Source organism: Neorhizobium vignae (assembly GCF_000732195.1).
Classification (GTDB): Bacteria; Pseudomonadota; Alphaproteobacteria; order Rhizobiales; family Rhizobiaceae; genus Neorhizobium; species Neorhizobium vignae.
The window spans coordinates 1-56,218 of the sequence record NZ_JNNU01000031.1; the positions used below are offsets into that span (position 1 = coordinate 1).

55 protein-coding genes and 1 pseudogene (1 of these 56 cut by a window edge) are annotated in these 56,218 nt (G+C 60.7%); 27 read left to right on the forward strand and 29 right to left on the reverse strand.

The features are described from left to right. Window positions 1-378, reverse strand: a 378-nt coding sequence (locus GQ59_RS28160) for an SANT/Myb-like DNA-binding domain-containing protein (RefSeq protein ID WP_037087748.1), incomplete at its 3' end; no start/stop codon positions are given. Between the two features lie 7 nt (window positions 379-385). Further along, window positions 386-1,333: a recombinase family protein gene (locus GQ59_RS28165; protein ID WP_084683320.1), complete on the reverse strand. Its 948-nt coding sequence runs from the start codon at window positions 1,331-1,333 to the stop codon at window positions 386-388. On the opposite strand from GQ59_RS28165, the pseudogene GQ59_RS32155 reads away from it, so the two are divergent. The 3 genes and pseudogenes from GQ59_RS32155 to GQ59_RS28175 form a co-directional block, all read left to right on the forward strand. Further along, window positions 1,286-1,395 (forward strand): annotated as a pseudogene (locus GQ59_RS32155) (LysR family transcriptional regulator); the annotation flags it as partial. The gene GQ59_RS28165 and the pseudogene GQ59_RS32155 sit on opposite strands and share 48 nt — an antisense overlap. A gap of 251 nt (window positions 1,396-1,646) precedes the next feature. Then, complete coding sequence (locus GQ59_RS28170) at window positions 1,647-2,774, forward strand: PAS domain-containing protein (RefSeq protein ID WP_037087749.1); 1,128 nt, start codon at window positions 1,647-1,649, stop codon at window positions 2,772-2,774. Further along, window positions 2,771-3,217: a response regulator gene (locus tag GQ59_RS28175; protein ID WP_037087751.1), complete on the forward strand. Its 447-nt coding sequence runs from the start codon at window positions 2,771-2,773 to the stop codon at window positions 3,215-3,217. The genes GQ59_RS28170 and GQ59_RS28175 overlap by 4 nt, the downstream gene beginning before the upstream one ends. A 71-nt stretch (window positions 3,218-3,288) precedes the next feature. On the opposite strand, the gene GQ59_RS28180 is transcribed toward GQ59_RS28175, so the two are convergent. From GQ59_RS28180 to GQ59_RS28190, 3 genes are read right to left on the reverse strand one after another with little or no spacing between them, the layout of a single operon-like run. Then, window positions 3,289-3,840: a hypothetical protein gene (locus GQ59_RS28180; RefSeq protein ID WP_037087754.1), complete on the reverse strand. Its 552-nt coding sequence runs from the start codon at window positions 3,838-3,840 to the stop codon at window positions 3,289-3,291. After that, window positions 3,840-4,883, reverse strand: coding sequence for an SAM-dependent methyltransferase (locus tag GQ59_RS28185; protein WP_037087757.1), 1,044 nt, complete (start codon window positions 4,881-4,883; stop codon window positions 3,840-3,842). Before GQ59_RS28185 ends, GQ59_RS28180 begins: the two co-directional genes overlap by 1 nt. Next, window positions 4,880-5,671, reverse strand: a complete 792-nt coding sequence (locus GQ59_RS28190; protein WP_037087759.1) for a DUF1295 domain-containing protein — start codon at window positions 5,669-5,671, stop codon at window positions 4,880-4,882. Before GQ59_RS28190 ends, GQ59_RS28185 begins: the two co-directional genes overlap by 4 nt. 187 nt (window positions 5,672-5,858) lie before the next feature. Between GQ59_RS28190 and GQ59_RS28195 the strand changes: the two genes are divergently transcribed. The 5 genes from GQ59_RS28195 to GQ59_RS28215 are packed head-to-tail and all read left to right on the forward strand — an operon-like array spanning window position 5,859 to window position 10,147. Next, on the forward strand, window positions 5,859-7,232 hold the full coding sequence (locus GQ59_RS28195; RefSeq protein ID WP_037087761.1) for an NAD(P)/FAD-dependent oxidoreductase: 1,374 nt from the start codon (window positions 5,859-5,861) through the stop codon (window positions 7,230-7,232). Continuing rightward, complete coding sequence (locus GQ59_RS28200; RefSeq protein WP_037087763.1) at window positions 7,229-8,065, forward strand: DUF1365 domain-containing protein; 837 nt, start codon at window positions 7,229-7,231, stop codon at window positions 8,063-8,065. Before GQ59_RS28195 ends, GQ59_RS28200 begins: the two co-directional genes overlap by 4 nt. Further along, on the forward strand, window positions 8,052-9,284 hold the full coding sequence (locus GQ59_RS28205; RefSeq protein WP_037087765.1) for a class I SAM-dependent methyltransferase: 1,233 nt from the start codon (window positions 8,052-8,054) through the stop codon (window positions 9,282-9,284). Before GQ59_RS28200 ends, GQ59_RS28205 begins: the two co-directional genes overlap by 14 nt. A gap of 24 nt (window positions 9,285-9,308) precedes the next feature. Beyond that, window positions 9,309-9,680: a DUF2147 domain-containing protein gene (locus GQ59_RS28210; protein ID WP_174459639.1), complete on the forward strand. Its 372-nt coding sequence runs from the start codon at window positions 9,309-9,311 to the stop codon at window positions 9,678-9,680. A gap of 32 nt (window positions 9,681-9,712) precedes the next feature. Further along, on the forward strand, window positions 9,713-10,147 hold the full coding sequence (locus GQ59_RS28215; protein WP_037087865.1) for a DUF2177 family protein: 435 nt from the start codon (window positions 9,713-9,715) through the stop codon (window positions 10,145-10,147). 158 nt (window positions 10,148-10,305) lie between these two features. Here the strand turns inward: GQ59_RS28215 and GQ59_RS28220 are convergent, their stop codons facing one another. Then, window positions 10,306-11,094, reverse strand: a complete 789-nt coding sequence (locus GQ59_RS28220) for a DUF4394 domain-containing protein (RefSeq protein WP_037087767.1) — start codon at window positions 11,092-11,094, stop codon at window positions 10,306-10,308. A gap of 203 nt (window positions 11,095-11,297) precedes the next feature. On the opposite strand from GQ59_RS28220, the gene GQ59_RS28225 reads away from it, so the two are divergent. Continuing rightward, on the forward strand, window positions 11,298-11,843 hold the full coding sequence (locus tag GQ59_RS28225) for a sigma-70 family RNA polymerase sigma factor (protein WP_037087868.1): 546 nt from the start codon (window positions 11,298-11,300) through the stop codon (window positions 11,841-11,843). Then, window positions 11,840-12,544, forward strand: a complete 705-nt coding sequence (locus GQ59_RS28230; protein ID WP_037087770.1) for an anti-sigma factor — start codon at window positions 11,840-11,842, stop codon at window positions 12,542-12,544. Before GQ59_RS28225 ends, GQ59_RS28230 begins: the two co-directional genes overlap by 4 nt. Before the next feature lie 90 nt (window positions 12,545-12,634). Here the strand turns inward: GQ59_RS28230 and GQ59_RS28235 are convergent, their stop codons facing one another. Further along, window positions 12,635-13,468, reverse strand: a complete 834-nt coding sequence (locus GQ59_RS28235; protein ID WP_037087771.1) for a phosphoenolpyruvate hydrolase family protein — start codon at window positions 13,466-13,468, stop codon at window positions 12,635-12,637. Between the two features lie 109 nt (window positions 13,469-13,577). Then, window positions 13,578-14,774: a Tm-1-like ATP-binding domain-containing protein gene (locus tag GQ59_RS28240; protein ID WP_037087774.1), complete on the reverse strand. Its 1,197-nt coding sequence runs from the start codon at window positions 14,772-14,774 to the stop codon at window positions 13,578-13,580. A gap of 130 nt (window positions 14,775-14,904) precedes the next feature. Between GQ59_RS28240 and GQ59_RS28245 the strand changes: the two genes are divergently transcribed. The 7 genes from GQ59_RS28245 (at window position 14,905) to GQ59_RS28275 (ending at window position 21,302) form a co-directional block, all read left to right on the forward strand. Beyond that, entirely contained in the window at window positions 14,905-15,570 is a 666-nt protein-coding gene (locus tag GQ59_RS28245; RefSeq protein ID WP_037087776.1) for a GntR family transcriptional regulator, read from the forward strand. An 85-nt stretch (window positions 15,571-15,655) separates the two neighbouring features. After that, window positions 15,656-16,909, forward strand: a complete 1,254-nt coding sequence (locus GQ59_RS28250) for an ABC transporter substrate-binding protein (protein ID WP_037087779.1) — start codon at window positions 15,656-15,658, stop codon at window positions 16,907-16,909. A 61-nt stretch (window positions 16,910-16,970) separates the two neighbouring features. After that, window positions 16,971-17,891, forward strand: a complete 921-nt coding sequence (locus tag GQ59_RS28255) for a carbohydrate ABC transporter permease (protein ID WP_432762616.1) — start codon at window positions 16,971-16,973, stop codon at window positions 17,889-17,891. Continuing rightward, complete coding sequence (locus GQ59_RS28260) at window positions 17,888-18,715, forward strand: carbohydrate ABC transporter permease (RefSeq protein ID WP_037087783.1); 828 nt, start codon at window positions 17,888-17,890, stop codon at window positions 18,713-18,715. Before GQ59_RS28255 ends, GQ59_RS28260 begins: the two co-directional genes overlap by 4 nt. A 2-nt stretch (window positions 18,716-18,717) precedes the next feature. Continuing rightward, window positions 18,718-19,809 carry a Gfo/Idh/MocA family protein gene (locus GQ59_RS28265; RefSeq protein ID WP_037087786.1) on the forward strand — a complete coding sequence of 364 codons (1,092 nt, stop codon included), beginning with the start codon at window positions 18,718-18,720 and terminating at the stop codon, window positions 19,807-19,809. 14 nt (window positions 19,810-19,823) lie between these two features. After that, window positions 19,824-20,204, forward strand: a complete 381-nt coding sequence (locus GQ59_RS28270; RefSeq protein WP_037087788.1) for a cupin domain-containing protein — start codon at window positions 19,824-19,826, stop codon at window positions 20,202-20,204. Between the two features lie 24 nt (window positions 20,205-20,228). After that, window positions 20,229-21,302 carry an ABC transporter ATP-binding protein gene (locus GQ59_RS28275; protein ID WP_037087790.1) on the forward strand — a complete coding sequence of 358 codons (1,074 nt, stop codon included), beginning with the start codon at window positions 20,229-20,231 and terminating at the stop codon, window positions 21,300-21,302. A 258-nt stretch (window positions 21,303-21,560) separates the two neighbouring features. Here GQ59_RS28275 and GQ59_RS28280 read toward each other — a convergent pair whose 3' ends face one another. Continuing rightward, window positions 21,561-23,846, reverse strand: coding sequence for an FdhF/YdeP family oxidoreductase (locus tag GQ59_RS28280; RefSeq protein ID WP_037087791.1), 2,286 nt, complete (start codon window positions 23,844-23,846; stop codon window positions 21,561-21,563). Between the two features lie 156 nt (window positions 23,847-24,002). Here GQ59_RS28280 and GQ59_RS28285 point away from each other — a divergent pair, with 156 nt between their 5' ends. Next, entirely contained in the window at window positions 24,003-25,223 is a 1,221-nt protein-coding gene (locus GQ59_RS28285; RefSeq protein ID WP_037087794.1) for an MFS transporter, read from the forward strand. Between the two features lie 10 nt (window positions 25,224-25,233). Further along, window positions 25,234-26,349: an FAD binding domain-containing protein gene (locus GQ59_RS28290; RefSeq protein ID WP_037087797.1), complete on the forward strand. Its 1,116-nt coding sequence runs from the start codon at window positions 25,234-25,236 to the stop codon at window positions 26,347-26,349. Window positions 26,350-26,440: 91 nt separating this feature from the next. On the opposite strand, the gene GQ59_RS28295 is transcribed toward GQ59_RS28290, so the two are convergent. The 5 genes from GQ59_RS28295 to GQ59_RS28310 all read right to left on the reverse strand — a co-directional run bounded on the left by GQ59_RS28295 (window position 26,441) and on the right by GQ59_RS28310 (window position 31,173). Then, window positions 26,441-28,114, reverse strand: a complete 1,674-nt coding sequence (locus GQ59_RS28295; RefSeq protein ID WP_037087798.1) for an FAD-dependent oxidoreductase — start codon at window positions 28,112-28,114, stop codon at window positions 26,441-26,443. 55 nt (window positions 28,115-28,169) lie between these two features. Further along, window positions 28,170-28,475, reverse strand: coding sequence for a UBP-type zinc finger domain-containing protein (locus tag GQ59_RS31460; RefSeq protein ID WP_084683322.1), 306 nt, complete (start codon window positions 28,473-28,475; stop codon window positions 28,170-28,172). Window positions 28,476-28,499: 24 nt separating this feature from the next. Further along, complete coding sequence (locus GQ59_RS28300; RefSeq protein WP_051904247.1) at window positions 28,500-28,889, reverse strand: response regulator transcription factor; 390 nt, start codon at window positions 28,887-28,889, stop codon at window positions 28,500-28,502. Between the two features lie 72 nt (window positions 28,890-28,961). After that, a complete protein-coding gene (locus GQ59_RS28305) occupies window positions 28,962-29,603 on the reverse strand; it encodes a response regulator transcription factor (RefSeq protein WP_037087800.1) in 642 nt (213 codons plus the stop codon). Then, window positions 29,596-31,173, reverse strand: coding sequence for a sensor histidine kinase (locus GQ59_RS28310; RefSeq protein ID WP_037087802.1), 1,578 nt, complete (start codon window positions 31,171-31,173; stop codon window positions 29,596-29,598). The genes GQ59_RS28305 and GQ59_RS28310 overlap by 8 nt, the downstream gene beginning before the upstream one ends. Window positions 31,174-31,545: 372 nt before the next feature. Between GQ59_RS28310 and GQ59_RS28315 the strand changes: the two genes are divergently transcribed. Further along, entirely contained in the window at window positions 31,546-32,061 is a 516-nt protein-coding gene (locus tag GQ59_RS28315; protein WP_037087804.1) for a Dps family protein, read from the forward strand. Window positions 32,062-32,131: 70 nt separating this feature from the next. Then, the gene (locus GQ59_RS28320) at window positions 32,132-33,103 is read left to right on the forward strand and encodes an alpha/beta fold hydrolase (RefSeq protein ID WP_037087807.1); all 972 of its coding nucleotides are present in this window, start codon (window positions 32,132-32,134) and stop codon (window positions 33,101-33,103) included. 165 nt (window positions 33,104-33,268) lie between these two features. Here GQ59_RS28320 and GQ59_RS28325 read toward each other — a convergent pair whose 3' ends face one another. Next, window positions 33,269-33,883, reverse strand: coding sequence for a cupin domain-containing protein (locus GQ59_RS28325; RefSeq protein ID WP_037087809.1), 615 nt, complete (start codon window positions 33,881-33,883; stop codon window positions 33,269-33,271). Between the two features lie 141 nt (window positions 33,884-34,024). On the opposite strand from GQ59_RS28325, the gene GQ59_RS28330 reads away from it, so the two are divergent. Next, the gene (locus tag GQ59_RS28330; RefSeq protein WP_051904248.1) at window positions 34,025-34,930 is read left to right on the forward strand and encodes a LysR family transcriptional regulator; all 906 of its coding nucleotides are present in this window, start codon (window positions 34,025-34,027) and stop codon (window positions 34,928-34,930) included. A 112-nt stretch (window positions 34,931-35,042) separates the two neighbouring features. Here GQ59_RS28330 and GQ59_RS28335 read toward each other — a convergent pair whose 3' ends face one another. Beyond that, entirely contained in the window at window positions 35,043-35,447 is a 405-nt protein-coding gene (locus GQ59_RS28335; protein ID WP_037087811.1) for a RidA family protein, read from the reverse strand. 11 nt (window positions 35,448-35,458) lie between these two features. Then, window positions 35,459-36,898 (reverse strand): FAD-dependent oxidoreductase, encoded by a 1,440-nt coding sequence (locus GQ59_RS28340; protein WP_037087812.1) that lies wholly within the window; start codon window positions 36,896-36,898, stop codon window positions 35,459-35,461. Window positions 36,899-36,973: 75 nt separating this feature from the next. On the opposite strand from GQ59_RS28340, the gene GQ59_RS28345 reads away from it, so the two are divergent. Then, entirely contained in the window at window positions 36,974-37,606 is a 633-nt protein-coding gene (locus GQ59_RS28345) for a TetR/AcrR family transcriptional regulator C-terminal domain-containing protein (protein WP_037087875.1), read from the forward strand. A gap of 223 nt (window positions 37,607-37,829) precedes the next feature. On the opposite strand, the gene GQ59_RS28350 is transcribed toward GQ59_RS28345, so the two are convergent. After that, the gene (locus GQ59_RS28350) at window positions 37,830-38,420 is read right to left on the reverse strand and encodes a TetR/AcrR family transcriptional regulator (RefSeq protein ID WP_037087814.1); all 591 of its coding nucleotides are present in this window, start codon (window positions 38,418-38,420) and stop codon (window positions 37,830-37,832) included. Window positions 38,421-38,517: 97 nt separating this feature from the next. On the opposite strand from GQ59_RS28350, the gene GQ59_RS28355 reads away from it, so the two are divergent. Genes GQ59_RS28355 through GQ59_RS28365 form a run of 3 tightly spaced genes read left to right on the forward strand, consistent with a single transcriptional unit; the run spans window position 38,518 to window position 43,498 of the window. After that, window positions 38,518-39,633, forward strand: a complete 1,116-nt coding sequence (locus tag GQ59_RS28355; RefSeq protein ID WP_037087816.1) for an efflux RND transporter periplasmic adaptor subunit — start codon at window positions 38,518-38,520, stop codon at window positions 39,631-39,633. Beyond that, complete coding sequence (locus GQ59_RS28360) at window positions 39,630-42,743, forward strand: efflux RND transporter permease subunit (RefSeq protein WP_037087819.1); 3,114 nt, start codon at window positions 39,630-39,632, stop codon at window positions 42,741-42,743. Before GQ59_RS28355 ends, GQ59_RS28360 begins: the two co-directional genes overlap by 4 nt. 5 nt (window positions 42,744-42,748) lie before the next feature. Next, window positions 42,749-43,498 (forward strand): TetR/AcrR family transcriptional regulator, encoded by a 750-nt coding sequence (locus tag GQ59_RS28365; protein WP_037087822.1) that lies wholly within the window; start codon window positions 42,749-42,751, stop codon window positions 43,496-43,498. 90 nt (window positions 43,499-43,588) lie between these two features. Here the strand turns inward: GQ59_RS28365 and GQ59_RS28370 are convergent, their stop codons facing one another. The 10 genes from GQ59_RS28370 to GQ59_RS28415 all read right to left on the reverse strand — a co-directional run bounded on the left by GQ59_RS28370 (window position 43,589) and on the right by GQ59_RS28415 (window position 53,622). After that, complete coding sequence (locus GQ59_RS28370; RefSeq protein ID WP_037087824.1) at window positions 43,589-44,482, reverse strand: amidohydrolase family protein; 894 nt, start codon at window positions 44,480-44,482, stop codon at window positions 43,589-43,591. A gap of 56 nt (window positions 44,483-44,538) precedes the next feature. After that, entirely contained in the window at window positions 44,539-45,513 is a 975-nt protein-coding gene (locus GQ59_RS28375) for a substrate-binding domain-containing protein (protein WP_037087828.1), read from the reverse strand. Window positions 45,514-45,556: 43 nt separating this feature from the next. Further along, entirely contained in the window at window positions 45,557-46,570 is a 1,014-nt protein-coding gene (locus GQ59_RS28380; RefSeq protein ID WP_037087831.1) for an ABC transporter permease, read from the reverse strand. Next, a complete protein-coding gene (locus GQ59_RS28385) occupies window positions 46,567-48,057 on the reverse strand; it encodes a sugar ABC transporter ATP-binding protein (RefSeq protein WP_037087833.1) in 1,491 nt (496 codons plus the stop codon). Before GQ59_RS28385 ends, GQ59_RS28380 begins: the two co-directional genes overlap by 4 nt. 12 nt (window positions 48,058-48,069) lie before the next feature. Further along, window positions 48,070-49,329: a TRAP transporter large permease subunit gene (locus tag GQ59_RS28390; protein WP_037087835.1), complete on the reverse strand. Its 1,260-nt coding sequence runs from the start codon at window positions 49,327-49,329 to the stop codon at window positions 48,070-48,072. Continuing rightward, window positions 49,326-49,856: a TRAP transporter small permease gene (locus tag GQ59_RS28395; RefSeq protein WP_037087837.1), complete on the reverse strand. Its 531-nt coding sequence runs from the start codon at window positions 49,854-49,856 to the stop codon at window positions 49,326-49,328. Before GQ59_RS28395 ends, GQ59_RS28390 begins: the two co-directional genes overlap by 4 nt. 25 nt (window positions 49,857-49,881) lie before the next feature. Beyond that, window positions 49,882-50,886, reverse strand: coding sequence for a TRAP transporter substrate-binding protein (locus GQ59_RS28400; protein ID WP_037087840.1), 1,005 nt, complete (start codon window positions 50,884-50,886; stop codon window positions 49,882-49,884). A 64-nt stretch (window positions 50,887-50,950) separates the two neighbouring features. Then, window positions 50,951-51,988 (reverse strand): transketolase family protein, encoded by a 1,038-nt coding sequence (locus GQ59_RS28405; protein WP_037087844.1) that lies wholly within the window; start codon window positions 51,986-51,988, stop codon window positions 50,951-50,953. Continuing rightward, entirely contained in the window at window positions 51,985-52,824 is an 840-nt protein-coding gene (locus tag GQ59_RS28410) for a transketolase (RefSeq protein WP_037087847.1), read from the reverse strand. The genes GQ59_RS28405 and GQ59_RS28410 overlap by 4 nt, the downstream gene beginning before the upstream one ends. Before the next feature lie 36 nt (window positions 52,825-52,860). Beyond that, window positions 52,861-53,622: an SDR family NAD(P)-dependent oxidoreductase gene (locus GQ59_RS28415; RefSeq protein WP_037087850.1), complete on the reverse strand. Its 762-nt coding sequence runs from the start codon at window positions 53,620-53,622 to the stop codon at window positions 52,861-52,863. Window positions 53,623-53,763: 141 nt separating this feature from the next. Between GQ59_RS28415 and GQ59_RS28420 the strand changes: the two genes are divergently transcribed. Next, window positions 53,764-54,660 carry a LysR substrate-binding domain-containing protein gene (locus GQ59_RS28420; RefSeq protein ID WP_037087853.1) on the forward strand — a complete coding sequence of 299 codons (897 nt, stop codon included), beginning with the start codon at window positions 53,764-53,766 and terminating at the stop codon, window positions 54,658-54,660. A gap of 138 nt (window positions 54,661-54,798) precedes the next feature. Here the strand turns inward: GQ59_RS28420 and GQ59_RS28425 are convergent, their stop codons facing one another. Beyond that, window positions 54,799-56,218, reverse strand: partial view of a putative bifunctional diguanylate cyclase/phosphodiesterase gene (locus GQ59_RS28425; RefSeq protein WP_162183328.1) — the 3' portion only. 512 nt of this gene lie beyond the right edge of the window; the window shows 1,420 of its 1,932 coding nt (coding positions 513-1,932); the start codon falls outside the window, past its right edge; its stop codon occupies window positions 54,799-54,801.

The window sequence follows — 56,218 nt, forward strand, 5'->3', positions numbered from 1 at the left end:
TTCAAATCCTGCCCCCGCAACCACTGAGACTTGTAACATCTTCCATTCCTGCTCACGCTCGGCCAGCAAGGCTTCGCAGCGGCGTAGAAATCTTGTCTTGTCGGCAAGTGACTTGAACTCCCCAGCGGAACGTTTGCGGACAAACTCCGCCGATTGTTGATCCCGCAGCTCCCGCGAGACCTCGCGCCAGGCTTCTTGTGCCGCCAGGATGGCGGCGAGGCGGCCGTGGATGGTCAGTTCCGCCGATTTGCCGTCGGCTGATGGTGCGATGACCACCTTTTGCAGGAGCTGGCGGGTGATTGATATCCAGCTCTCCTCGACACCAGTTTTTCGCGTTGACAGCATCGTCTTGACGGCTGTAATCGCGCTCTGGAGCATACCGGTGTTAAGGGGTGGTGTCACCACGGGTGCGGCTGTTGATGGCGTCGCGGGCCAACTGGCTAGCCAGTGTCAGGCGCTGATGTTCGAGTTCATCGAGCATATGATCAAGCGCGGGGATGGCGGCGTGCCCTGCCATCAGTCGTTCGGCGATCTTCTCGCCGATTGCCTTTTGCTTCGTCACAATTGCGGTGATCTCGGTTCGTAGCCGTTCGGGTTCCACGACTGCCCGTTGCTGTCCTCGTGCAACAGCCGCCTTGATGTCGCGGTTGATGCGGTCGAGATTATCGGCACCGAGCAGATTGTCCGGCACCGCCGACACCACCCGTTCCTCGAGTTCGAAACGGTTGATCGTTTTGCTGTTCGTGCAGACAATTCCGCCGAGATGGTCGGTCGGCAGCTTCTTCTTCCGATTGGTGCAGCCGTAACGATCCTTCGCCATAATGGCATATGGCCCGTAACAATGGGCGCATTCGAGAATGCCGCTCAGCAGATATTGTGGCCGGTGGGCCTTGTTCAGGCGGTTTGTGGTCGTATGGGAGAAGCTCTGTTCGACTTCCAACTGCCGCTTCTTGACCGAAGTCCAGAGCGCGTCTGAGACGATCCGCAGATCGGACTGTTCCCTGACAACCCAATCATCGCGGTCATTCGGGCGCGCGACCCGCTTCTCTGTATCAGGGTTCTTGCGATACTCGCGCCGGTTCCACACGACGCGGCCGATATAGAGTTCGTTGTTCAGGATGCCGGTGCCACGGCTGACATGTCCCCGAATGGCCGTGTCGCGCCACTTGGCTCCGCGAGGTCCAGGTACGGCGGGTATGCGACCGTTGAGTTCGACCGCAATGTCTTTCGGCGATCGCCCTTTGGCATATTCCTCGAAAATCCAGATGATGATCCGCGCTTCGGCTTCATGTCGCGGCGTCTGTTGAGCGCGCGGGTCGCTGCCTTCCTGGATTTTCTAAAGAGGCTTTTCCCAACGGAACGCCCGATGAACTGGCGGCCTACATCGGCAGGTGAGGGATGGCCTGTTCCAAATGCGCACGATCTTCTCGCCCAAGGTGACTGGCAGCGCGCTGAACTCACCGCAGTGTTAGAGCAGACTACCCCCCTTATGCCTCGGAGAGCTTCGAAATCACCGGCGTGCCGGTGTTCTTGCCGCAGGGGGTCTGCGTAATCGAAACGCATATCACTCGGCCAGTTTGATTGCGCTGCGAGGAACTATTTTCCCCGCTGCGACTTTTGTTGCGGGACAACATCGCCGGAACCTTATGCAGAAAAAGGATCAGCACCGAACCGACGCCCGCGACGCGGGCAATCGTCTCGTCGCAGGGCATGCGAGCGAGGACCCATTCGCGGCTGCCTTTAAGGCGACCCGCATGCCGATGATCGTTACCGATCCTCATCAGGCCGATAATCCGATCATCTTCTGCAACGAAGCTTTTCGAAAGCTGACCGGTTATAGCGATGATCAAATCATCGGCCGTAACTGCCGTTTTCTGCAGGGACCAGACACGGATCGGGATACCGTCTCGAGGATCCGGGAGGCGATCGCTGCAGGTCGGGACATTGCTGTCGATATTCTCAACTATCGGAAAGACGGCAGCACATTCTGGAATGCGGTGTTCATAAGCCCCGTGCGGGATGAGGCGGGCTCAATCGTCTACTTCTTTGCCTCACAACTCGACTTCACCAATGTCAAAAGCCGCGAGGCCGATCTGGCCGCCGCGCGGCATGAGGCGGAAGCCGAGGTTGCCAAACATACCGCCAATCTCCGCTCAGCCCTGGAGGCCCGAACGTTGCTTGTTCACGAAGTCGACCACCGGGTGAAAAACAACCTGCTGACGATGGCCTCAATCGTGAAGAAGCACATGCGTGTGACGCGGGACGATGGCCGGAGGCAGACGCTACTGTCCGTCCTCAATCGTATCGAGGCTCTCAGCACAGTCCAAAGAAAACTATTCACGCTCGACGACGTCTCGAAGTTCGACATGTCCGAATTTACGCGCGAGCTGGTGACGGACCTCGTCGATGCGACCGGTCGGAAAGATATACGGCTGTCGCTCGATCTTACGCCCCTGCTGGTGCCGGCGGTCAAGGCGACGCCGCTTTCACTGATCGTGAACGAGCTCGTGGGCGACGCGGTTCGCCGAGGCCTGAGTGATGGGGGAGGCGACATCCACGTCGTCGTCCGGCGTCTGAACGGGCATTTCCTGATCAGGATCGAGGACACGTCCGAGCCGGTAGAGCCCGATGTTGAGAATGCCGAGCTCGGCCGGATGCTGCTGGAAGCGTCGGCCCACCAGCTCGGAGCCGAGATCGAGCGGAAACAGGAAGGGCGAAAAACGATCGTCGACGTGGTTTTGCTCGTTGGCGATCATGAGGAGGATCCCCATTGAAAGTTATGATCGTTGAAGATGAAATGCTGCTCGCCCTGGAGCTGGAGAGCGAAGTCGAGATGGCGGGGCACCAGGTGACAGGGGTTGCCATGAGCAGCAGTCAGGCCCGTGAGCAGATGAGCACGTCGAAACCGGACTTTGCATTTGTTGACATCCATCTCATGGACGGGCCGACCGGGATAGAGGTTGGCCGTGAACTGGCGGCTGCCGGCATCCCCTATATTTTCGTCAGTGGAAACATCAAGAAGATTCCGAAGGATTTTGCCGGCGCGCTCGGCGCAATCGAAAAGCCGTACACAATGAACGGGATGAAGAACGCTCTCGCCTATGTGTCCGCAATCGTCGAAGGCGATGACAGCAACTCCCCGCCAGCTAGCTTGGTATTGGCGGAAGATGCGAATGCTGGAGCCGCGCCGGGTTTTCAGGCCCGGCATAGTCTCTGATCGTCGGATGAAGGCCTGCCGGAAAGCCAAGCCGTAATGACCTGATGGCGTCCTACAGATGAACAGATTTCCTACAGGCGATCTCGAGCACCGGCTTCGGTGATGTGCAGGATTCCGGAATAGCGAATTGCGATGAAGGCCATGAGGCTGGCGACCGCGAACGCGTTAAGGTTCAGCAGGGTCGAAAGGTCGACATCTTTCCATACATGCAGGCTTGGGCCGATGGCGTATCGTGAGAAAACGAAGGCCAGGAACACGAATGCCGCCAATCCGCGTTGCCACCATGCCTCCTCGGCGCGGAAGGAGAGGGCGACCAGCATGATGCAAGGCGCCAGGAAAAGTTCCGTGCCGGAACCGGAGCCGAACAGCTTGGTCGCGAACAGCGTGTCGAGCGTTCCGACCAGCGGCAGGGCGATGCGGGCGGTCGTCGGGGCGCGGCGGGCAATCAGGGGGATGGCGAGGAAAAGTGGCGCGGCAAGCAGGGTGCCGAGCGACGCCGTGACGCCGTCGCCAACCAGATACCAGACATAGAGCGGATAGAAGGGTTTGTTGCCGCAGATCACCCAGGCGATCGTAACGCTCGCCTGAGTCAGCGGGTCGAGCGGGGGGCGTGTGCGGGTCATCACGTGCGCTGTCGAGTCGGAGTTGGGCTGAGGAGATAGTGGCCGACGCCCCAGACATTTCCGTTGTCATGACCGAACAGGCCTGCGGTTGCCAGGAAGAACAGCCGCCACCGGCGCTGCCAAAGTGAGGCATCCCCGCCATAGACCTCTCGGAAGATGGGCTGGATGCGCTCGATCCCGCGATCGAAGGCATTGAGCCAGTCGAGCGCAGTGCGGCGATAATGCGTGCCCGACCAACGCCACTCCTGCTCGACCTTGAAAAGGTCGCCGAACCGGTGCGGCAGATCATGGGCCGGCATGATGCCGCCGGTGAAGAAGTGGTGGGCGATCCAGTCTGCGGGATCGTCGTGGTCGAAGCGGTAGGAGCGGTCCTTGTGGGTAAAGACGTGCAGGAAAAGCTTGCCGTCCGGTTTTACCCAGCCGCGCACGCGTTCCAGCAGCGCGCGCCAGTTCGACATATGCTCGAACATCTCCACTGAGACGACGCGGTCGAAACGTTCATCCGTGGCGAAATCGTTCATGTCCGCAGTGACGACGGTGAGGTTCGTCAATCCGCGTTTCGCTGCGAGATCGAGGATATAGGCGCGTTGCGAAGCGGAGTTCGACACCGATGTGATGCGGGAACCTGGAAACTGCTGGGCGAGATAAAGGGAAAGTGAACCCCATCCGCAGCCGAGTTCGAGGATCCTCATGCCGTCCTGGAACGCTGCGTGCGTCACCGTTTCTTTCAGCGCATAGGTTTCCGCTTCCTCAAGCGTGGTTGCCGGCGTCGGATAAAGACAGCAGGAATATTTCCGCTGGGGGCCGAGCGCGAGGGCGAAGAATTCTGCCGGTACTTCATAATGCTGGCGATTGGCTTCGTCGGTATGGGTGGCGACGGGGAAACGTGCCATCGCTTCCGCGAAAGTCTGTTCTTCCGCAGCCGGCGTCGCGGCCAGCTTTCGCTTGGTACGGCTGCAGAGGAAATCGATACCCGCAAGAGTCATGCTGTCGGTCAAAGGCGCGCGCTCGGCGGTGTTGATGACGAAAGCCAGCATGCTCATGGCAGGTCTCCTTTTCTAAAGGGTCCGGGAAAGAAGGCGTTGACGCGGTTCTGATGGGCGCGGAACTTGTCGCCGCGCGAGCGCAGCATGTGTTCTTCGAGCGGGGGGATGCCGGAGACATGCACCAGCAACCAGTACATCAGCGCCGGCGCGAGCAGCGATATCCATGTCCACGCCGGTGGGGTCAGCGCGAAGATCGGCCAAGCGCACCAGAATAGCCATTCGAAGAAATAGTTGGGGTGGCGGGAGTATCGCCACAGGCCGATCTCGCAAACCTCGGTCTTGGCGGCGGGCGTGCTGCGGAAGCGGGCAAGCTGCCGGTCGGCGCTCGCCTCTCCAGCCAGCGCGACGATGGCGACGAGGATGGCCAGCCCATCCAGCAGGCGTGGGAAGGGTGTGTCATTCGCGGCGGCCAGATAGATGGCCAGCACGAGGACGAAGGCGGCCAGCGCCTGGATCTGCAGAAACAGGAAAAGCCGCGACGGGACGCGATCGCCCCATTCCTCGATCAACTTGAGATAACGCGGATCTTCACCGCCGCCATGGGTGCGGAAGCCGATATGGCTGGCGAGCCTTGCCGCCCAGATGGCGATCAGGATCAGGACCGTCATCCGCCTCCCGAACTCGCCATCGGCGAAGAGCGCCGCCACGATGCCACCAAATCCGACAGCGAGCGACCAGATCGTGTCGATCCAGCCGCTCAGGCCGGTGACGCGCTGCACGCCCCAGGCGCCAGCCATCGCCAGCGACAGCCAGATTGCGATGAAGATCAAAACCTCCATGTCCATCCTTCCACGATCAGTACAAAGGCAACCTCCTCATCAACTACGGGGCCGGCGCCCGATCAGTTTCGCCAGAACGTCAAAAAATCCGAAAAATTTCTGTCGCTCGCGAAACTAAGCGGAACGACGTCTCGTAGGTGCCGGGTGGAGCGAAACAAGACGACAGCGAACACGGCGTGAACGAGAGGAATTGATGACATTCAATCAGAGGGTTTCGGGCGAAAAGCGCCTGAATGTTGCAGTCGTGGGCAGCGGAATTTCAGGGTTGTCTGCTGCCTGGCTGTTATCGCAGCGCCACGCCGTCACGGTATTCGAGGCGGCTGATCGGATCGGCGGTCATAGCAACACGGTGGAATTCGAAAGTGCGGCCGGCCCGGTCGCGGTCGATACCGGTTTCATCGTCTACAACGAGGCGACCTATCCCAACCTAACGGCGCTGTTCAAGGCGCTGGAGGTCCCGACAGCCGCTTCCAACATGTCGTTTGCAGTCTCGATGAATGACGGTGCCTTCGAGTATTCCGGGGGAACGGGGCTCGGCCTTCTGGCGCAACCGACCAATGCGTTCAGCCCGCGCTTCTGGTCGATGATACGCGATCTGCTACGATTCTATCGCAATGCGCCGCGCGATCTGGCGATGATGGGCGGCATTTCGCTCGATGACTACCTGACGCGCAACGGCTATGGCCGCGCCTTCCGCCACGATCACCTCTATCCGATGGCGGCGGCAATCTGGTCGACTCCAACCATGGAAGTTGGCGCCTATCCGGCCGCCAATTTCGTGAAATTCTGCTGCAATCATGGACTCCTTGAACTTTGGGATCGGCCGATCTGGCGCACGGTCAAGGGCGGTAGCCGCGAATATGTGGCGCGGCTGACCCGCCGATTTTCTGACAGGATCAGGCTGTCGACGCCGATTGCGGCGATCCGCCGTGACGACGGGCAGGTGGACATCCGCGATGCGCACGGCAACAGCCATGTCTTCGACGAGGTGGTGATCGCTACCCATGCGGATCAGGCGCTGCGCATGCTGTCGGATGCCAGCGAGGATGAACGGCGCATTCTCGGCGCCTTTCGGTATTCCCGCAACGAGGCGGTACTGCATAGCGACGCGAGCCTGATGCCGAAACGGCGGGCCGCGTGGTCGAGCTGGAATTATGTCGCCGATACCAGAGACGGACCGACGCAACCGTCGATCACCTACTGGATGAACCGGTTGCAGCCGCTCGGTCCTGCGCCGCCGACATTCGTCACGCTCAACCCCCGTCGCGAACCGCGCGAGGAGACGGTCATCCGCCGGGAGGTCTGCGAACATCCCGTGTTCGATCTCGGGACCGATCGGGCGCAGCATGAGGTCTGGTCGCTGCAGGGCGTGCGCAACACCTGGTTTTGCGGCGCGCATTTCGGCTCCGGCTTCCATGAGGACGGTATCCAGGCCGGGCTTGCGGTGGCCGAAGATTTGGGCGGCGTTCAGCGCCCCTGGCAGGTGGCGCAGGAAAGTGGGCGCATCGTTCGCAAGCCTCTGATCCGGCCGATTGATCTGCCGATAGACCTGGAGGCGCTGACATGACTCTATCGCTCCAGTCGGCCCTGTTTCCCGGACATGTGACACATGTGCGGCTGAAGCCGAAGGAACACCGGCTGTCCTACAGGATCTATTCGCTGCTGCTCGATCTCGACGAGCTGGATGCGCTCGACAAACGGTTGCGGCTGTTTTCGGTGGATGGTTTCAACCTGTTTTCGTTTCGCCGAAAGGATCGCGGCGATCGTTCGGGCTCTGACCTGAAGGACCAGGTAGAGCGTTCGATGCGATCGGCCGGCATCGAACCGGATGGCGGGCCGATCCGGCTGCTGACAATGCCGAGGGTGCTTGGCTGGGCCTTCAATCCGCTGAGCGTGTTCTTCTGCCACGGTCGCGACGGCGCGTTGCGGGCAATCCTCTGGGAAGTGGACAACACCTTTGGCGAGCGCCACGGCTATATGATCCCGGTCGTTGGCCAGGGCGACGGCGGGGAGATCTTCCAGTGCTGCGACAAGGCGTTTTACGTCTCTCCTTTCATGGAGATGGATCTCCGCTATAAATTTCGGGTCGCGGCGCCGGGCAAACACCTTTCCATCCGCATCGACACCTTTGACGCCGACGGGCTGGTGCTGACGGCCCGGCATCTGGCAAAGCGCCGCGAACTGACGGATATGGCCCTGCTCAAGGCATTCCTCGCTATTCCGCTCCTGACGCTAAGGGTGGTCGGTGGCATTCATTGGGAGGCGTTGAAGATCTGGACGAAGGGCGTGCGCCTGCGGGCGCGCCCGCACCTGCCCGAAGAAGCGGTTTCCTTCATTCGCCCGCCTGTAGGCGAAAGCGTGCATTCCGTCCGGAGGATTGAGACCAATGAGCCAGTTTGACGATTCCTCGCGCTTCCCCTTTTGCATGGATATCGAGGAGGGCAAGCCAGGCTTTGGCGGCCGACTGATGAAGCGCCTTATAGCCGGTCTCCGCCATGGCCGCCTGCGGGTCGTATTGCCGTCCGGCGCAGCGGTGGAAGCGGTCGGCTCGGAGCCAGGCATGGATGCGACTATCGTGATGCGCCGCTGGCGCATGCTGCGTCGCCTCCTCACCGCCGGCGATATCGGTTTTGCTCAGGGCTTTTTGGAGGAAGACTGGACAACGCCGGATTTGACCGCAGTTATCCGGCTGGCCGCCCAAAATGCCGATGTGCTGGCGCCGGCAATCGATGGCAACGTCCTCATGCGTTCGATGAACCGGGTAGGCCATCTGCTGAACGCAAATTCAAAACGCGGTAGCCGCCGCAACATCGAAGCGCATTACGATCTCGGTAACGACTTCTACAAGGAATGGCTTGATCCATCGATGCTCTATTCCTCGGCGATTTTCGATGAGACGACGCCGAGCCTCGAAGCCGCTCAACAGAAGCGGCTCCGCCTTATTCGCGAGAAACTGATGCTTAAAGGCGGCGAAAGGATTCTGGAAATCGGTTGCGGCTGGGGTGCGTTGGCGATCGATCTCGCGACAAAGGCCGATGTTCAGGTGACCGGCATTACGCTGTCACCTGCACAACTGGTCTGGGCGCGCAATACGACGGCAGAGGCAGGCAAGGCGAGTAAAGTCAATCTGCATCTCCAGGACTATCGCAATGTCACCGGTCGCTTCGATCGCATCGTGTCGATCGAGATGTTCGAGGCTGTAGGCGAGGCATACTGGCCAACCTACTTCGATACGCTGAAGCGCTGCCTGAAACCCGACGGCCGTGCGGTCCTGCAGATCATTTCGATCGAGGAAAAGCGCTATGAAGCGTATCGCGGCAGCATCGACTTCATTCAGAAGTATGTTTTTCCCGGCGGCTTCCTCCCATCTGACCGCGCGCTTGAGACCGCGGTTGCCACCGCCGGTTTGAAGCTGGTGGAAGTCGAGCATTTCGGAAAGTCCTACGCCAGAACGCTGCGGGAGTGGCGGACGCGGTTTCATGCGCATTGGCCGTCGATTGCCGCGCTTGGCTTCGACGAGCGCTTCAAACGCCTCTGGCACTACTACCTCTGCTACTGCGAGGCCGGCTTCGAAGAAGGAAGCATCGATGTCGGCCTCTACACGATCGAACATGCGTAACAACGTGCGAACGGGAATCCGAGCATGATGAAGATGACGGTAGCCGCTGCCCTGTCGACGCTCTCCGCTTTCACCTTTGCCGATGCCGCCGATATCGGCGGCCAGTGGGCGCGCGGGGATGGCAACGCCAGGGTGAAGATCGCGCCATGCGGATCGGATATCTGCGTGGTCAATACGTGGATCAAGCCGGGCACACCTAAGGAAAAGAAGGGCGACAAGCTCGTCATGAGCATAAAGCCGGGCGCTGGCGGCGTCTATTCCGGTACGGCCTTCGATCCGCAGCGTGACATGACCTATGAGCTTACAGTGACGGTACAGGGAGACAAGATGACCACCAAAGGGTGCATCGTGGCCGGCCTTTTGTGCAAAGGCATCGATTGGACACGGCTCAAGTGAGCGAGGAGGATTACGAAATGAAGAACGTCGGCATGAAGCGTGTTCTTGCGGCCTATATCGCGACGCTGGCCGTCTTCGTGGCAATCGACTTCGTCTGGTTGAGCGTGATGGCAAGCAAGCTTTATCAGCCGGTCATGGGCGATATGCTGGTCGCCGATTTCAGGCTTGTGCCTGCCGTTGCCTTCTATCTGATCTATATAGCGGGCCTGACGTTCCTGGCCGTGAGGCCGGGATTGGAAAAGGGCTCGCCGTGGCAGGCTGCACTCTCTGGAGCAGTCCTCGGCTTTACGGCCTATGGGACCTACGACCTGACCAATCAGGCTACCTTAAAAAACTGGTCTACACAGCTCACCCTTGCCGATCTTGCCTGGGGAACGATCCTGTCCGGGACGGCTGCGACATTCGGCTGCTGGATTGCATTGCGCGCATTCGGGTCGAAAAGTTCCGTCTCGGGAATATCCAGATGACGTCAAGCAGTCAAACGGCGCCATTCGGTGTCATCGATAACGTTGTTCTGCCGAAGATATAACTTGATGCAATCCCTTATGGGAAAGGCCGGTGCCCCAGGGGGCGTCGGCCTTTCCACTCCGCATCGACTGGACGATCGACCGCGCGCGTTACCGCGTTACATCGCCGGAAGAACGGCGATGTCGCGGATTTCGTTGTCGAGCCCGGTGATCGGGCCGACCACCGTCGCCGCACCGGTTTCCAGATTGACCGTATAAAGTGTCTTGGATGCCGCGAGATAGGCGGTGTTCTTGCCGTCCGCCGTGCCCTGAATATCGAAAGCATAGGCCGCAGGCTTGTCCTTGAGGCCAAGCTTGCCGATCGCCTTCAGCGTGCCGTCATTCGGCTTGGTCTGCTGGACCAGCGCTCCGATCGTCGCGTCAATATTGTACATCGCCGTCTTTTCCGGCTTGCCGATCGAGTTGGTATAGGCGGCAGCGACGATGTTCGGGGTCTCGCCCTTGTGCATGTCGCCCTCCTCGAAGGCGAGCAGGCCATCGACTGTAACAGCGCCCGTGTCAGGATGGACTCTATGGTTGGTCGTGCCGGTCATGAAACGAAGGCGATCCGCCATCGGGTTGAAGTCGGCAACGACTGGCGACTGGGTCATGGTCAGCATCTTGTCCATCTTGGCGACATCGGTAGCTGCGCCCGTCTCTAGGTTGATCGAGACGATGCGATGATCCGGGGTGATGCCGATCACGGTCTTGTTGCCGGGCCGGAAGTCGATACCGACGAGCTTGTCGACGCCGGTCACATCCATCTTCTTGGAAATGGCAGGTTTTTCCGTATCGAACATGACGAGGGTCTTGTCGCCAACGAGTGCGAGGACGGGGGCAGCGAGTGCGGTCGATGCCATCGCGATCGAGGCTGCCGAAACGATCAAAGCGAATCCAATGGTCTTCATGTCTTTCTCCCGAGTTGATCCTATTGAAAGTCGTCTGGCGCGCGGCTCTCGACGCTTCCTGAGTTGAAGACACGGCGGCAATCCCGTTTGGATGCAGGCCGCGAAAAAATAAATGCGAGATGCATCCATCCGACCCTTCGGCGGGTATAGCTTTCAAAGCCGACTGCTTTCGCGGTCGCTATTGGGAGAAATTATTGATGCTGATGGGCTCCGGGCCGGACGATCTCGATACGGCACTCGCTGCTTGCGCCAACGGTGATCGCAACGCGCTACGTGTCGTCTTCGATCGCGAGGCAGGACGTCTGATCGCGGTCGCCGAGCGCATCGTCAGGCGTCGCGAACTTGCGGAAGAGGTCGTGCAGGACGCCTTCATTCGTATCTGGACTCATGCCCACCAGTACAATGCCGACCGCGGGTCCGCGCGTGGCTGGATATATGCGATTGTCCGCAACCGGGCACTCAATCTCCTGCGTGACGGCAATCGCGAGTTTACGGTCGAGGAGGTGGAGACGATTCGGGAAAGCGAGCAGGCCGATGAGGTTATGGCGGCCTGGCAAAGGCTGGACCGCAATTCCCGCCTCTACGATTGCCTTGGCGCGCTCGACGAGACGAAACGGCGCGGCATCCTGATGGCCTATGTCGGCGGCTATTCGCACGGCGAGATCGCGGCGCGACTGCGCATTCCGCTCGGCACGACAAAATCGTGGATCAGACGCGGCCTTTCGGCTTTGCGGGAGTGCATGGCATGACCGATGACCGCAGGGATATCCTGAGCATTGCCGATGAATATGTCCTGGGCCTGCTCGAGGCCGCGGACGCTGCGGAAATCGAGGTTGCCATGGAGCGCGATGCCGATCTAAGAGCGGCAATCGCCGCCAGCCGTGAACGCTTCCTGCCACTCGATACGGGCGTGTCGCCTGCTGCCGCGACGGAGGAGCTATGGCAGCGCATCGAAGCAGCCTTGCCTGCGCAGGATCGAAGCAGCTCTGCGTCCGGAATAGCAAACGCCAACGACAACCGAAAGAACGGTTGGCGATTGGCCGCGATCTCCGCCATTGCCGCCACCTTGGTGCTCGCCATTGGTCTTGCCTACAGCGTGACCCGGACGGTCGAGCCGCTTGTCGTTGCGGTCCTGATCAACGAGGCGGGCGAGGTTCAGGCGGTCGTCGAGGATTTCGGGAACGAGCAGGCCACCATCCGCCTCCTGGCCGACTTTACCGTCCCCAGAGACAAGACGATCCAGGTCTGGACTTTGCCATCGCGGGAGATGGGGCCCATATCACTCGGCCTGATCGACGGAGTGCGCTCGGCACGTCTTGATGGTCCCGCATTGCCGACACCGAGGAACGACCAGCTTTATGAGATCACTTTGGAACAGGCCGGCGGATCGCCGACCGGTCGACCTACGGGACCAATCCTGGCGAAGGGCCTGGCGAAATTGCCGCGATAGCATTCCTTCCGGTGAATTTTTGAAGCCGAGTGGCGCGTTGCTCGATAATTGGCCACGAGAAGGCGCGCCGACATCGCTTGCCGGTGGCAGCTACCTTCTAGCTAGGCTGCTGAAAGCCTCGATTTGCGCTTTGATCGCCTGTTCCGTAGGTAACCGCTCCATGGAACTCGCGCCATAGAACCCGTCGCAGCCCTTGCAGCGGGAGAGCACGTAGGCGGCGTCTTCCGGCATGGCGATCGGGCCTCCGTGGCATAGCGTGATGACGTCGTCCCGCACCGAGCGGGCCGCGTCCGACCAGGCATTGATGCGTTCGACGCATTCGTCGAGCGTGACGGTCGTCTCGGCCCCGATCGCGCCGCCGGTCGTCAGCCCGAGATGGCACACGACGATATCCGCCCCGGCCCTGGTCATGGCAATCGCGTCGCTTTCTCCGAAGACATAAGGTGTCGTCAGCATGTCCTTCGCATGGGCGCGCGCGATGATGTCGATCTCCAGGTCGAAGCTCATTCCGGTCTCCTCCAGATTGGCGCGGAACGTGCCGTCGATCAGGCCGACCGTCGGGAAGTTCTGGATGCCGGCAAACCCCATGGCTTTCAGTTCGTCCAGGAACAGGTCGGGTAGCATGAAGGGGTCGGTGCCGTTGACCCCGGCGAGAACGGGCGTGTGGCGCACCACAGGAAGTACCTCGCGGCCCATGTCCCGCACAATGTCGTTGGCGTTTCCATATGCCAGGAGGCCGGCCAGAGAGCCGCGGCCGGCCATGCGGTATCGGCCGGAATTGTAGATCACGATCAGGTCGATGCCGCCGGCTTCCTCGCTCTTGGCGGAAAGGCCGGTACCGGCGCCCCCGCCGATGATCGGCCGCCCGTCGGCGATCTTGCGGCGCAGGCGATGCAGGATCTCGTTGCGTGAATGGCGTGTCATGATTTTTCCTCTGAGTAATTCCCGCCAAAGTAAGCAGCGGTTTGGCGTCCGGAATTGCGTAAAGACAATGGATAGAGAGTTCCCGCAGTTCGAAAGAAAGCGAAAATTCTCAAGGGGTGATGTCGCGAAAACTGGCAGCAAGTGCGGCCGCGAATTCACGGCTGTTAATATGGGCGTCGACCTCGATCAACTGCCGGTTCGGGGCCGCCTGCCAGCCATCGCGGATGGTCGAAAACAGGGCTTCGTCTGCGGCGGGATCGTGAAACGGTTGCCCCGGCGCATCGATCGCCGACACACCTTGCAACGGCAGGAGGAAGCGCACGGCCCCATCCATGCGGTTCAGCTTCTCCACGATAAAGGCACCGATCTGCCGGTTCTCCTCCGGTGTGGTACGCATCAGCGTCACCTGGGGATTGTGCACATGCAAGCGGCGGTCGCGGAATTCGGCCGGCACGGATTCCTTCGCGCCGAAATTTACCATGTCCACGGCCCCAACCGAGCCGACATAGGGCATCTTCGTCCGAATGATGGCACCGAAACGATCCTCCGTCGCGGGAAACACGCCTCCGACCAGAAGGTCCGGAACCTCCGTCGTCGTGACATCGATGACCGCCTGCAACAGGCCGGAATCCGCCAGCTTCTCCATCGACCGCCCTCCGACGCCGGTGGCATGGAAGACGAATAGCTCGTGGGTCTCGCCCAGCATATCCCTCAGTTGCGTGACGCAGGCGGTCGTCACACCGAACATCGTGATGCCGACGCCCGGCCGGTCGTCGGCGGACAGGGCTGGCGGGTGCAGCGCCATGCCGGCAACGGCATGGGCGGCATTGCCGATCACCTTGCGGGATATGGCGTTGAGGCCCGCGATATCGACGACCGAATACATCATGGCGATATCGTTGGGGCCGACATAAGGGGCGACATTGCCTGATGCCACCGTCGATACCATCAGCTTCGGCAGCCCCACGGGCAGGCCACGCATGGCCTGGGTGACGAGCGCGGTGTTGCCGGTGCCGCCCAGCCCGAGAACGGCGCCGACATCGCCGCATTCCTGCAGGAAGACGGTCAGCGCCTCGGCCATGGCGGAAATGGCCGTGCCGCGATCGGTCTGACCGAGCACGCCGGCGGCGCCCGACGGATGGCGTGCTGCCACTTCCCCGGCGGCGACATCAGCGCCCGGATGCGCATCCTGCGTGCCGACATCGACCAAGATCGCCTCTGCGCCGGCCTGTCTGGCTGCGCTCCTGGCATAGTCCAGCTCCGCGAACTTGGTGTCGCAGGTGCCGACGATATAGACCTTTCCCATTGTTATTCCTCCCGTTTTTATGCCGTCTCCTCACGGCGAAGCGGATTTTTCAGAAAGCTCCACTTTGCATATTGTATATTCTTTTGGATATTGCATACTTGGTTATCGAAATCCAGACGGAAATGAAATCATGAATGCTCGGCACCACCAGACGCTTCGAGAGCGGATCTACGAGGAGATCGTTCGCCTGATCGTATCGGGAGAGCTGCCGAGCGGCGTATCGATCGACGAGAAGCTGCTGACGGACCGGCTCCAGGTAAGTCGTACCCCATTTCGCGAGGCAATCGGTACGCTGGCAAAGGAGGGGCTGATCGAGATCAAGCCCTATCGCGGTTTCTTCGTCCGGAGCTTCAGCCAAAAGGAGGTCGGGGATCTCTACGAGTTGCGCAAGACGCTGGAATGTTTCGCTGTGGAACTGGCGGTGCCGCAGATGAGCGATGCCCACATCGCCGGTTTCGAGCGGATTCTGGACGAGGCCGTTGCGGCGTTGCGGCGCGGGGATCTCGAGACCTACGGCACCCGCGACCGGGAGTTCCACGAGACTATCGCCGAACTCTCGGGCAGCGCGCCTCTCATCGAAACGCTCTCGCGGCTCGCCCTGCAAATTCAGATTTGCCGCGCTATCGCCAACGAAAGCAAGGAGTTTGCCGAACGCGCCGCGCAGGAACGCGATCAGATCCTGCAGGCGTTCAGGGCGCGCGACATCCCGCAGGCAAAGGCGTTGATGCATGCGCATATCAGCGACGTGCAGCAAGCGGTGCTCGCGCGCTTCAAGAAGGAAACCCCGGCGTCATAACCGGGCGACGGAAAGGGGAGGGAGGTCCCCCTTTTCCAACAAACGGGAGGCGGTCCACGCGTGGCTCGCTCAAGAGGAGGAAACAATGCTGAAATTTCTTGCAGGCAGCGTCGCGGCAGTGGCCATTTTCGTCAGCGGCGCCGTCGCCAATGCCCAGACGCTGAAAATGTGGGGCCCGGAGCAGATCACCGAACCGCTGGTCGCCGAACTCTGGAACGGCATCAAGGCGGATTTCGAGAAGGCCAATCCCGGCGTAAAAGTCGAGTTCATGCCGCCGACCGGCACGATCAGCAATGGTGCGGTACAATCCGCGATCCAGTCCAATGTAGGGCCGGACGTTATCCTGACCAATTCCGGCATCGGCCGGATCAGCATCGTCAGGAACGCCAAGCAGGTCATGCCGCTGACCGAGCAATACGAGAAGCGCGGATGGAAGAACCAGATTTATCCCTGGCTCTATACCGAGCTAAAGGGGCAGTTTGGCGGCGAGGTCTATGAAGTGCCCGACGGACTGGATGCGCTGGGCATCTGGTATCATAAGGATCTCTTCGCCCAGGCCGGCTGGAAGGTTCCCGCCACCTGGAAGGAGTTCGAGACCCTGCTGGCGGCGATCGACGCCAAGGGCCTGCAGCCGATCGCCATCGGTCCGCGCACCACCGGCAGTGCTGGCCACCTGTTCGGCAACCTGCTGCAGTCAGCCAGCGGCAAGGAGACGATCGGCAAGGCCCTGCGCAAGGAAATCGCCTGGGACGATCCCAAGGTCGCGGCTGGAGCCGTGCGTCTGCAAAAGCTGGTCGAGGCCGGCTTCATCAAGAAGGAGATGGCGGGCCTCGATCTCGATGGCGCCTCGCGGTTGTGGTTCAACAAGCGCGCGGCGATGTTCGTCGCCGGTCCCTGGTTCACCGCCAATGCACGCAAGGCCGGATATGATCTCGTCAATGCCGGCTACGCGCCCATGCCCTCGGACAATCCGGGCGAGGCGATCCCGACCGGCGGCGTCGGCTGGAGCTGGCTCGTGCCGGTCAATTCCAAGCAACCTGATCTGGCGATGAAATGGATCGATTTCATGCTGTCCGACCCCGTGATGAAGAAACGCGCCCAGGCGCCGGCCAGCACCATGATCTATCCGCGTGAACTGACCGGCATCGAGCCGCCGACCCCCGTGCTCAAGGAGATCTTCGCGGCCGCAGCCGCAGGCGTCGGCTACAATCCCAGCGTCTACCTGCCCGCCACCGTGCTCGACACCTATTTCCAGGTGATCCAGGGGCTGATCTCCGGGCAGGTCACCGGCGAGGCCGGAATGAAGCAGATCCAGGCAAAAATGGCAGAGGCGAAATAGCGTGATCAATCGTGAAACGCCCGGGAGCAGCACTGTTGCTCCCCTTGGCAACCGTTCGGCAATAGCCAAAACGGCAACAGTCGAGGCGGGAGGGTCCGTAGCCCGCCGCTTCGACAGCCACGACACCGGCAGCGCGCTGTGGTTGATGGCGCCTGCCCTGGTGCTCTACGCGATCTTCAGCCTGTTGCCGATTGCTGCCACCTTCTGGCTGAGCTTCAACAGTTCGGCCGGTTTCAACACGGCCTCCAGCTTCGTCGGCCTCGACAATTATGCGGCCACAGCGGCCGATCCCATCGTCTGGCAGAGCCTTTGGCATACCTTGCTTTGGCTGATCTACCATGTGGTGCTGGCCGGCGGCCTCGGGCTTGCGCTGGCGCTCGCCATCAGTCGGCTGAAGGTCACGCAGGTGTTTTTCCGCACCGCCTTCTTCCTGCCGCATCTGGTGTCGCTGGCCGTGGTTGGGGTCATCTGGGCGAATATCTACGATCCGTTCTACGGTCTTCTCAACACCGCGCTGACGGAACTGGGGCTGGGCGCCTTCACGCAAGGATGGCTCTCGGATCCGGCTTTAGTGCTTTTCTCAGTCAACGTCGCAAGCTCATGGCAGGGGTTTGGCCTCTACATGCTGCTGTTTATTGCCGGCCTGCAGAACATCGACCACTCGCTTTACGATGCTGCGGAGGTCGATGGTGCCTCAGCCTGGCAGAAGCTCGTGTACGTCACTTTGCCGGGACTGCGGGAAGTGACCACCTTCGTCGTGTCGCTGGCCATGATCAACGGCCTGAAAGGCTTCGCGACCGTCTTTGTCATGACCAATGGAGGGCCGTTCTATCAGAGCGAGTTGATCACCACCTACATCTACAGGCTGGCCTTCCAGTCGCAGGATCACGGGCGGGCCGCGGTGCTGTGCATCCTGCTCAGCCTGCTGGCGATCGCCATCACCCTCGTCTTCAACCGCTGGCGTGCGAGGCTTTCGAAATGAGTACCCGTCACCGCGAATGGCCCGTCGCGCTCGGCCTCGCTCCCGTCATGCTGCTAATCCTGGCCCCCTTTGCCTGGCTCATCGTGTCGAGTCTCAAGACCGAGGCCGAGATCGGGCAGGCCGATCCCTATGCCTGGCCCGCCGACCTTATGTGGCGCAACTATCAGGATGCCTGGCAGATCGGCGGCTTCGGGGAACTTGTCGGCAACAGCCTGCTCAATCTCGCAGGCGTCGTGCTCCTGACCCTGCTGACCTGCGCGCCCGCCGGCTATGCCCTGGCGAAGATCCGCTTTCCCGGCCGGGAATGGCTGTTCTACACTTTCATTCTGGGGCTGACGATCCCTGTCCAGGCCATCGTCATCCCGCTCTATCAGGTGCTGTTCGGCCTCAACCTGGTGAACACGCTGTCGGGCATCGTGCTGGCGCAGGTGAGCAGCGGCATTCCCTTCGGCATCTTCCTGATGCGCAGCTTCTTCATCAGCGTGCCCGACGAACTGATCGAGGCCGCCAAGATCGACGGGGCATCGCATCTGCAGATCCTGACCAAGGTGCTGCTGCCGATCTCGACGCCGGCAATCCAGGCGCTGGTGATCATCAGCGCGCTATCCACCTGGAACGATTTCTTCCTGCCGCTGATCGTGCTGATCAGTCCCGAGGTGCAGACGCTTCCGCTCGGCCTGGTCAGGTTCGCCAGCACTTACGCTTCCGAATATCGGCTGGTGTTTTCCGGCACCGTCATTTCCTTCCTGCCTGTCATCATTCTCTACATCCTGATGCAGCGCCGCTTTACCGAGGGCCTGACACAGGGTGCAATCAAGGGCTGACCATGTCACATCATGTCCAGCGGGAAATCCGCTATAATTTCGAATTCGACAACCGCATCAAGGCCTGCTTCATCGGCGCCGGCGGCCATGCCTATCGCAATGTTTATCCGGCCCTGCGCTATGCGCCGGTCGAACTGCTCGGCATCTGCGATCTTGATGTCGACCGCGCGGCCAAGTTCGCCAGGCTGTTCGGCGCGGAGAGAGCCTATAGCGATCACCACGAGATGCTGGCGAAGGAAAAGCCCGACCTGGTATTCCTGGTCACGGCCTACCACCCAGACGGGCGGGTGCAGGCAACCGACCTTGCGCTGGATGCGCTGAAGGCGGGTTGCCATGTCTGGATGGAAAAGCCGACCGCGGCCAGCGTCGAGGAGATCGAGCGGCTTATGGCGGCCAGCTCCGCTGCCGGGCGCATGGTCATGACAGGCCTCAAGAAGACCTTCTTCCCGACGATCGAGAAGCTCAAGGACCTGATCGGCTCGCCCGAATTCGGCAGGCTGACCTCGATCAACGTGCGCTACCCCCAGAGCCTGCCGGCGCCTGGCGAGCGCGGCGACCTCGTCAAGATGCAGAGCTTCCTCGACCACATCTACCATCCAGGCTCGATCCTCAATTTTCTCGGCGGAGAGATCGAGCGGGCAAGCTACGAGTGGGAGGCGGTGACGGGGGCGACCATTACCAACATCAAGTTCCGCTCTGGCGCGATCGGCACGCTGCATTTCGCTGCCGGCCAGTCCGGCGCCAGCATGTTCGAGCGGGTCGAGATCATCGGCGAGGGCGCAAACGCCGTCGTCGAGAACGGCAGCAAGCTCACCTATTTCCGCAAGGCAGACCTGCCGAGCTATGGCCGTGCGGCGAGCTTCATCCAGCCCGACGCCAACGCGGCCCTGGTCTACGAGCCGGAGCATTCGCTTGGACAGCTCTATAACAACAATCTCTTCTATCTCGGTTACGTGCCGGAGATCCTGCACCTGGCCGACGCGATCCAATCCGGGCGCCCGATCACCAAGGGAACGCTCGAGGTCGCGCGCGAGATCATGAAACTCTTCGAATTCTACCGACGCGCCGATGCCGGCGTCACCATCAATCTTTGATCCGGGAGCCGCACATGACGGAAAGCGACATCATCTTCAGGAAGGCGGGCGGCGAGTTCGTGCCGACATCCTGGGGCGAATTGAACTGGAAGATCAGCGGCGAAGGCACGCCGGGTGCGGAAATGACCTTCGGCACCTGCCGCATCAATCCGGGCGAACGCAATCAGCTGCATTCGCACCCCGATTGCGAGGAAATCCTTTATGTCGTCTCGGGCAGTTGCGAACACAAGCTCGGCGACGCGCTCTATGTGTTGCAACAGGGCGATGCCATCCGCATTCCCCGCAACATCCGCCACTGGGCGCGAGCGCTCGGTTCCGAGCCGCTGTTCGCGCTGATCATGTTTTCGTCCGGCCAGCGCACCGCCGTGAACCATGAAGGCGAGGGGACGGCCTGAAGGTCGCCCGGGAGGAGGAGAGGCATGGCTTCGATTGCATTGCAGAATATCCGGAAGAGCTACGGCAGCCTGCCGGTCATCCACGGCGTCGACATCGCCATCGAGGACGGGGAGTTCATCGTGCTGGTCGGCCCATCTGGTTGCGGAAAATCCACTTTGCTCCGGATGATAGCCGGGCTGGAATCGATCAGCGACGGCCGGCTTTCCATCGGGGGAACCTTCGTCAACGACCTCAGATCCAAGGATCGCGACATTGCCATGGTGTTCCAGAACTATGCGCTTTATCCCCACCTGACGGTCGCCGAAAATATGGGCTTTTCGTTGAAACTGCGCGGGGTGGCCAAGGACGAAATCGCCTGGCGGGTCGACAATGCGGCAAGAATTCTGGCGCTGCAACCCTATCTTGACCGTCATCCGCGCCATCTCTCGGGCGGCCAGCGCCAGCGCGTGGCAATGGGCCGCGCCATCGTTCGCGATCCAAAGGTCTTCCTGTTCGACGAGCCCCTGTCCAATCTCGATGCCAAGCTGCGCGTGGCGATGCGGGCGGAGATAAAGGAACTGCATCAGCGGCTGAAAATCACGACCGTCTATGTCACCCATGACCAGACGGAGGCGATGACTATGGCGGACCGCATCGTCGTCATGCGCGACGGCATGGTCGAGCAGGTCGGCACGCCGCTGGACATCTACGACAATCCCGCGACGACTTTCGTCGCCGGCTTTATCGGCATGCCCCCCATGAACCTGATCAAAGGCCGCATTCAGTCCGACGATCCCAGGATTTTCCGGACTGCAAGCGGCGTTCCTCTGCCGCTTCCGCCCGACAGGAGGCTTGCGGGCGGTGATCGCGAACTGATCTACGGTGTGCGGCCGGAAAAACTCCTCTTGGTCACGCAAGGGGGCATTCCCGCCCATGTCGCGATAGTTGAACCGACGGGGTCGGAGACGCAGGTAACCGTCCGGGCGCAGGATCAGGATCTGACAATTCTGCTGCGCGAACGCATCGCCGTGCGTCCCGGCGACACGATAAACATTGCTGTCAGCGCGGCCGATATTCATCTTTTCGACGCGGCCACGGGCCGGCGTACAGAGGGATAGCAAGGAACCGACACGGACTGCGCAGGTGGATTGCTGAAGCTGCGATGGCGGAGCAGTTCATTGATATTCAACTATGAAAATCCGGTCGTTGGTTCACATCGGTTCAAGGCGAGCAAGCTTGAAGGCGGGTAAAACCGAAGGGAGGGATATCAAAGGGCAGTCAGCTTCACCGGCCAACTCTACAAACGGAGATTGGAATGGGCCGCCATGTTGCTCCCATCGCCATACCAGCGGCCCCGATGAGGGGATCGAGATCGGTTACGCGGATCTACGTATCCGCACCGGAACGCCCTTGTAGGCCGGCGTCCCGGATTTCTTGTCATAGTCAGCCAGCGCAATGACCTGGTTCATCTCGGGATAGTATCCGGCCACCGAGCCAAAGGGGATGTCATAGGCAACGGCGGTAAATCCGCTGACGGTCCTGGCGCCACTGGCTGTGATGGCTTCGACGTCGATCAGGTCGCCGTCTCTCAAGCCACGTGTTGCGAGGTCCTTGTGGCTCATGAAGATGACGTCGCGGCGTCCGAAGACGCCGCGGTAGCGATCGTCGAGGCCATAGATGGTGGTGTTGTACTGGTCGTGACTGCGCAAGGTGGTCAGAACGAGGGCATCGGGGTCCCGCAAGCGTGCATCCTCATCCAGGTCGGGCGCCATGAGAAATTCGGCCTTGCCGGACGGCGTATTCCATACCCGGTTCGACGCCGCGACCGTGAGGCGGAAGCCGCCGGGCGTCTTCACGCGCCTGTTGAAATCATGAAAATCGGGAAAGACCATCTCGATCTTGTCACGGATCCGATCGTAGTCACCCGCCATGCCCTCCCAGTCTATGCCGTACCGGTCGCCTAGCGTAGCTTTGGCCATGCCGGCAATGATGGACGGTTCCGAGCGCAACTGGTCGCTGGGCGGCTTCAGGAAGCCGCGCGAGGCATGCACCATCGACATCGAGTCCTCGACGGTGACCGATTGGCGGCCTGATGCCTGAATGTCCAAATCCGTCCGGCCCAGAACCGGCAGGATGATCGACGTTTGTGCCAACAGCAAATGCGAACGATTGAGCTTCGTGGCGAGATGGACGGCCAGGTCGAGCTTTCGCATGCCCGCGAATGTCGCTTCCGGATCCGACATGGCGACAGCGAGATTGCCGCCGAGACAGACAAGCGCTTTCGACCTGCCGTCGATAATGGCTTCGACGGCCTCCACGGCATTGTGCCCCTTTTCCGAAGGCGGTCGAAAACCGAAGGCTCTTTCCATTCCGTCGAGAAGCGCGACATTCGGAATTTCCGTGATGCCGACCGTCCGGTCGCCCTGCACGTTGGAATGGCCGCGCAATGGGCATATGCCGGCGCCCGGCCGGCCTATATTGCCGCGCAGCAACAGGAAGTTGGCGAGTTGCTGGACATTTGCTGTGCCATTGGCATGCTGGGTAATCCCCATTCCATAACAGAGGATGACATTCTTCGCCTTGAGATAGACATCGACGGCGCTATCCAGCGCTTCCAGCGACAGGCCTGATTTTTCGACGATTTCAGACCATTCCGTCCGCTCGATATCGGCCTTCAGTTCATCTAGGCCAATGGTGTGGGTCTCGATGAATTCGCGGTCGAGCACGCCCGGCCCCCCTGCGGCGATATCGGCCGCGTCGCGTTCGAAGATACGCTTCATCAGGCCCTTGAGCGCGGCGAGATCGCCGCCGGTACGAACCTGGTGATAGGCGGACGCAATCTTGGTCGACGACATCGTCGTCATCTCGATCGGATCCTGCGGTGCGGCGAACCGCTCCAGTGCGCGCTCCTTGAGCGGATTGAAGACCACGATGGGCACTCCCCGGCGTGACGCGTCGTGAAGCGTGGTCATCATGCGCGGATGGTTGGTACCGGGATTGTGTCCGAACGAGAAGATCGCGTCGGCATGATCAAAATCATCCAGCGTCACCGTGCCCTTGCCAACCCCGATCGACAGGGGCAGGCCGACGCTGGTGGCCTCATGGCACATGTTGGAACAGTCGGGGAAATTGTTGGTGCCATAGGCACGCACGAACAATTGGAACAGGAATGCCGCCTCGTTCGAGGCCCTGCCGGACGTGTAGAATTCCGCCATGTGAGGGCTGGGCAAGCTGTTCAGCCCTGCGGCGATGCGGGCGAATGCAGCGTCCCATTCGATCGGTATATAGCGATCGCTGGCCTGGTCATAGATCAGGGGATGGGTCAGCCGGCCTTGGTCTTCAAGGCTATGGTCGGACCAACTCCAGAGGTCCGTGACGGTATGGGCGGCAAAGAAATCCGGACCGACCCGCTTGGCCGTCGATTCCCAGGTGATCGCTTTGGCACCATTTTCGCAGAACTCGAAGGAACTTGTATGCTTCGGATCGGGCCAGGCGCAACCGGGGCAATCGAACCCCTCCGGCTGGTTTGCCTTCAGGAGTGTAACAGCACCCTCTGCGATGATCTGTTGATGAGCAAGGGTTTTGGCCACGGCCTTCAGTGCACCCCAACCGCCCGCGGGGGCAGTGTAACGCTCGATCCCATCCGGCCGCTTCTCGCTCATCGCAAACTCCCTTCACCGTGTTTCTACAGATCTAGCATCGAGCCCATCGATGCGAACCTAGACCGATGTATAGGTCCGGTTAGACGTCCATTGGATGTGCGTGCAATGCCATTGGACATAGCTTGCTCTGATCTAGATTGGCGATGGAGCAGGATTATGGAAAAGACCGAACAGATGCAGGGCAGGGCGGCAAGCGCCACCCGAAATGATGCGATCGGACAAGCCGCGCTGCTGGCGGTGGCCGTCGCTAGCGGCATTGCAGTCGCGAACATCTATTACAATCAGCCGATGCTCGGCCTTATCGAGGCGGATTTCAGTCAGCAACCGATCACCGGCATGGTGCCGACGGCGACGCAGCTCGGCTATGCGCTGGGCCTTTTTCTCTTATTACCGCTCGGCGACCTCGTTAATCGGCGCCGCATGATCATCGGGCAGTTCCTGGTGCTGGCAGCCGCTCTCGCGCTTGCCGCACTGGCACCGACCGCTTGGATGTTGGTGGCAGCATCGGTCATCGTCGGCGCGTGTTCCACTGTCGCCCAGCAGATCGTGCCCTTTGCCGCATCGTTGGCAGCGCCGGAAAAGCGCGGCGCCACGATCGGCACAGTCATGGCGGGTGTTCTGTCAGGCATATTGTTCAGCCGCACCCTCTCGGGCTTCGTTGGCGAACATGCTGGCTGGCGGGAGATGTTCTGGATCGGAGTGCCGCTGGCGCTGCTTGCCGCCGGCCTCATGTATGCGATGCTTCCGCATCACCAGCCAACATCGACCTTGCGCTATCATCAGGCACTCCAGTCTCTGAGCCAGCTCTGGAAACGCCACCCGGCGTTGAGGGCCGCGACCATCATTCAGGCATTGCTGTTTGCTTCGTTCACAGCGTTCTGGACAATCCTGGCACTCTATCTCGCCGGGCCGAAGTTCCAGCTCGGTGCGGATGTCGCAGGTCTGTTCGGCATCGTCGGTGCGGTCGGCATCTTTGCAGCGCCGCTGGCAGGCAGGGTCGCCGACACGCGTGGGCCGCATTTCGTGGTCTGGATGGGCGCGGGCCTCACGATCCTTGCCTGGCTGATCTTCGGCGTCTGGGCATCAATCGCTCCCCTGGTCGTCGGCGTCATCGTGCTCGATTTCGGCATACAGAGCGCACTCATCTCCAACCAGCACATCATCTATGCGCTTGAAGCCGATGCGCGCAGCCGACTCAATACCGTTTTTATGACCGGTATGTTCCTCGGCGGCGCCGCGGGTTCGGCGATGGCGACGTTCGCTTGGGGACAGGGTGGCTGGCCCTTCGTCAGCCTTCTTGGCGCGGCCCTTGGCATCGCAGCGTTCGCCATCAAGTTTGTTCATCATCGCCGCCATCCGGCGGTTGTCGGGCACTGAGGTCAGGACGATGAACAAGCTACTTATCAGAATCGTCGGCGGTTCGCTCGCCGGCCTCTTCGCTGGCATCATGCTACAGCAGGCTGGCCACGATGTTCGCATCTACGAGCGATCAAGGAACGGTCTGGCCGGGCGGGGAGCGGGCCTTGTCGGTCAGAGCGATCTGCTTCGCATTCTCAGGCTGATCGGTTGCGAGCATGTGGCACGCATCGGCGTGGTGGCAAAGGAACGCATCTATCTCGATCAGGACGGCAGTATTGCCCAGACCGTCAGTATGCCCCAGACACAAATCTCCTGGGATGTCCTGTTCGAAACCGTCGCGTCGCGTATCGCGCCCGAAACCTATTTCTTGGGCCGGGACGTCGTCGATGTGATGGACGGCGAGAGCGGTGCGGAACTGATTTTTGGTGACGGGACGCGAGAGACAGCCGATCTCGTGATCGGCGCCGATGGCCTCGGTTCCGTGGTGCGTGGTGCGGTCAATGCAAAGGACAGTCAGAATCGCTATTCCGGCTATGTTGCTTGGCGCGGGTTGATCCCGGAAACCAGTCTGCCCTCTGCCGCCGCGCTGCTTCTCGACCGGTTTGCGTTCCATGTCCGGCCGGGCGTACACGCTCTCGGCTATCTTGTCCCCGGTTCGAAAGGAGAGATGAGCAGGGGCAGCCGTCGCTACAATTGGGTCTGGTACCGCAAGGTGCAGCCAAGCGACCTTGCCGGCACGTTCACCGATCTCAGCAGGCGGAGGCACACGTTTTCGCTGCCGCGTGGCGGCTTGTCTAGCGACCGTCTGGAAACTTTTCGCGCCGATGCCAGGCAGATGCTTCCGCCGCAATTCGCGCTGGCGGTGGAAGCGGAGCCAAGCCCGTCGATACAAGGTATTTTCGACTACGAGGCACCCCGTATGATTGGCCGATCCATCGTTCTGATCGGTGACGCCGCCTTCGTCGCGCGGCCGCACACCGCGATGGGCGTGTCGAAAGCAGCCGGCGATGTCATGGCGTTGAGCAACTGCCTCGCATCCGAGACTGATCTTCCTACCGCCCTGCAGCGGTTCGAGCATGATCGCATCGTCGTTGGCAGGGAAATCGTGGCCTACGGCCGCCAGCTTGGTGCGTCGGCAATTTGAACTGGCTGTCTCTCACATTCCGCGCAAAACAACGGTCTTGACCCGCCGGCATCTGCCGGCGGGTCGTTTGATTTTAGGAAGTCCGAATGCTTCAATTCAGGGTCTTCATCAGGCTGAGCGCGGCGTGGATCTGGGAGACGACGGCAGCACCTTCACCGACTGCGGCCGCCACCCGCTTGGTCGATCCGGCCCGGACATCACCGATGGCAAAGACGTTTGGCAGGCTGGTTTCCAGCGGTAAAGGCTGGCGAGTGAAACTGCACAGCGCATCGAAGGATTGTCCGGTGACGATGAAGCCCTTCTCATCGGTATGGACGCGGTCGCTGATCCAGCCGGCATTCGGATCTGCTCCGATGAAAAGGAAAAGGTGGTGAATGGACAGCAGTTTTTCGCTGTTATCCAGCCGATTGCGCAGCGTGGCAGATTTCAGGCCGCCCGCGGAATCGCCTTCGACTGCATCCACTTCGCAGGGCATGTGCAGTTCGACATTGGGGAAAGCCTTGATGCGGTCAATCAGATATTGCGACATCGTATCTTCAAGCGCGCGCCGGACGACGAGATGGAGTTTCTTGACCTGAGGTGCGAGAAAAACGATCGCCTGACCCGCAGAATTGCCGCCGCCAACCAGCGCTATCTCTTCACCGGCGCAGAGTTTCGCCTCTATTGGAGAAGCCCAATAGGAGATGCCATTGCCCTCCAAGCTCTCGATGTTGGCGATTCCCGGACGCCGGTAGTGCGCACCGGAGGCAATGACGATCGTTCGCGACGTCACGGCCTTTCCACCTGCGAGCTCCAGCGTCAGCACACCGGCATCGCGCTCGGGCGCGACCAGACTGTCGACCGCGACCGGCAGGACCAATTCGGCGCCGAATTTCAGTGCCTGGTTATAGGCGCGGCCGGCCAGCGCCTGGCCGGATATGCCGGTTGGGAAGCCGAGATAGTTTTCGATCCGCGATGAGGCGCCGGCCTGCCCTCCCACCGAACGTTCGTCGATGACAATGACGTCAAGCCCTTCGGAGGCGGCATAGACGGCGGTGGCAAGGCCCGCCGGTCCAGCGCCGACAACGGCAACGTCATAGAGCTTTCCAGGCATGAGGTCCGGCGTCATGCCGAGGCATGCCGCTGCTTCCGCGTCGGTCGGGTTCTTCAGCACGGTACCATTGGGGCAGACCATCAGAGGAAGCTCTGTGACAAGGATGCCCAAGCGTTCGATCAGAGCACGGCCTTCGCCTTCGCTGGCAGAATCGAGCACGATATAGGGAAAGGCGCTGCGGGCAAGAAACCCTTGCAGGCGTGACAGCGCCGCATTTCCCGGAGCCCCGATCAGAACAGAACCCGCGCCGGAATCGATCAGGCCAACGCGACGCAGGATAAAAGCCCGCATGATAATCTCGCCGACATCCGCCGAGCCGATCACCAGGGCGCGAAGATGAGCTGCGTCGAACGCAACCGCGGTGCAGCCGTCGGGGCCGGCCCGTGCACCAGCCAGTGTCGGGCGGCCCGAAAGTTGATTGACTTCGCCCGACAGTTGACCGGCGCCATGGGTGGTGATCGGCGCCTCATGCGACAGGCCTTCATGGCGAAAGACATCCATCGATCCTTCAAGCACCAGCCAGGCAGGTGCCGCGTGATCGCCGACCCTGTAGATAAATTCCCCGGCTTCGAAATGCTGTGGCTCGCCACTGGCAAAACGTTTGGCCGTCTCGACCTGACGGGGGCTCAGCTCCGGAAACATCTGGTGTTGTCTTGCGCTGAGATCCGCCATCATTTTTCTCCTGGCTTGAAACGTGACGAAAATGGCGTTGCCGATCCTGGATGGTCTAGTAATAGCGAGGTAGGGGGCCACGCTGCGGGGTCTGGTCCGGCAGTTCGACCATGGTCTCGTCGACAAAACACCATCCCCAGCCTTCCGGCGGATCGTAACCTTCTATGATCGGATGCTGCGTGGCATGGAAATGTGCGGTGGCGTGACGACCGGGAGATTGGTCGCAGCACCTGACATGGCCACACTCACGGCACAGCCTGAGATGAAACCAGGCCTGTCCGGTCTCCAGGCACTCCTCGCAGCCGAGCGTTTGGGGGCGAACCGTGCGTATCGTCGATGTGTGCGAACAACCGTGCGACATGGATTTAATCCTCGTTGGCGTGGATCAGCGCTTCAGCGCCCGTTCGAGACACTGGACCAATTGGCTGAAATTCACGGGTTTGCCGAGAAAGGCAAAAGCGCCGCCACTCATCGCCGCCGTCCTTGTTTTGTTGTCGCTATAAGACGTCATGAAGATCATCGGGGGCTTCCGCGTATCTTGTTCGTTCAGCACAGCCTGCAACTCGATCCCCGTGAGGCCGGGCATTTTGACATCCACGAGCATGCAATCGATCGAGGCGCGATCCTCCGCAGCAAGATAGTCTTCCGCGGACGTGAACAGCCGGCTCTGATAGCCGCAGGACAAAATGAGGTCGTCAAGGGCTTCGCGGATCGACCGATCATCGTCGACGATAGCTATGACTGGTGTTTTGTACAATTTCTCTGGCCTTGCCATGTTAGATCTAGAGCCCGGTATATGCTCCTTCGAGACCGGTTGTTGTACCATACAAGGGTCTAGGTTTTTCACCTAAAGCCCAAGCAGCTCGGCCTTGCGGACCAGATCCGCTACCGAGCGTGCCTCCATCTTGCGCATGACATTGCCGCGATGCAGTTTGACGGTGATCTCGCTGATGCCAAGGTTGAAGGCGATCTGCTTGTTCATCAGGCCCTGCACCACGGCCGCCATGACCTCGTGCTCGCGACGGGTCAATGTCTTCGCGAGTTCGGAAACGGCGCCATTGGCCGCAGATTGTTGGCGCAGGTCCCGGTCTTTCTGGAAGGCTACGGCCACAGCATCGAGGATATCCTGGTCCCGGAACGGTTTTGCCAGAAAATCCACCGCGCCGGCTTTCATCGCCCGCACGGTCATCGGTATGTCGCCATGGCCGGTCATGAAGATGACCGGCATCTGGTTCCCGAGTTTTTCGAGATGAAGCTGGAAGTCCAGGCCATTGGCGCCCGGCAGTCTTACGTCGAGCAGGATGCAGCCCGGCCGCTTGAGGTCGGCATTATCAAGCAGGTCCTGAGCGCTTTCGAAGGCCTCTGCTTCCGTTCGCACCGACAGAAAAAGATCGACAAGCGCCTCCCGGATCGAAGGATCGTCATCCACGACGTAGACGACAGGCGTATCGGGGCTCGTGGTTTTGGCGGGCTTTCTGGCATCATTCATGGATAGCCTCCATCGGCACGATCATTTCGAACAGCGCGCCGCCTTCTGTGTGATTACTGGCTGTCAGGGAGCCGCCACGGGCTTCGAGCATACCGCGGCAGATGGCAAGGCCCATGCCAAGGCCGGTTTCTTTGGTGGTGCAAAACGGCTTGAACAGCTTTTCCAGAATGTCGGCGCTCAGGCCAGGACCACTGTCACGAACACTGACCCGAACGCCCTGACCATCTGCCGTCGTGATCGATACCGAAATCCGTCGAAGCTCCTCCGGCGTCGCGGCCATGGCCTGAATGGCATTGGTGATCAGGTTGATCAACACCTGCTGCAGCTCGATGCGGACCGCACTCACGTTGTTTATCCCGGGAGCCTCGCTGGTTTCGAATGCGATCCTGTTCCTAGAAAGCTCGCCGTCCATCAAAGCTTGTGTCTCGCTGACGAGGTCTGCCAGTGACACTGGCTCGAGGACCGGGGTGCGCTCGCTCAACAACGACCGGGTGCTCTGGATGATGTCGCTGGCGCGCTGGCTATCGCGCACGATGCGCTCGGCGGAGCGGGAAACAGCCATCAGATCCGGCGGGTCGCGGTCGAGCCAACGCTGGAGGGTTTGTGCATTGACGACAAGGGCGCCGAGCGGCTGGTTAAGTTCATGAGCGAGCGATGCAGACAGGGCGCCGACGGTGGCTGCTCGCGACGCGAGTGCGAGGTCGGCCTGTGCCTCGAACAGCGCCTTCTGGGCCAGCTCGCGCTCGGTGATGTCGAACATACCGACAATGACGCGGTTAAAGTTGGCCACGTCCACCGGAAAGCCCACAGTCAGCAGCACCAACTTGTTCGTCCCGTCGCTGGTGACGACCGTGCCCTTTCCCTCGAAATAGCTTTGGTTTTCGAAGATCGCTACCATCAGATCAAGAAACGTGGCGTCGTCCTGCGCAATGTAGCGGCGCGTCGAGCCATCATTCTGCGCACTGACATTGCCGAGAAGCTCCAACGCTGCGGCATTGGCAGCGACTGTCGGTATGCGTTCGATGCAATCGGCGATGAAGTCCGGATTGTCCCGCGCATGAGCACGCAGATCGACGACCCCCTGCGTCTTCAGTTTCGTCAACAACGCGCGCACCTCGGAGTAGTCCCGCTCCCAAAGGGCGACGCGGCTCTGCTCGAAAATCGTCCGGTAGCGTTCTTCGCTACTCTTCAAGGCGACGTTGGATTTTAAAAGATCATGACGCGCACGATGGTTCCTTATGATCAGCGCACAGGTAATCAATATGGCAGCGACGGCCACGGCCAGGCGCAAAATTGCGGCAAGGTCGGCGTCGGTGCCGTGGGCCGCCGCGTAAGATAGTGTTGAAAGACCAACACAGACCGCCGTCAGCAGCAACGTTCCCTTTTCCGTCAGCGTTTCCGCCGACAGAAGGAGCGTGATGACATAGAGCGTCGCGAGCGCGCTGTGAATGTCGGTGAACGTATCGAGATAGAAGACCGTTAACGCCAGAGCGAATGCGAACGACAGAATGCCGATTTCGTAGCGTGCCGATAGCCGTCGTTTCGGGTTCACAAGTTCAAGCGAAGGCATGCAGGTTCCCACCTGGATATCGATCTTGGCATCAAGCCATCCCGCTGGAGAAAACGCAATTCCAAAATCCGCTATTCGCGTGTGAACTCAATCTGATAGGCGGCAAAAAAAAGACCACCCCAGGGCAGCTGGGATGGTCTCTATCGGATCGCGACATCCGCTGGTTCAGGGAGGGGCGGTTGAACCGTCAGGGCTTGGGTGCCCAGCATGTCTTCTTGGGAGGAGGTTGAAGACATTCGATATCTAACTTCAGCAGGAGCGCTTCGAAACTATACGAAGGTGTGGGTTCGACTAGCCAAGCATTGGATGTTGCGGGCGCGGGGCCCGGTCTAAAAAGTCTCCAGCAGCCCGCTCAACCCATTGGAGACCATCATGGACCGCACACTCGCTGAAAAACACCGCAAGTCCCCGCTTGCAACACCGACAGCGCTTGGCACAAACGCGACTGCCGATATATCCGGCGCACTGACGGCGCTTCTTGCCGATGTCTTCGCCCTCTACCTCAAGACCAAGAATTTCCATTGGCACATGAGCGGGCCGCATTTCCGTGACTATCACCTGATGCTCGACGAGCAAGGCGAGCAGATCTTTGCGATGACGGACGATATTGCTGAACGAGCCCGCAAAATCGGCGGCACGACCGTCCGTTCGATCGGTCATATTTCCAGGCTGCAGCGCCTGCTCGACAACGATGCTGATTTCGTGACCCCGGCAGACATGCTGGCTGAACTTCGCGAAGACAATCTCACGCTGGTTTCACTGATGAAGGAAACCCACAATCTCTGTGACGAGCATGGCGATATTGCAACCGCCAGCCTGATCGAAAACTGGGTGGATGAAGCCGAACGCCGTGCCTGGTTCCTGTTCGAGAGCAGCCGCGACGAGTAAGCGCAACAGCGCGTCAACGGCTAAGCCGGTCGATGTTGGTTCGGCCGGCTCGAGATCTCGGAGACCTCTCATGACCAGCGAATTTTCCCTTACCCGTCGGCAGGTTCTACTGACCGGCACCACGATTTCATTGGCTCTGGCCATCCCGGCCTTGGCTTCTGAAAAGAAAATCTCCAAACATCAGCAAGGAATTGAACCAATGACCCATAGTTACGTGACCACCAAAGACGGTGTTGAGATCTTCTATAAGGACTGGGGTCCGAAGGACGCCCAACCCATTGTATTCCACCACGGTTGGCCTTTGTCATCCGACGACTGGGATGCACAGATGCTGTTCTTTGTCGGCAAGGGCTACCGCGTCGTCGCACATGATCGCCGCGGCCATGGCCGCTCGTCTCAGGTGAGCGACGGTCACGACATGGATCATTACGCCGCCGATGCCTCCGCCGTGGCCGAGCACCTCAACCTGCGCAACGCCGTCCACATCGGACATTCCACAGGCGGCGGCGAAGTTGCTCGTTACGTCGCCAAATATGGTCAGCCGCAGGGCCGCGTCGCCAAGGCCATTCTTGTCAGCGCCGTTCCGCCGCTGATGGTCAAGACCGCAGCCAATCCTGATGGCACACCGATCGAAGTATTCGATGGTTTCCGTAACGCACTCGCAGCCAATCGCGCTCAGTTCTTCCTCGATGTTGCGTCCGGCCCATTTTATGGCTTCAACCGGGAAGGCGCGAAGGTCTCGCAAGGGGTGATCGACAATTGGTGGCGCCAGGGGATGATGGGCAGCGCCAAAGCTCATTATGACGGCATCAAGGCCTTTTCGGAGACCGACCAGACAGAAGACCTTAAGGCGATCACCGTGCCGACGCTGGTCACGCAGGGCGATGACGACCAGATCGTTCCCTACAAAGACGCCGTGGAACTCCAGGCCAAGCTGCTGAAGAACAGCACCCTGAAAATCTACAAGGGCTTCCCGCACGGAATGCTGACCACGCATGCTGACGTGATCAACCCGGACCTGTTGGCGTTCATTAAGGCTTAAAGCAGCCTTCGGCAGTTGCGAGTATGGTGGCCGCCAACCTGCCATACTCGCAACAATTTCTGCATGGCGTATTTGGTGCGGGTGTCCCAGTGATCGGTTACGGCCCGACTACGCGCAATCAAGCACCTGGATCGACAGGCCCGGGCTGCTTTCCGGGCGGTGACGTCAGGCGGCAAACGCTTGCTCGTCCTCGATTGCCCGTCGTTCGGCCTTGCTGGCCGGCTTGACGGCCAGGCGGTAGCCCATCAGGCGGGCGAGCGGCGCCAGCGTCGCATACATAGCCTTCTGCAGCCAGACCGGCGGACCAGAGATATACAGGTGGTCCGGGAAGGCATTGAGCCCCAGCGCGATCGGCAGCAGCTTCACCGAACCGTCCGATTTGAAATAATCCGGGTACTCCGAGGTCCAGCGGGCGATGTTCAGGAAGAACCGCAGGTGCTGCTGGGCGGTGACGAAGGTTACCGTCAGGTGGGTGTCGCCGTCGAAAGCGTTTCGGAAGAAATGGCTGGCGCCCTTCGGCACTGTGATCGACTGGCCCTCGGTCGCGAAATATTCCTTGCCGTCGATCATCACCATGACGCAGCCGCTGTTGACGGTGAAGATCTCGTCGGTGCCAGGATGGATATGGGCGATGGCATTGCCGCCACCGGAGCCACCCTTGCCAAGCACGACATCCATGCGGCTGGATATCCCGCCTTCATAGGGATGAGTGAAGACGAAGGTCTCACTGTTAAAATGATTGACGATACGGGTATCGGCAGGCACAAGCGCTCCGCGCATGGCGTTTCTCCTTACATTCTGTGCTGATGTGGCGTGTTTTGGCCCGCAAACGCGTTTCGCAGGCAATGAAAGCCGTGTAGATTATCCGCGTTTCTGCTTCAAACACCGTTTTTGCCGCTGTCTTCACCGGATTTGCATAACGTGACGGAACCCATCAATGTCGATGATTTGCGTTTTCTTCTGTCGGTTGCCGAGACCGGCTCCACGCTTTCGGCGTCCAAGGCGCTGAATGTCAGCCAGAGCACCGTGTCCCGGCGGATCGCCGCTCTTGAGGCCGATCTATGCATCCAACTGTTCGACAAAAGGCGCACTGGCTATGTGCTGACGGAGGCGGGGGCGGCGTTGATCGCGCCGGCAGAGGCGGTGCGCCAGGCGGTGGACGTCTTTTCCGGCGCGGTCGGCAGTCTTTCTCGAGAAATTTCCGGCACGGTTCGATTCACTACCAATGACGTTCTGGCCAACCTCTTGCTGACCGACCTGACAATGCGGCTGAAGCGGGCGCATCCGGGTGTGAGGCTGGAGGTCGACACCAGCAACCTGTTGCGTGACCTCGCAAACGGGGAGGCGGACGTCGCGTTGCGGGCGGCGCCTGCGCCGACGCAGGCCGGGCTGGTGGGGCTCAAGATGGTGGAGGACTATTGGAGCCTCTACTGTTCGCACAGTTACGGCGAGCGCAACGGGGTGCCGAAGAGCCTTGAGGAGTTATCGGGCCACGCGCTGATCGGCATCGACACCCATGTGCGGGGCCGCCCTATCTTCGAATGGGCACGTCAGCACTTCCCGCCGGAAACGCTCTTGTTGCGGCAAAACACTGTTCCGGCTGTCTTCGCCAGCGTGCGCAACGGGCTTGGCATCGGCTTCTACTCCGAGTTCATCGCCGCGGGCGATCCCGAACTCGTGCTCTGCTTCCGCCCTCCGGTGCCGCCGGCGGCGGAAATCTGGCTGGTGACGCATGAGCGGCTGCGCAACGTGCCGCGGGTCAGGGCTGTGATGGATGCGATCAAGGGGTTGGTGAAGGAGAGAGTGGGGGAGGGCCAGCCACCTTGATTCCGTCACGCCGCATTTGACCCGGCCGAGCCGGGCCGGCAATCCATGACGCCGCGGGAAGGTTCTCGGGTTGATCCGGCTCCCCGACGCGTCTCATATTGCCTTGTGTGCGTTACGGCAGGGCTACCAGAACCTCTATCTCGACTAGCCATTCGGGCAAGGCGAGTGTTTCGACGCCGATCCAGGTACTCGCGCAAACCGGCCATTTTTCGCCGAATATGTCAGCGCCCGCCCCGAAGATTACCGGAACAAGATCCGGAGTGTGCCGGACTACATAGATTTTCATCTGCAGGATGTCTTTCGGATCCGCCTTCATGGTCGTGAGCGCGTTGAGGACATTCCCGAAGCATTGCCTCGCCTGGGCGGCGTGATCGTTTCCCCCGATAAGTTGACCTGACCTGTCGATCGCCACCTGGCCCGAGACGGCGGCAAGACGTGCCCCGGGTGGGGTTATGGCGATGTGGGCAATCAAGTGCGAGAAGGCATCGGTCAAGGACGGCGGATTGAGAGTTTCCATCTACGTCTCCCTTATTCCTGATCGATGGCAGCGATATAACCGTCGGGCCTGACCAACAACGCCCGGACGCCGCGAAGGGCCGCGTGATCGGAAGGAGCTGTCTCCAGGGATTGGACGCAGCCGGATCGCAACCATTCCGGGCCGGAAACCGATGCGCCAGGTTTGAAGGAAAGGTGAAGCCAACGACCTTCTACCAGCAGACTGTGCAGCGACATCGATCCGCCGTCCATACCCACAAGTTCGGTATCGGGAGCGCGCACCCCTGGCGCCAATCGCCCGGCAGCAACAGCCGTTTTCGCATCGGCACCATAGGCGACGTCGAAACCGGAAAGCTCACCGGCAAGGCGATGATTGACTGCAGGAATTTTCAGGAGCTCGTTCAGCGTCTCGCGCAGGGCAAGGGTCGCCGGATCGAAGCGGGTGACGAGCCCGACCTGCGCCAGGGTATTGGTGTAGAGGATGTGTCCTATTGGACGGCGTTCCTCGTCATAGGTATCAAGCAGTTTGTCGGGCGCCTGGCCCTTCACGACCGCGGCCAGTTTCCAGCCGAGATTCAAAGCGTCCTGCAGTCCGACATTCATGCCCTGTCCGCCCATGGGAGCGTGGATATGAGCGGCATCGCCGGCGAGGAGGACGCGGCCCTTGCGATAGGTTCCGGCAAGACGCGTCTCATCGGCGAAACGCGAAAGCCAGATCGGGTCGCGAGGCTGATAGTCCTCGCCGATAATGCGCGCGGTTGATCCCGCGACCTCTTCCAGAGTAACCGGTTCGGTTCGCGGCACATGGGTTCGCTGGGGATCGACGAGCACGATGCGGTGGTGCTTGCCGTCACCGAGAGGCGCGATCATGACCGAACCATGTTCATTGGTGACCGACACGACGGGTTTTGCCGGCGGCGACGCCATAACCACGTCCGCAAGCATGAGCGAATTGCGGGCTTCTGCTCCCTCATATGAGATGCCCGCATGTTCCCGCACGATGCTGCGAGCACCATCCGCTCCCACCACATAGGAGGCCGAATACTCTCCGCCGTCGGTAGAAATGTGCACCCGGTTTCCGTCGTCCACAATGTTGTTCGCTGCCGCGCCCCGCACGATGACGACGCCGAGTTCAGTCGCGCGTTCTTCGAGACGCTCTTCGGTCACGGCCTGCGGAATGAACAGGGTGTAGGGGAAGCGGGTGTCGAACGGCGAGAAATCCAGGCGCGTATCGAGGACTGCGTAGTGACCGGTCGGGATCGGTTTGCCTGTACTGAGGAAGCGATCGGCAAGGCCGCGCAAGGCAAACACTTCCAGCGAACGTCCATGAATGGTGAGCGCACGCGACTGCGCCGTCCGCTCAGTCCGCCGCTCAATAACGACGACATCCACGCCAGCAAGTTTCAGTTCGCATGCCAGCCATAGTCCCACGGGTCCGGCGCCGACAACAACAACATCATAGTTCATTTTCATGAGGAATGCTCCAATCTAACGTTGTTAGATTTGCCTAACAATGTTAGAGAGTCAATCGTAAAAATGGGGATGGAAATGCGCATCGTGAAAACCGAGGTCATTGCGACGGCGCTGAAGCTGCTGGATGAGGTCGGCATTGAGGGGCTTACCATGCGTAAGCTGGCCGACGCGCTCAACGTTCAGGCGCCGTCGCTTTATTGGCATTTCGCCAACAAGGACGCGCTGCTGGAGGGGATGGCGGACGCCCTCATGGAACCGGTCGCCGTGGTCAATCCCGAAGGTGAGGCGTGGGATGCGAGGCTCGGGCGCGTGGCCTCCGAAGTGCGCGACGCACTGCTGTCGCGCCGCGATGCCGCACGCGTCTTTGCAGGAACCTATCCCTTGTCAAATAATGTACTGCGCGTCGGCTCGCTGATGATCGGTTCTCTCAAGCAAGCTGGTGCGGACGACCGAGTCGCAAGTTGGGGAGCGTTCACGGTTGTCTATTTCGTGATCGGCTTCGTTATCGAGGAGCAGGCGCTGGGCGGCGATAAGACAAACTCCGGTCGCGAGGAGGCGCAGATCCTCCCTGAGTTCCCGCTTGCGACGATCGCAATGCGTGAGATTGCCGGAGCAAACGCCGATCAGCGTTTTGCTTTTGGGCTCGATTTGCAGATACGAGCGCTGCGGGCTGTGATCAGTGAAACTGTCCGGGATCAGCGCCTCTGAGACAAACCTGGCATAATTGGAGAAGAGAGGATTTTCGGCTCATCGTCGGAAGACGGACTTGCCCGCCAGCACGCGGGTTCAAGAGCGACTGGCGTTGGCACCGAGCGGGCCGACCGCTCCCATTCCTGTTACGACCACACGACGTATGATGCCTCCAGAAATGAAAACCGAAAGCTCGCGGACAGCGGATGCTGAACCGATGGAGAACTTCTCGTTCCGCTCGTTACTCGGCCGGCTCCGTGGCTGCGACACGCTTTGCTTCAGCAGCCGCTGCTTCAAGGAGATGGTCTGCCAGCCTTTCGTCGGTCACGATGCGTGACAGAGTCACCGCTCCGACCATGAGCGCGAGCATCGCCATGGCCTTGCGGGACGGATCGTCACCGTCGCTGCTGGCCGGCATCAGTTCGTCGAGAAGCTGCAGGTGGGCTTTGATGCCGTCCTGAAACGGCTTGCGAACATCGACGCTCTGGCGCGCGGCATCGGAGCCAAGGGCGACCAGCGGGCAGCCGTCCCCGGTTTCTCCACGGTGTCCCGTCGAAAGGTAGAGATCGATCACGCCCTGGAGCGGATCCGGGCTCGAGGCCGCGACCGAGGACCATCTGCGGGTCGCGCTTTCCATCGCGCGCCGCGACGCCAGTGCCGCCAGGTCGTCCTTGGATTCGAACTGCTTGTAGAAGCCACCCTGGGTAAGACCGGCACCTTTCATCAGGTCCTTGAGCCCGATGCCATCGAAGCCGTGCTCGCGAAAGAGCCTGCTGGCGACGTTGATGACCGTCTCGCGATTTGCTTCGGCCTGGGCGCGACTGACCCTCATGATCATCTCCTATTAGATTTCAATTGACATCTATAAAGCTTTTAGAGTTAGATTGCAATCTAAGAATTATGCCGCCACCGTCAAGAAGGCCAGAGCCATGAAACGCAAGATCCTCCTCTCAACCGTGGCTGTGGCCGCTCTTGTCGGCGTCGCCGCCGCGATTTTCCTGCTTCCGCCAACGAGCAGGGATGCGGAAGCCGCAGACCCCCGCAATCTGGCTCCTCTCGTCAGCGTATCGAAGGTCAGGACCCCGGACGCAGCAAGCCGCAGCTTCACAGGCACGGTTGCTGCCCGGGTGCAGAGCGATCTCGGCTTTCGCGTCCCTGGAAAAATCGTCGAACGGCTCGTCGGGCTTGGCGAGGAGGTCAAAGCCGGGCAGCCCCTGATGCGGGTTGACGATACCGATCTGCGCCTGGCCCTGTCGGCAAGGCGCAACGCCGTTGCTGCTGCGCGGGCGACATTCCTTCAGGCACAGGCCGACGAGCGGCGGTATGCGACCCTCGTCAAGAACGGCCTGGCGGCGTCTCCCCAGAGATACGAACAGTCGAAGGCGGCGCTCGATACCGCGACTGCCCAACTCGCTGCGGCCGAAGCAGAGACAAAGGTCGCCGAAAACGAGGCGGCATATGCGGTTCTCGTGGCGGACGCGGACGGCACGATCGTCGAGACGCTGGGCGAGCCAGGTCAGGTGGTCTCAGCGGGCCAGCCGGTCATGCGCCTCGCGAAAGCAGGACCTCGCGAAGCACTCGTCTGGTTGCCTGAAAATCTCAGGCCTGCGATTGGTACCGCAGCGCAGGCCACCATCTATGGCCGGAGCATGGAGGAAAGGGCGGCACTCAGGCAGATCTCCGATGCCGCTGATCCTCAAACCCGGACCTATGAAACGCGCTGGGTATTGCAGGGTTCTGCGGCATCCGCGCCGTTGGGGGCAACCGTTACGATCAGCCTGCAGAACGAAGCGGCACAGTCGCATGCCGAGGTTCCCATTGGCGCGCTTCTGGATGACGGCGCCCGCACCGGCGTCTGGGTTTTGAACGAGCAGACGTCCAGCGTTCATTTCCGGGAGGTGAAGGTCGAGCGGATCGGCGAGGAGAAGGCCACGGTCTCAAACTTGGCGTCGGGCGAGGCTGTCGTCGCTCTTGGGGCGCATCTGCTTCAGGATGGCGCAAGCGTGCGCGTCGGCGTGCAAAAGGCGGAGGCGGCAAACCGATGAGCTTCAATCTCTCTGCGCTCGCCGTTCGCGAGCGAGCCGTCACCCTGTTCTTCATCGTCCTGCTGGCCGCCGCCGGCGCCTATTCCTTTGTCAAGCTGGGCCGAGCCGAAGATCCGTCGTTCACCATCAAGACACTCACCGTTACGTCCGTTTGGCCGGGCGCGACCGCGCGTGAGATGCAGGATCTTGTCGCCGAACCGCTGGAAAAGCGCATCCAGGAACTCACCTGGTACGACCGCGTGGAGACGACCACCCGTCCCGGCTACGCCTTTCTGACGGTGACCCTCAAGGACAATACTCCGGCATCCGCCGTCGAAGCCGAATTCTACCAGGCGCGCAAGAAACTCGGAGACGAAGCTCGCAACCTTCCTCCAGGCGTGATCGGTCCTTTTGTCAACGACGAATATTCCGACGTCAGTTTCGCCCTTTATGCCTTGAAAGCAAAGGGCATGGCGATGCGTGACCTTGTTCGGCAGGCCGAGACGATACGTCAGGACATGCTTCACGTCCCAGGCGTGAAAAAGATCAATATTCTCGGCGAGCAGCCGGAACAGATTTTCGTCGAGTTCTCGTATTCCAAGCTCGCAACGCTCGGTATCTCGGCGCAAGACATCGCGGCTGCCCTGCAACGGCGCAATACGGTGACCCCGGCGGGATCGATCGACACGCAGGGGCCTCAGGTCTTCATTCGGTTCGATGGTGCATACGACAGCGTCGAGTCGATTGCCGATACGCCCATCGTCGCGGCAGGACGCGTTCTCAAGCTGTCGGATTTCGCCGAGGTCCGTCGCGGATATCAGGATCCCGCCACCTATCATATTCGCCATGACGGCGAGCCCGCCATCATGCTTGGTGTGGTGATGCAGCAGGGCTGGAACGGTCTTGAACTCGGCAAGGCTCTGGAAGAGCGGTCCTCAAAGATTGCAGAGACCCTGCCGCTCGGCATGTCGCTCGCGAAAGTAAGCGACCAGGCCGTCAATATCCAGGAAGCCGTCGGCGAGTTCATGCTGAAATTCGCCATGGCGCTCGGCGTCGTCCTGTTCGTAAGCCTCATCAGCCTCGGCTGGCGCGTCGGTATCGTCGTAGCGCTTGCCGTTCCGCTCACACTCGGCGTCGTCTTCCTGATCATGCTCGAAACCGGTCGCTTCTTCGACCGTATCACGCTCGGCGCGCTCATCCTTGCCCTCGGACTGCTCGTGGACGATGCCATCATCGCCATCGAGGTCATGGTGGTGAAAATGGAAGAAGGCATGGATCGCATCAAGGCGGCCGCCTATGCCTGGAGTCATACGGCCGCCCCGATGCTGTCCGGAACCCTCGTCACGATCATCGGGCTTATGCCGGTTGGCTTTGCCAGGTCCACCGCCGGTGAATATGCCGGCAATATCTTCTGGATCGTCGGTTTCGCGCTGATCGTCTCATGGATTGTCGCGGTAATCTTCACGCCCTATCTCGGCGTCAAGATGCTTCCTGCCATCAAGCCTGTCGCTGGCGGTCACGAAGCCATCTACGGCACGCCCAACTACCAGCGTCTTCGTTCAACGATCAAGTTCGTGGTTCGCCACAAGTATGTCACCTGCGCGGTGGTGGTCGTCACGATGGCGGTGTCCGTCGTGGGAATGGGGAGCGTCAAACAACAATTCTTCCCGACGTCGGATCGTCCCGAGGTCCTGGTGGAAGTGCGCATGCCTGAAGGGACCAGCATTGAGACGACGACGGCGACGGTCGAGAAGCTCGAGCGCTGGCTGAAAGAGCAGCCTGAAACGAAGATCGCCACCAGCTATATCGGCCAGGGTGCGCCACGCTTCTTCTTCGCCATGGCGCCAGAACTGCCGGACCCTTCATTCGCAAAGATCGTCGTGCTGACACCCGATGCCCACGGTCGCGAGGATCTGAAGCATCGCCTGCGGGCAGCCATCTCCAGCGGCCTCGCTCCAGAAGCCTATGTACGGGTGACGCAACTCGTCTTCGGTCCCTACACGCCTTTTCCGGTCGAGTTCCGTGTCATGGGACCGGATCCGGACGAACTGTACAGGATCTCCGAACAAGCGCTTGCGCTCATGAAGACAGTACCGGATGTCCGCCAGGCGAACCGCGACTGGGGCAACCGCACCCCTGTCCTGCGCTTCATTCCCGATCAGGACCGGCTCAACCTTATTGGTCTGTCTCCTTCAGAGGCTGCACAGCAGATGCAGCTGTTGCTGAGCGGGGTGCCGATCACACAGGTTCGCGAAAACATCCGCAACGTTCCCGTGGTTGCACGTAGCGCCGGTGAAAACAGGCTCGACCCCTCGAGGCTGGCGGACTTTTCGTTGATGAGCAGGAATGGCCGCCCGGTTCCGCTCGACCAGATCGGTCACTCCGAAATCCGCTTCGAGGAGCCGATCATGAAGCGCCGTGACCGCATCCCGGTTGTCACGATCCGCTCGGATATCAACGAGGCGACGCAGCCGCCGGAAGTTTCGCAACAAGTGATGCAGGCACTTCAACCGCTGATCGCGTCTTTGCCCGTTGGCTATCGTATCGAAATGGGTGGAAATATCGAGGAGTCGCTGAAGGCCAACGTCGCTCTGGTTCAAGTGTTTCCCGTCATGATTGCAGCGATGCTGATCGTCATCATCCTGCAGGTCCGTAGCTTGTCCACGATGACGATGGTGATGCTGACGGGACCGCTCGGACTCGCAGGCGTCGTCCCGGTCTTGCTGATCTTCAATCAGCCCTTCGGGTTCAACGCCATCCTGGGGCTGATTGGTTTGGCAGGCATTCTTATGCGCAACACCTTGATCCTGACAGAACAGATCAAGGAAAACCAGGCGGCTGGTTTGGATGACTACCATGCCGTTATCGAGGCCACCGTGCAGAGAACGAGACCTGTCATATTGACGGCCATGGCTGCCGTGCTCGCCTTCATCCCGCTGACGTCCTCGGTCTTCTGGGGATCAATGGCCTACACGCTGATCGGCGGCACCGCCGTCGGAACGGTGATGATCCTGCTGTTCCTGCCGGCCTTGTACGCGACCTGGTTCCGGATCAGGCCGCCTGAGGGGAAAACAGAGCGACAGGCAGAGGAGGGGTTGCCGGTCGTGAAACTCGCTATGGCGGCGGAGTAATTCTCGTGTCGGATCGATACGCCAATACAGCCGCACCGGGGACGAAGGACAATACCTTTGGCTCCGTACCAACGATTTGGGACGCCGGTACTGACAGGGCGCCCGGCGGACGAGGAGCGACGGCTGGCCTGATCGGGAAACATTCCTCCGCTTTCGACGAGGAAGTTGTCGAGCAAGAACGTGACGGCATACTGGATGCAGCAGAAAGGCTCATTCGCCGGATCGGTCGCCGCAAGACGACCGTTGCCGATATCGCTTGCGATCTGGGTACAAGTCGAACGAACGTGTACCGCTTCTTTCCAACACGGGCGGCAATTGACCTGGATGTCTACGCTCGTATAGCCAGCAGCACGCTTGAGGCTGCACGCGCGATTTCGCGAAGGGAGGATGCTGCTGGCATTCGACTCGCTGCGATGTTCGAGGATCTTTACCGGCAGACTCGAGCGCGGCTGACAGACGCGCCGCACATTCACGAGCTTTTTGTTGCTGCCGCCGAGGGCAAATGGGAGGTGGCGAAGTGGTATTGCGATGAGATGACGAGGATATTCGAAGCCACCATTCGTGACGGCCTGAAGGCCGGGGAACTGGAAAACGACGATCCGCGCAATGCCGCCCGATGTGCCCTGGCCGCGATGATATCATTCGTTCATCCCAGCCTATTGGAACAGCGGGTCGTCGATGGCGGCAACCTGGAAGATGAACTCCGATCGCAAACCCGCTTCATCATGCGGGCTCTGGGCAACGTGCGGGAATGATCGGAAGGTTCAAGTTTCGCAATCGAGCGGCACGAAGAACTGCATTGAGCCAAATGTGGTGAAGGCGACGAATATCAGCAGCTGAGCATGCTACAAGCGGTAGTACCGTTCGGCGTTGTCGTGAAACAGTGCCGAGCGATCCGAAGCCGAGTAACCGGCGGTGATCTCCTTGAAGGCGTTCCATATGGCGTCATAGCTTGAGAACAGCTTATCGACCGGGAAATTTGAGGCGAACATCGCCCGCTCGACGCCGAAGGCGCCGATCGCCTCCTCGACATAGGGGCGGATGCTCCCGGTGTTCCAGGTCCAGTCACCCATGCCGAGGCCCGAGATCTTGCACGCGACGTTCGGCGCCTGAGCCAGCGTATGCATGGCCTTGCGCCAGCCGTCGAAATGAGCGGGGCCGTCGACCTGCATGCCGGTATGGTTGAGGATGATCTGGGTGTCGGGAAAATCACGCGCGACTTCGAGAAACTCTTCCATCTGCCAGTAATAGAGCTGGAGGTCGAAGCTCAGTCCCCGGCGCGCCAGTTCCTTGAAGCCTCGGCGCCATTCGGGCGTTTGGCTCACCTCGGGCTCGGCCAGGTAGGTCTTGGCGGCATCGGTGTGATAGTTCATCGACTGGCGGATGCCACGGAAATTCGCGTATTGCATATGCTCGTCGAGCAGGTCGCCGACATCGGGCTTGCGCAAGTCGGCATAGCCGACGATGCCGTGCGGAAAACCGTGCTTGTCGGCTATACCCTGCAGCCACTTGGTCTCACCGGCCGGGTCCTTCGGGTCGAACCCGACATCGAGGTGGACCGCCTTGACGAGGTTCTGGTTTTTCGCGTCGGCGAGAAAATCTCCGATCAGATAGGTCTTGTTGATGGCGGTATAATCGCCGAAGGCGGATGGCTTCACGCCGTCGGAAAGCCAGGGATAGTAATTTGTCTCCAGGTCCCAGAGGTGGAAATGGGGATCGATAATGGCGATGTCGGACATGGTTCCTCCTCGGTGGAGCGGGAACGACAGTCACGGCCGTTCCCGCTCTTTGCGGGTCATTTGCTTGGCGGGAAGACGCGGGCGATGACGGCCTTCGCCTCGGGCGAGTCGATCTTGTCGGCCGTCACGAGCGGCATGACGAGAGCGAGATCCTTCTTGACGGGTGCTTTTGTCAGTGCATTGAACACTTGCTGGGTGCCGTCAATGCCCTGGCCGACCGCTTCCTGGAAGAAGATGCCCTGAATTGCCTTGGCCTTCAGAAGCCCGATGGTCGTCGGGCTGCCGTCGGCGACCGCGATGCCGATCTTCCCGGTTAGGCCACGGGTCTCCAAGACCTTCGCAGCACCCGTCCCAGCCTCGTCGTACATGCCATAGATCGCCTTGATGTCGGGATGGGCCGTCAGCATGTCATTGGCCTGCGTCACGGCTTCGTTGACGGTCAGGCCGCGTGTCTCGAGCATCTGGGCAAGTTTGCAGCCGTCGGCCGCAAAGGCCTCCTGCGCTCCCTTGAGATATTTCTGGGCGTTCTCGCGGTCCTGGGGGAGGGACAGCATGCCAACCTTGTTGCCGCCGCGTTCTTTCGCGAGCGCGCAGACGAAGCTGCCCTGCGCCTTGCCCGTCTCGTAGTTGTTGGCGGTGACGGAGGACGTGTAGTCCGTCTGGCCGGGCTGCGGGCCGATGCCGGCGAAGGCGATCGGGATGTTCTGGGATTTCAGATAGGCGAGCAGCGGCGGCGTGCTGGTCGAGCTCACAGGACCGATGACGATCGCATCGACGCCTTTGGTCACGGCCGTACGCGCATTGTCCATCTGCTTGGCCGGCGAATTCTCGGAGGTGAACTCGACATAATCCATGCCGAGTTCCTGCGCCTTCTGCTTCACGCCAAAGCCGACCCATTGCCAGTAGGAAATGTCCAGCGAGGGCGCGAGATAGGCGACCGTCTTCTTTTCCTGCGCATGCGCGACGCTCGACAATGCCGCGAGCGCGACGCTCGCTGCCATCGCCAGCCAGCCGTTCAGTTTCGTCTTCATGCCTTCCTCCTCCTCTTGACGTCCAGGTCTCCTCCAGGACGCATTACACGGCACCGCGCCGCGATTTGCTGAAGCGATCGATCAGGACCGCGATCAGGATGGCGAGGCCGGTAACCGACCCCTGCCAGAAGCTGTTGATGCCGATGAGATTGACGCCGTTCTGGATGACGGTGATCATCAGGGCTCCAAGGACAGCGCCCACCGCCGTTCCCGTGCCGCCGAGCAGGCTGGCGCCGCCGATGACCACCGCTGCGATTGCCTGCAGCATCAGGCTGGAGCCAGCCGTCGATTCCGCGTTGAGAATGTAGGAGATGGTCAGCAATCCGGAGAAGGACGCGAGAAGCGACGAGGCGACATAGGCGAAGAACTGGGTCCGCTTGACGGGAATCCCAAGAAGATGCGCTGCTGCCGCGCTGCTGCCGACGGCGTAGAACCAGCGTCCCGCGACCATCTTCTTCAGAAATAACTCGATTGCGACGAGCAGCACGATGCAGAACAGGATGTAGTTCGGCATGCCGGGTATCATGCTGCCGCTATTCAAAAGCCAAAAATCCGGATCGCCAATTGGCATCGATCGTCCATTGGTGACGATGAAGGCCAGAGAGCCCGCGACAGCGAAGGTGATCAGCGTCACCACGAAAGGCGCAAGCCCCGCGATGGTGACGAGAAAGCCGTTGATCGAGCCGAAGACCAGGCCGACACCAAGCCCGACGAGGGCGGCGCTCACGCCGCCGAAACCCGCTGCCATGGCCTGCGCCGTCACCATGCCCGTCAGTGAAAAGACGGATCCGACGGAAAGGTCGATACCGCCGGTAATCACCACCAGGAGAACGCCGAGCGACATGATGATCAGCGGTGCGCCCGCCTGGGTGATGTTAGCGAAGTTTCCCCAGCTCAGTGCCTGCGGTACCTGGGTTCCGACCGCCAGCACAAGAAGGCCGATTGCCCCAGCGATCGCCAATTCCGTCCGGTAGGTGGACAGGAGACTTTCCCGGGTCCGGATTGCCGGTCGCGTTTCGACACCTGTCCCGGCCTGGTCAATAATGGTTTTCGTCATGCCGCCATTCCTGTCAGTGCCGCGAGCCTGTCCTCGCTGAGTTGGTCGCGTTCGATCACGCCCGACGAGCGCCCCTCGGTGTCGAAGGCCAGCACGCGGTCGCAAACTTCAAGCAGCTCCGCATTTTCCGTCGACCACCAGACGATCGCCGTTCCGGTTGCCGCCATGTCGCGGATCAGTTGATAGATCTCCCGCTTGGTGCCGATATCGACGCCACGCGTGGGTTCTTCGAGGACCAGAAGGCGGGAGGGCAGGTTCAGCCAGCGCGCGAGAAGCAGCTTCTGCTGCGTGCCGCCGCTCAGCGTATTCGGCAGGTGCCAGAGCGAGCCCGCCTTGACCTTGAGCGCCTGCATCAGGTCGAAGCACTCAACCCCTTCATGCTTGTTGGCGAAGAACGAACCTCGCGTAACACGGCGTGATGCGACCACGTTGTCGATGATAGGCAGGGAATGAAGAATGCCGCGATGTGCCCGGTCGCCTGTCACGAAACCCGCGCCTGCCCGTGCCGCCTCGCGCGGGGAGCGGAAACGGCCGGGCCATCCCGAGCGTGTCACCGTCCAGCGCTTGGCGTGGGCCGCACCGACGAGGGCGGCGATCAGCGTCTGCGGGCCTGCCGGGGCACCGGCAATGCCGAGGATAGTCCCCGGCTGCAACACGACGGTGAAGCCGTCTTCGGCGATGGTCAGCGGTTCTCCTGCCATAGCCTGTTGCGCAGCGACCTTGGTGACCCGCGGAGCGGCCAGAGCATGAGCCTGCCCCATATGCTCGATGATCGCGAAGTCAGTCAGGTCGGCCGTCGGCACGCTCTTCACCACCGTTCTGCCGTCGCGGATGATCGAGCAGACATTGGCGATCTGGCGGATTTCCTTCATACGGTGCGAGACAAAGACGACCGAGAGGCCATTGTCCCGCGTCAGCCGCCGCAAGACATCGAACAGCCGCTCGGTCTCGATTGCGGTGAGATTGGCGGTGGGCTCGTCAAGCAGGATGAGCTCGGCGCCCGAAGACAGCGCCCGCGCGATCTCCACCATCTGCCCCTCGTGGAGGCTGAGATCGCCTATGAGGCGGTTCAGAGCGACCGCGGCGAAGTCCCGGTCGATCATCGACAAGGCGTCGTGCGCCTGTCTTGTCGCCAGACGCCGATCGTAGAGGCGGGAGCCCTTGCGGAAGTGTGGCAGCGCGATGTTCTCCGCAACGGTCAAATGCGGGAGCAGCGCCAGTTCCTGATGGACCACGGCGACCTTGTGGCGACCGTCCGTTTCGCTGAGGAGGTTGCCCGAGGCGTCGCGGAAGTCGAGTTCGCCGCCGTCCTTTGTCGCCGTCCCCGTGATGATGCGGATGAGGGTAGACTTTCCCGCGCCGTTGCCGCCGAGGAGCGCATGTATTTCCCCGCGGGCGACCGAGAAATCGATCCCTTTCAGCACTGAGGTCGCGCCATAGGCCTTGGTGAGGGAACGGACTGAGACGATGTTGTGCTTCTCGGTCATGGTGCATGGTCCTCAGTAGAGCGTGAGCGCCGGTATGAAGCTCACCGCAAGCAGCAGTGCCATTGCCATGGAGAAGAAGGGCCAGAGCTCCCGCGTCGTCTCGCCGAGCGGTGATTTTGCGATCGACGATGAGATGAAGAGCGTCGTGCCGATCGGCGGCGTATAAAGTCCGATGCCGAGATTGATCACCATCATCAGCCCGAGCTGGACCCGGTCCAGTCCGATCGCATCGGCGAGCGGCACGAAGATTGGTCCAAGCAGCAGGATGGCCGGCGGCATGTCGAGCGGCATGCCGACAATGAGCATGAGGATGTTCATCATCAGGATGATGACGATCGGGCTCGAAATGTTGGCGGCGACCCAGTCGGCCATTTGCTGCGGTGCCTGGTCGAAGGTCAGCACCCAACCCACGGCCGCGCTGCCCATGATCACCAGCATAACAACGCCGGTCGCCACGCCCGCCTCGACAACGTTGTCGCAAAAGCGCTTCCACGTCAGGTCGCGATAGTAGACCAGGCTGAGCGCGAGTGAATAGACGACCGACAGGACGGCAACTTCCGTCGGCGTGGCCAGGCCGAACCGAAGGAAGAAAATGATCAGAACCGGCAGGAGGACGGCGGGCAGGCTCTTCAGGGCCAGCGTCGCGAGTTGCCGCCTGCTGGTTTCCGAGGCCTGCGCGGCATAACCCCGTCTCACCGAAACGAACCAGCAGACGAAGACGAAACTCGCGGCCATCAGCATGCCCGGCAGGATGCCGGCCACAAAGAGGTTGGCGACGCTCACACCGCTCACCAGCGAGAACAGGATCATCGGAATCGACGGCGGGATCAGGACGTCGATGACGGCCGACGTGGCATTGTTGGCGGCGCAAAGCGCGGGTGGAAAACCATGCTTCTTCTGCCACGGGATGAGGACGGAACCGAGCGCGCTGGCATTGGCCACTGCCGAGCCCGACACACCGCCGAAGACGACGGATGAAACGACGGTGGTCGACAGGGGTCCGCCACGCCAACGCTGCATCGCATGCGATGCCAGCTCCAGGAGTTGTCGGCCGAGCTCGCCGCCGAGCATCAGCGTGCCGGCCAACATGAAGAACGGCAACGCGAGCATCGGAAAGGATTGCGTCTGGTCATAGATCTGCTGCGCGACGATTGACAGCGGCAGATAGCCGTTGAACAGGACTGCGACGCCGGCAGAGATGATAAGGGCGTAGCCTACCGGCACCGCCATCATCATCAGGACGCAGAAGACGATGATCATCAAGATGGTCACAGCGCCACCTCTCCGCTCTCGGTGTTCGTCCGGGATTCCCAACCAAGGCGCAGCACGCGCAGGACAACGCCGAGCGTAACGATCGCCACGAGCACGGACCCTATGGCAAGAGCGAAATACCCCACGCTATTAGGCAGCTGGAGTACCGGGCTGTGTTCGATCCCGGCGATCTCGCCGACCCGGTAGGCTTGATAGCCGAGCACCAGGAAAGCCCCGGCACTGACGGCATTGGCGACGACGAAGGCGGTGGTACGCGCACCGTCTTGCAGCTTCTCGTAGATCCATTCGACGGCCATATGACCGCCGGAATGGGCGGCGAGCACGATGCCGCCCAGGATGAACCAGGGAAAGATCAGCACTGGCAGCTCCTGTGCGAACGAAAAGCCTCCCCCGGTCAGCATGTAGCGGGCAAAGACGTTTGCCGTCATGAAGACCATCAGCGCTATCCCGCTGAAGATGACGACCTGCCGCGCAAACCATACGATGGCCTGCGCCGTAAGTTCTATGAAACCTGAGAGGCTTTTCATGGGGTATTCCCTTTGAGGTAAGGCCTCAGCCCTTGGCGGCGGATTCGATCTGGGCGACGAAATCTCCGAAAGGCTTCCGCTTCCAGGTCTCGGCGACCGAAGCGGTTGCCTTGGCGAAGGCTTGCCGGTCCACCTCGATCACCTCGATTGCCGCATTGCCCCGGAATGCTGCCAGCACCTCGGCGTCCTTGGCAGCGGAAAGCTTGCGCTGGAGCTCGCCGGCTTCCTTCGCAGCAGCCTTTACGGCTCCAAGGTCACCGCCCAGTCGCGCCAGGGCGACCTTCGACATCAGGAACGGTGTCGATTCCCACTTGTGGCCAGTCAGGGTGATGTATTTGTTGACTTCGTACAGCTTGGAACTGTCGATATTGGCGAGCGGGTTCTCCTGTCCGTCGACCACGCCCTGCTGCAGGGCCACATAGAGTTCGCCGAAGGCGATCTGCTCTGTCGCCGCGCCCAGGGCCTTGAAGATGTCCATCGTCATCGGGTCGGCCGGCGTGCGGATTTTCATGCCGTTCACGTCGGCCGGTGCGGAAACCTTGCGCTTGGAGTTGGTGAGGTGGCGGATGCCATTGTCCCACCAGTCAAGCGGCACCACGCCGACGGCTTCGAAACGCTTGACGAGCTCACCGCCAACCGGGCCGTTGAGAACCGTCATTGCCTTCGCCGTGGTCTCGAACAGGAAGGGGAGGCCGAGCGCTGCAAGTTCAGGAACGAGCGCGGATGTTGCTCCCTGGCTGTTGGCGGTGAAATCGAGCGCGCCCGTGCGCAGGCTTGTCAGCATTGCCGAATCGCTGCCGAGCGTTTCCGCGCCGGCGACGTTGACCTTGACGCGGCCCGCCGTCTTCTCGGCTACCAATTCTGCAAACTTCGTCGCGGCGACTGTTCTCGGATTTCCCGGTGCGGCGCCGTGACCAAGGGTCAGCGTCGTGCCGGCGCGCGCGGGCCGGACCATGGTAACGATCGCCGGGGCGGCCAGTACGGCCGACGACGCTCTCAGGAACTGGCGTCTGTTGATCTCGAATTTCATCTCTTCTCCTCCACTTTGAAACTGTTGCGGCCAGCCGCGCTCCTCAACGCGGCGACCGTGCGGCTTAGCCGTCTAGCCACCCCTTAATTCGATCAGCGACCTTCGCGGTCGATATGCCGTACATGTCGTGCAAGGTCGGCAGGGCGCCCGCTTCAAGGAAGGCGTCCGGTAGCCCGATCTGCCGGAATGCGGCGGGACGCACGTTCGAGCGCATCAAGGTGGCGGCGACCGCCTCTCCGAGACCGCCGATCACCGTATGGTTTTCGGCGACGACGACGAGACGCCCCTGCTTGGCGCATTCGGCAAGGATGGTGGCCTCATCGAGTGGCTTGATCGTGGGAACGTGCAGCACGCCGGCGTCGACACCGTCCTTGCGGAGTTCCTCGGCGGCTTCGAGTGCGCGCATCGTCATCAGGCCGGACGAAATGAGCAGCGTATCCCTGCCGTCGCGCAGCAGCTTCGCCTTGCCCAGCTCGAACCGATAGCCGTATTCCTCGAGCACGAGCGGCACGTTGCCACGGAGAAGCCGCATGTAGACCGGACCCCGATGGGCGGCGATGGCAGGCACCGCCTGCTCGATCTCGCTCGCGTCGCAGGGATCGACGATGGTGAGGTTCGGCATGCCGCGGAACATCGCGATGTCCTCGGTCGCCTGGTGGCTGGGGCCGTAGCCGGTGGTGAGCCCGGGCAGCGCGCAGACGATCTTGACGTCCAGCATCTCTTCGGCAATCGCCATGCAGATAAAGTCATAAGCCCGGCGGGAGGCGAAGACGGCGTATGTCGTCACCCAGGGCTGGAAGCCTTCGCGGGCCATGCCGGCGGCCGACATCATCAGCAACTGCTCAGCCATCCCCATCTGATAGAAGCGGTCGGGATGGGCGGCACGGAAGACATGGAGATCGGTGTATTTGGCGAGATCCGCCGAGAGACCGACGATGCGGTCTTCCTTATCCGCCAGCGCCGAAAGCGCATGGCCGAAGGGTGCGGGCCGGGTCGGCTGATCCGCTCCGGCGATGGAGGCGATCATCGCCGAAGTCGTCAGTCGTGGCCCGCCTGAGTTGCCGATCAGATGCGCGGGGCGTTCGTATTTCGAGCGTCTCATGCCGTTGCTCCCGCGTCGATGATCCGGATCGCCTCTGTCCATTCATGCGGTTCCACGCGCAGGAAGTGGTTGCGCTCGCGGGCCTCAAGGAAAGGCACGCCCTTCGCCATCTTCGTATCGCAGATGATGATTCTCGGCTGCGCCCCGGAATGATGACGCGCCTTGTCGAAGGCTTCGACGAGCGCATCGATGTCGTTGCCATCGACGCGCTGGACGAACCAGCCGAAGGCCTCGAACTTCAGCCCAAGCGGCTCGAAGTTGAGGACGTCGAGCGACGGACCATCGGCCTGCATCTGGTTGACGTCGACGATTCCGATCAGATTGTCGAGCTTGTAGGAACCCGCGGACATCGCCGCTTCCCAGGTCGACCCCTCATCGAGTTCGCCGTCGGAAAACAGGTTGTAGACGTAGGAGCGTGAGCCCTTGCGCTTGAGCGCCAGCGACATGCCGACAGCTATCCCGAGGCCGTGGCCAAGCGATCCGCCGGTGATCTCCATGCCGGGCGTATAGGCGGCCATGCCCGACATGGGCAGGCGGCTGTCATCCGTGCCGTAGGTCTCGAGTTCATCCTCCGGTACGATCTTCGCCTCGATCAGCGCCGCGTAAAGCGCGATAGCATAATGGCCGATCGACAGCAGGAAGCGGTCGCGCCCTTCCCATTCCGGATCTTCCGGCCTGTAGGTCGTCGCATGGAAATAGGCGACCGCCAAAACGTCGGCGATGCCGAGCGCCTGCGCGATATAGCCTTGGCCCTGGACCTCGCCCATGCGCAGGGCGTGCCGGCGGATGCGCCGGGCCCGTTCGGGAAGACTGATATTGTGACCGATTTGGGTCATGCTTTTCCCATCCTTGTCAGGGTCTTCGCGGGCGGATCAGTGGATCAGCATGCCGCCATTGACGTCGATGACCGCACCGGTGACGTAGGCCGAGAGATCGGAAGCGAGGAAGAGGTAGATGTTGGCGACGTCGCCCGCTTCGCCCAATCGGCTGAGCGGGATGCCCTTGATGATGTCGGCGCGCATGTCGGCCGAAAGCTTGTCGCCGGTGATATCCGTCTGGATGAGGCCGGGCGTCACGCAATTGACGCGAATGCCGTTTGGACCGAACTCCCGTGCCATGGCCTTTGCGAGGCCGAGGACGCCGGCCTTGGCGGCCGAATAGTGCGGGCCGCCGAAAATGCCGCCGCCGCGTTGCGCGGAAACCGACGACATGCAGGCAATCGACCCGCCGCCGTTATCGCGCATGTTGGGGATGAAGACCTGGCTGAGGTTGAGGACGCCTGTCATATTGACGGCGACGATACGCTGCCAGTCCGCCTCAGAGATTTCGAGCGTCTTCACAGGCTGGGTGATACCGGCATTGTTGATCAGGATATGCGCCACGCCAAAGGCGGTGAGAACCTCGTCCGCCGCAGACGCGCAGGAGGCACGATCGGCCACGTCGCAGCGTATGCCAGTATGGGCGCCATGGTCGACGGGCGTGAGCTCGCCCGCGGCGGCTTTCGCCTCCTCGGCGTTGATGTCGAGAATGGCGACCCGCGCACCGTGCGATGCGAAAAGCTCCGCCGTGGCCCGGCCAATACCGCGTTTGCTCGCCGCGCCCGAAATGACCGCGGTCTTTCCCCTTAAAAGCATCTCGTTCTCCTCCCGATGCCTCCCCGGCATCTGGCAATACCGTCGAATGGATCACCATCCATGAGGAGATTTCTGACCGAACGGGGCCACCGCGACAAACGCGAAGTTTACATCTATGGGTGAATCTGCTTCACTAATCCCATGTTGCACCTCACTTCACTCTCGGCGATGCGGATCTTTGAATCGGCGGCGCGGCTTGCATCTTTCCGGGCGGCTGCAGAGGAGCTCCGTTTATCTCCAAGTGCCGTTAGTCACGCCATAAGCAAGTTGGAGCGCGATCTCGGGACGGCCCTGTTTGAACGAACCACACGCAGCGTCGTGCTTACTCTTTCGGGTCAGACCCTGCTCAACCACGCGTCCAACGCATTTGAAGAGCTGCGCCGTGGTGTTGATCTGATTTCATCCAACAAGTCGCAATTGTTGCGCCTTCATTGCGCGCCGAGCTTCGCGGCGCAGGTGCTGTCGCCGCGCCTGCCTTACTTTCTCAAGGAGAATCCTGGGATTGAGGTGCGGGTGGCCGCCAGCACAAACTATGCCCGTTTCGTCGATGGGCTCTTCGATGCCGATGTCGTCTATGGCGAACCATTGAATCGCGAAGACCTGATCGTAATCCCTCTTTCCGAGGAGATCGTCTCGCCGCTTTGCGCGCCCGAAATGGCGCTACAGATCAATTCCCCGCGGGATTTGCTCCGGCATCCTCTAATTCGAAGCGATCTCAAGCGGATCCAATGGATCGACTGGTTCGAAGCCAATGATCTGGGACCACCGCCGCCGCCATCGATGAGTTTCGATCGAAGCTTCCTTGCTATCGATGCCGCGGTTAACGGCCTCGGCGTTGCGCTGGAATCTGACGTCCTGGCCAGGCGCGAGCTGGAAAATGGCAAGCTGGTCCGTCCTCTCCATCGGATTTGTCGCGACAACCGTTACATCGGCCATTATCTCGCCTACCCCAAATCCGGCAGTCAGCGGCGACTGGCGCGCGCCTTTGCCGATTGGCTGACACGCCAATGCCTGCCGGCTGAAACTGGTTCGGGTTAGCATAGATCACCTCTTAATCGTCTCGGCCGCGACGCCCTATTCAGCTCCCTGCGCATCCAGATAGGAAGCGGTCGACATCTCCTTTCAAAGTGGAGTTGCCCGATCAGGGCATATTCCTCATCAGTGAAATCCCGATCATTAAGCAGCGGCCGGCGAGTGGCGCTTCAACAGCTCATCGACGCTGCTGATAGGGAGAGGCTTTCCGAACAAGTAGCCTTGTATTTCGCTACAGCCCTGCTCTCTCACCCGGTTCAGTTGATCGCTCGTCTCGACGCCTTCGGCAGTGGTGGTGATGCCGAGACTTACCCCCAGATCGACGACGGCCTTCACAATGGCGGCGCAATCCTTGGACTTTCCAAGTTCGCGAATGAAGGATTGGTCGATCTTGATCTTGTCAAATGGAAAGAGCCGCAGATAGCTCAACGATGAATATCCGGTCCCGAAGTCGTCCATCGCAATCCGCACCCCCAGGCTCCTGATATGGTGCAGCGTTGCCAAGGCCGTGTCGTTGTCGGTCAGCAGAACCGATTCCGTGATCTCGAGTTCAAGCCGAGATGCTGGTAACCCCGCATCGCCAAGCGCGGAGACGACGGTGTGGACAAGCGTCTGGCTCTTGAACTGGAGCGGGGAAAGATTGACGGCCACGCCGATATCGGCCGGCCAACTCGCGGCGTCTTTGCAGGCCTGGCGCAGGACCCATTCCCCGATGGGCACGATCATTCCGGTTTGCTCCGCCAGCGGGATGAACTCAGCCGGCGAAACCAGACCGCGTTCCGGGTGATGCCACCGCAGGAGGGCCTCGAACCCAACAACCTGTTCGGTTATCGTGTCCACCTGTGGCTGATAATAGAGTTCGAATTGATTGGTTTCGAGGGCCCGCTGGAGCACAGTTTCAAGATCACGGCGCGCTTGTCTGTCGACATCCATCACAGTTTCGAAGAAGCAAAAGGTGCCGCGGCCGTTCGCTTTTGCCTTATACAACGCCGTATCGGCGTGCCGCAAAAGCGAGTCGCCCATGTCGCCGTCGTCTGGGGCCATCGCAATGCCGATGCTGACGCCAATACGAATGGATTTTCCATCGATGATGAAAGCCTTGTCGATAACGTCAATAATCCGCTCGGCCAAGGATGAAGCCTGGTCTCTGCTTTGCACACCGGTCTGGAAGATAACGAATTCATCGCCGCCGAGGCGCGCGATGCTGTCGCCGTCGCGTAGACAGTCCGCGAGCCTGTCTGCAACCGCCTTGAGCAGGAGATCGCCCACGGCGTGCCCCAGGCTGTCGTTTACCTCCTTGAACCGGTCCAAATCCAAACACAGCAACGCGTTTGTCTTCCCGCTGACTGCGAGCTCCCTGTCGATCCTCTCGCGTAACAGCGTTCGATTGGGCAATCCTGTCAGCGGATCGTGGCCAGCCATATATTTAATTTGCTCTTCCGCGCGCACCGCGTCGGTGACATCTTCATGCGCTGCGACATATCCGCCGTTTTCCATGGGACTGTGTGAGATCTTTATGACCCTGCCGTCCGTCAGGGGTATGTTCCGACTTGCCGCTGACCGT

Excerpts from the sequence above, each read along its gene's own strand:
- GQ59_RS28170 (WP_037087749.1), top strand. The coding sequence starts at position 1,647 with ATGCAGAAAAAGGATCAGCACCGAACCGACGCCCGCGACGCGGGCAAT.
- GQ59_RS28180 (WP_037087754.1), bottom strand. The coding sequence starts at position 3,840 with ATGACCCGCACACGCCCCCCGCTCGACCCGCTGACTCAGGCGAGCGTT.
- GQ59_RS28185 (WP_037087757.1), bottom strand. The coding sequence starts at position 4,883 with ATGAGCATGCTGGCTTTCGTCATCAACACCGCCGAGCGCGCGCCTTTG.
- GQ59_RS28190 (WP_037087759.1), bottom strand. The coding sequence starts at position 5,671 with ATGGACATGGAGGTTTTGATCTTCATCGCAATCTGGCTGTCGCTGGCG.
- GQ59_RS28195 (WP_037087761.1), top strand. The coding sequence starts at position 5,859 with ATGACATTCAATCAGAGGGTTTCGGGCGAAAAGCGCCTGAATGTTGCA.
- GQ59_RS28200 (WP_037087763.1), top strand. The coding sequence starts at position 7,229 with ATGACTCTATCGCTCCAGTCGGCCCTGTTTCCCGGACATGTGACACAT.
- GQ59_RS28205 (WP_037087765.1), top strand. The coding sequence starts at position 8,052 with ATGAGCCAGTTTGACGATTCCTCGCGCTTCCCCTTTTGCATGGATATC.
- GQ59_RS28210 (WP_174459639.1), top strand. The coding sequence starts at position 9,309 with ATGATGAAGATGACGGTAGCCGCTGCCCTGTCGACGCTCTCCGCTTTC.
- GQ59_RS28215 (WP_037087865.1), top strand. The coding sequence starts at position 9,713 with ATGAAGCGTGTTCTTGCGGCCTATATCGCGACGCTGGCCGTCTTCGTG.
- GQ59_RS28220 (WP_037087767.1), bottom strand. The coding sequence starts at position 11,094 with ATGAAGACCATTGGATTCGCTTTGATCGTTTCGGCAGCCTCGATCGCG.
- GQ59_RS28225 (WP_037087868.1), top strand. The coding sequence starts at position 11,298 with ATGGGCTCCGGGCCGGACGATCTCGATACGGCACTCGCTGCTTGCGCC.
- GQ59_RS28230 (WP_037087770.1), top strand. The coding sequence starts at position 11,840 with ATGACCGATGACCGCAGGGATATCCTGAGCATTGCCGATGAATATGTC.
- GQ59_RS28235 (WP_037087771.1), bottom strand. The coding sequence starts at position 13,468 with ATGACACGCCATTCACGCAACGAGATCCTGCATCGCCTGCGCCGCAAG.
- GQ59_RS28240 (WP_037087774.1), bottom strand. The coding sequence starts at position 14,774 with ATGGGAAAGGTCTATATCGTCGGCACCTGCGACACCAAGTTCGCGGAG.
- GQ59_RS28245 (WP_037087776.1), top strand. The coding sequence starts at position 14,905 with ATGAATGCTCGGCACCACCAGACGCTTCGAGAGCGGATCTACGAGGAG.
- GQ59_RS28250 (WP_037087779.1), top strand. The coding sequence starts at position 15,656 with ATGCTGAAATTTCTTGCAGGCAGCGTCGCGGCAGTGGCCATTTTCGTC.
- GQ59_RS28260 (WP_037087783.1), top strand. The coding sequence starts at position 17,888 with ATGAGTACCCGTCACCGCGAATGGCCCGTCGCGCTCGGCCTCGCTCCC.
- GQ59_RS28265 (WP_037087786.1), top strand. The coding sequence starts at position 18,718 with ATGTCACATCATGTCCAGCGGGAAATCCGCTATAATTTCGAATTCGAC.
- GQ59_RS28270 (WP_037087788.1), top strand. The coding sequence starts at position 19,824 with ATGACGGAAAGCGACATCATCTTCAGGAAGGCGGGCGGCGAGTTCGTG.
- GQ59_RS28275 (WP_037087790.1), top strand. The coding sequence starts at position 20,229 with ATGGCTTCGATTGCATTGCAGAATATCCGGAAGAGCTACGGCAGCCTG.
- GQ59_RS28280 (WP_037087791.1), bottom strand. The coding sequence starts at position 23,846 with ATGAGCGAGAAGCGGCCGGATGGGATCGAGCGTTACACTGCCCCCGCG.
- GQ59_RS28285 (WP_037087794.1), top strand. The coding sequence starts at position 24,003 with ATGGAAAAGACCGAACAGATGCAGGGCAGGGCGGCAAGCGCCACCCGA.
- GQ59_RS28290 (WP_037087797.1), top strand. The coding sequence starts at position 25,234 with ATGAACAAGCTACTTATCAGAATCGTCGGCGGTTCGCTCGCCGGCCTC.
- GQ59_RS28295 (WP_037087798.1), bottom strand. The coding sequence starts at position 28,114 with ATGGCGGATCTCAGCGCAAGACAACACCAGATGTTTCCGGAGCTGAGC.
- GQ59_RS31460 (WP_084683322.1), bottom strand. The coding sequence starts at position 28,475 with ATGTCGCACGGTTGTTCGCACACATCGACGATACGCACGGTTCGCCCC.
- GQ59_RS28300 (WP_051904247.1), bottom strand. The coding sequence starts at position 28,889 with ATGGCAAGGCCAGAGAAATTGTACAAAACACCAGTCATAGCTATCGTC.
- GQ59_RS28305 (WP_037087800.1), bottom strand. The coding sequence starts at position 29,603 with ATGAATGATGCCAGAAAGCCCGCCAAAACCACGAGCCCCGATACGCCT.
- GQ59_RS28310 (WP_037087802.1), bottom strand. The coding sequence starts at position 31,173 with ATGCCTTCGCTTGAACTTGTGAACCCGAAACGACGGCTATCGGCACGC.
- GQ59_RS28315 (WP_037087804.1), top strand. The coding sequence starts at position 31,546 with ATGGACCGCACACTCGCTGAAAAACACCGCAAGTCCCCGCTTGCAACA.
- GQ59_RS28320 (WP_037087807.1), top strand. The coding sequence starts at position 32,132 with ATGACCAGCGAATTTTCCCTTACCCGTCGGCAGGTTCTACTGACCGGC.
- GQ59_RS28325 (WP_037087809.1), bottom strand. The coding sequence starts at position 33,883 with ATGCGCGGAGCGCTTGTGCCTGCCGATACCCGTATCGTCAATCATTTT.
- GQ59_RS28335 (WP_037087811.1), bottom strand. The coding sequence starts at position 35,447 with ATGGAAACTCTCAATCCGCCGTCCTTGACCGATGCCTTCTCGCACTTG.
- GQ59_RS28340 (WP_037087812.1), bottom strand. The coding sequence starts at position 36,898 with ATGAAAATGAACTATGATGTTGTTGTTGTCGGCGCCGGACCCGTGGGA.
- GQ59_RS28345 (WP_037087875.1), top strand. The coding sequence starts at position 36,974 with ATGCGCATCGTGAAAACCGAGGTCATTGCGACGGCGCTGAAGCTGCTG.
- GQ59_RS28350 (WP_037087814.1), bottom strand. The coding sequence starts at position 38,420 with ATGAGGGTCAGTCGCGCCCAGGCCGAAGCAAATCGCGAGACGGTCATC.
- GQ59_RS28355 (WP_037087816.1), top strand. The coding sequence starts at position 38,518 with ATGAAACGCAAGATCCTCCTCTCAACCGTGGCTGTGGCCGCTCTTGTC.
- GQ59_RS28360 (WP_037087819.1), top strand. The coding sequence starts at position 39,630 with ATGAGCTTCAATCTCTCTGCGCTCGCCGTTCGCGAGCGAGCCGTCACC.
- GQ59_RS28370 (WP_037087824.1), bottom strand. The coding sequence starts at position 44,482 with ATGTCCGACATCGCCATTATCGATCCCCATTTCCACCTCTGGGACCTG.
- GQ59_RS28375 (WP_037087828.1), bottom strand. The coding sequence starts at position 45,513 with ATGAAGACGAAACTGAACGGCTGGCTGGCGATGGCAGCGAGCGTCGCG.
- GQ59_RS28380 (WP_037087831.1), bottom strand. The coding sequence starts at position 46,570 with ATGACGAAAACCATTATTGACCAGGCCGGGACAGGTGTCGAAACGCGA.
- GQ59_RS28385 (WP_037087833.1), bottom strand. The coding sequence starts at position 48,057 with ATGACCGAGAAGCACAACATCGTCTCAGTCCGTTCCCTCACCAAGGCC.
- GQ59_RS28395 (WP_037087837.1), bottom strand. The coding sequence starts at position 49,856 with ATGAAAAGCCTCTCAGGTTTCATAGAACTTACGGCGCAGGCCATCGTA.
- GQ59_RS28400 (WP_037087840.1), bottom strand. The coding sequence starts at position 50,886 with ATGAAATTCGAGATCAACAGACGCCAGTTCCTGAGAGCGTCGTCGGCC.
- GQ59_RS28405 (WP_037087844.1), bottom strand. The coding sequence starts at position 51,988 with ATGAGACGCTCGAAATACGAACGCCCCGCGCATCTGATCGGCAACTCA.
- GQ59_RS28410 (WP_037087847.1), bottom strand. The coding sequence starts at position 52,824 with ATGACCCAAATCGGTCACAATATCAGTCTTCCCGAACGGGCCCGGCGC.
- GQ59_RS28415 (WP_037087850.1), bottom strand. The coding sequence starts at position 53,622 with ATGCTTTTAAGGGGAAAGACCGCGGTCATTTCGGGCGCGGCGAGCAAA.
- GQ59_RS28420 (WP_037087853.1), top strand. The coding sequence starts at position 53,764 with ATGTTGCACCTCACTTCACTCTCGGCGATGCGGATCTTTGAATCGGCG.